Annotated in this window: 57 protein-coding genes and 1 pseudogene; 34 read left to right on the forward strand and 24 right to left on the reverse strand. The window is 47.3% G+C overall.

From position 1 onward, the window contains the following. Positions 1 to 186: 186 nt before the first annotated feature. A complete protein-coding gene (locus NDI48_27390; GenBank protein ID MEP0834891.1) occupies positions 187 to 363 on the forward strand; it encodes a hypothetical protein in 177 nt (58 codons plus the stop codon). A 124-nt stretch (positions 364 to 487) separates the two neighbouring features. Beyond that, entirely contained in the window at positions 488 to 1,540 is a 1,053-nt protein-coding gene (locus NDI48_27395) for a Fe(3+) ABC transporter substrate-binding protein (GenBank protein ID MEP0834892.1), read from the forward strand. Between the two features lie 122 nt (positions 1,541 to 1,662). Here NDI48_27395 and NDI48_27400 read toward each other — a convergent pair whose 3' ends face one another. The 3 genes and pseudogenes from NDI48_27400 to NDI48_27410 form a co-directional block, all read right to left on the reverse strand. Further along, positions 1,663 to 2,178, reverse strand: coding sequence for a pentapeptide repeat-containing protein (locus tag NDI48_27400; GenBank protein ID MEP0834893.1), 516 nt, complete (start codon positions 2,176 to 2,178; stop codon positions 1,663 to 1,665). Beyond that, positions 2,179 to 3,885 carry an iron ABC transporter permease gene (locus NDI48_27405; protein MEP0834894.1) on the reverse strand — a complete coding sequence of 569 codons (1,707 nt, stop codon included), beginning with the start codon at positions 3,883 to 3,885 and terminating at the stop codon, positions 2,179 to 2,181. It abuts the gene before it with no gap. 18 nt (positions 3,886 to 3,903) lie between these two features. Further along, a pseudogene (locus NDI48_27410) lies at positions 3,904 to 4,641 on the reverse strand (PepSY domain-containing protein). Positions 4,642 to 5,217: 576 nt separating this feature from the next. On the opposite strand from NDI48_27410, the gene NDI48_27415 reads away from it, so the two are divergent. After that, positions 5,218 to 5,580, forward strand: a complete 363-nt coding sequence (locus NDI48_27415; GenBank protein MEP0834895.1) for a hypothetical protein — start codon at positions 5,218 to 5,220, stop codon at positions 5,578 to 5,580. A gap of 54 nt (positions 5,581 to 5,634) precedes the next feature. On the opposite strand, the gene NDI48_27420 is transcribed toward NDI48_27415, so the two are convergent. After that, positions 5,635 to 7,311: a glycosyltransferase family 4 protein gene (locus tag NDI48_27420; protein MEP0834896.1), complete on the reverse strand. Its 1,677-nt coding sequence runs from the start codon at positions 7,309 to 7,311 to the stop codon at positions 5,635 to 5,637. Next, a complete protein-coding gene (locus tag NDI48_27425; protein ID MEP0834897.1) occupies positions 7,308 to 8,522 on the reverse strand; it encodes a glycosyltransferase family 4 protein in 1,215 nt (404 codons plus the stop codon). The genes NDI48_27420 and NDI48_27425 overlap by 4 nt, the downstream gene beginning before the upstream one ends. A gap of 120 nt (positions 8,523 to 8,642) precedes the next feature. On the opposite strand from NDI48_27425, the gene NDI48_27430 reads away from it, so the two are divergent. The 6 genes from NDI48_27430 to NDI48_27455 all read left to right on the forward strand — a co-directional run bounded on the left by NDI48_27430 (position 8,643) and on the right by NDI48_27455 (position 12,290). Further along, complete coding sequence (locus NDI48_27430) at positions 8,643 to 8,786, forward strand: hypothetical protein (GenBank protein MEP0834898.1); 144 nt, start codon at positions 8,643 to 8,645, stop codon at positions 8,784 to 8,786. Between the two features lie 67 nt (positions 8,787 to 8,853). Further along, positions 8,854 to 9,129 carry a Uma2 family endonuclease gene (locus tag NDI48_27435; protein MEP0834899.1) on the forward strand — a complete coding sequence of 92 codons (276 nt, stop codon included), beginning with the start codon at positions 8,854 to 8,856 and terminating at the stop codon, positions 9,127 to 9,129. A 31-nt stretch (positions 9,130 to 9,160) separates the two neighbouring features. Continuing rightward, entirely contained in the window at positions 9,161 to 9,616 is a 456-nt protein-coding gene (locus NDI48_27440) for a DUF29 domain-containing protein (GenBank protein ID MEP0834900.1), read from the forward strand. 208 nt (positions 9,617 to 9,824) lie between these two features. Beyond that, positions 9,825 to 10,793, forward strand: coding sequence for a hypothetical protein (locus NDI48_27445; GenBank protein ID MEP0834901.1), 969 nt, complete (start codon positions 9,825 to 9,827; stop codon positions 10,791 to 10,793). Continuing rightward, positions 10,751 to 12,118, forward strand: a complete 1,368-nt coding sequence (locus tag NDI48_27450) for a pentapeptide repeat-containing protein (GenBank protein ID MEP0834902.1) — start codon at positions 10,751 to 10,753, stop codon at positions 12,116 to 12,118. Before NDI48_27445 ends, NDI48_27450 begins: the two co-directional genes overlap by 43 nt. Then, the gene (locus tag NDI48_27455) at positions 12,102 to 12,290 is read left to right on the forward strand and encodes a hypothetical protein (GenBank protein ID MEP0834903.1); all 189 of its coding nucleotides are present in this window, start codon (positions 12,102 to 12,104) and stop codon (positions 12,288 to 12,290) included. Before NDI48_27450 ends, NDI48_27455 begins: the two co-directional genes overlap by 17 nt. A gap of 164 nt (positions 12,291 to 12,454) precedes the next feature. On the opposite strand, the gene NDI48_27460 is transcribed toward NDI48_27455, so the two are convergent. Beyond that, positions 12,455 to 13,021: a Uma2 family endonuclease gene (locus NDI48_27460; GenBank protein ID MEP0834904.1), complete on the reverse strand. Its 567-nt coding sequence runs from the start codon at positions 13,019 to 13,021 to the stop codon at positions 12,455 to 12,457. A 196-nt stretch (positions 13,022 to 13,217) separates the two neighbouring features. On the opposite strand from NDI48_27460, the gene NDI48_27465 reads away from it, so the two are divergent. The 6 genes from NDI48_27465 (at position 13,218) to NDI48_27490 (ending at position 18,683) form a co-directional block, all read left to right on the forward strand. After that, the gene (locus NDI48_27465; protein ID MEP0834905.1) at positions 13,218 to 13,610 is read left to right on the forward strand and encodes a RidA family protein; all 393 of its coding nucleotides are present in this window, start codon (positions 13,218 to 13,220) and stop codon (positions 13,608 to 13,610) included. Positions 13,611 to 14,166: 556 nt separating this feature from the next. Then, positions 14,167 to 14,754, forward strand: coding sequence for a TetR/AcrR family transcriptional regulator (locus tag NDI48_27470; protein MEP0834906.1), 588 nt, complete (start codon positions 14,167 to 14,169; stop codon positions 14,752 to 14,754). Then, the gene (locus tag NDI48_27475) at positions 14,751 to 15,932 is read left to right on the forward strand and encodes an ABC exporter membrane fusion protein (GenBank protein ID MEP0834907.1); all 1,182 of its coding nucleotides are present in this window, start codon (positions 14,751 to 14,753) and stop codon (positions 15,930 to 15,932) included. Before NDI48_27470 ends, NDI48_27475 begins: the two co-directional genes overlap by 4 nt. Positions 15,933 to 16,082: 150 nt before the next feature. Beyond that, a complete protein-coding gene (devC, locus tag NDI48_27480) occupies positions 16,083 to 17,246 on the forward strand; it encodes an ABC transporter permease DevC (protein MEP0834908.1) in 1,164 nt (387 codons plus the stop codon). Positions 17,247 to 17,269: 23 nt separating this feature from the next. After that, a complete protein-coding gene (locus tag NDI48_27485) occupies positions 17,270 to 18,016 on the forward strand; it encodes a DevA family ABC transporter ATP-binding protein (GenBank protein ID MEP0834909.1) in 747 nt (248 codons plus the stop codon). A 187-nt stretch (positions 18,017 to 18,203) separates the two neighbouring features. Next, on the forward strand, positions 18,204 to 18,683 hold the full coding sequence (locus NDI48_27490; GenBank protein MEP0834910.1) for a response regulator: 480 nt from the start codon (positions 18,204 to 18,206) through the stop codon (positions 18,681 to 18,683). Positions 18,684 to 19,253: 570 nt separating this feature from the next. Here the strand turns inward: NDI48_27490 and NDI48_27495 are convergent. The 4 genes from NDI48_27495 to NDI48_27510 all read right to left on the reverse strand — a co-directional run bounded on the left by NDI48_27495 (position 19,254) and on the right by NDI48_27510 (position 24,577). Then, complete coding sequence (locus NDI48_27495) at positions 19,254 to 20,126, reverse strand: ABC transporter permease (protein MEP0834911.1); 873 nt, start codon at positions 20,124 to 20,126, stop codon at positions 19,254 to 19,256. Continuing rightward, positions 20,123 to 21,133: an ABC transporter permease gene (locus NDI48_27500; GenBank protein ID MEP0834912.1), complete on the reverse strand. Its 1,011-nt coding sequence runs from the start codon at positions 21,131 to 21,133 to the stop codon at positions 20,123 to 20,125. The genes NDI48_27495 and NDI48_27500 overlap by 4 nt, the downstream gene beginning before the upstream one ends. A 96-nt stretch (positions 21,134 to 21,229) precedes the next feature. Next, on the reverse strand, positions 21,230 to 22,249 hold the full coding sequence (locus tag NDI48_27505; protein MEP0834913.1) for a glycosyltransferase family 2 protein: 1,020 nt from the start codon (positions 22,247 to 22,249) through the stop codon (positions 21,230 to 21,232). Between the two features lie 639 nt (positions 22,250 to 22,888). Then, complete coding sequence (locus NDI48_27510) at positions 22,889 to 24,577, reverse strand: ABC transporter substrate-binding protein (protein MEP0834914.1); 1,689 nt, start codon at positions 24,575 to 24,577, stop codon at positions 22,889 to 22,891. Between NDI48_27510 and NDI48_27515 the strand changes: the two genes are divergently transcribed. The 5 genes from NDI48_27515 to NDI48_27535 all read left to right on the forward strand — a co-directional run bounded on the left by NDI48_27515 (position 24,556) and on the right by NDI48_27535 (position 26,920). Further along, on the forward strand, positions 24,556 to 24,762 hold the full coding sequence (locus tag NDI48_27515) for a hypothetical protein (GenBank protein MEP0834915.1): 207 nt from the start codon (positions 24,556 to 24,558) through the stop codon (positions 24,760 to 24,762). The two genes, NDI48_27510 and NDI48_27515, sit on opposite strands and share 22 nt — an antisense overlap. Before the next feature lie 12 nt (positions 24,763 to 24,774). Continuing rightward, positions 24,775 to 25,644: a deoxyribodipyrimidine photo-lyase gene (locus NDI48_27520; GenBank protein MEP0834916.1), complete on the forward strand. Its 870-nt coding sequence runs from the start codon at positions 24,775 to 24,777 to the stop codon at positions 25,642 to 25,644. Positions 25,645 to 25,708: 64 nt separating this feature from the next. Beyond that, positions 25,709 to 26,134, forward strand: coding sequence for a hypothetical protein (locus NDI48_27525; protein MEP0834917.1), 426 nt, complete (start codon positions 25,709 to 25,711; stop codon positions 26,132 to 26,134). Between the two features lie 152 nt (positions 26,135 to 26,286). Continuing rightward, positions 26,287 to 26,577 (forward strand): nucleotidyltransferase family protein, encoded by a 291-nt coding sequence (locus tag NDI48_27530; GenBank protein ID MEP0834918.1) that lies wholly within the window; start codon positions 26,287 to 26,289, stop codon positions 26,575 to 26,577. After that, the gene (locus NDI48_27535; protein MEP0834919.1) at positions 26,567 to 26,920 is read left to right on the forward strand and encodes a DUF86 domain-containing protein; all 354 of its coding nucleotides are present in this window, start codon (positions 26,567 to 26,569) and stop codon (positions 26,918 to 26,920) included. Before NDI48_27530 ends, NDI48_27535 begins: the two co-directional genes overlap by 11 nt. A gap of 194 nt (positions 26,921 to 27,114) precedes the next feature. Here the strand turns inward: NDI48_27535 and NDI48_27540 are convergent, their stop codons facing one another. Both NDI48_27540 and NDI48_27545 read right to left on the reverse strand, forming a co-directional pair. Next, complete coding sequence (locus NDI48_27540; protein ID MEP0834920.1) at positions 27,115 to 27,684, reverse strand: response regulator; 570 nt, start codon at positions 27,682 to 27,684, stop codon at positions 27,115 to 27,117. Between the two features lie 203 nt (positions 27,685 to 27,887). Then, positions 27,888 to 29,216 (reverse strand): hypothetical protein, encoded by a 1,329-nt coding sequence (locus tag NDI48_27545; protein ID MEP0834921.1) that lies wholly within the window; start codon positions 29,214 to 29,216, stop codon positions 27,888 to 27,890. A 151-nt stretch (positions 29,217 to 29,367) separates the two neighbouring features. On the opposite strand from NDI48_27545, the gene NDI48_27550 reads away from it, so the two are divergent. Further along, complete coding sequence (locus tag NDI48_27550; protein ID MEP0834922.1) at positions 29,368 to 31,962, forward strand: dynamin family protein; 2,595 nt, start codon at positions 29,368 to 29,370, stop codon at positions 31,960 to 31,962. Between the two features lie 112 nt (positions 31,963 to 32,074). Here the strand turns inward: NDI48_27550 and NDI48_27555 are convergent, their stop codons facing one another. Beyond that, complete coding sequence (locus NDI48_27555; GenBank protein MEP0834923.1) at positions 32,075 to 32,392, reverse strand: helix-turn-helix domain-containing protein; 318 nt, start codon at positions 32,390 to 32,392, stop codon at positions 32,075 to 32,077. A gap of 80 nt (positions 32,393 to 32,472) precedes the next feature. On the opposite strand from NDI48_27555, the gene trxA (NDI48_27560) reads away from it, so the two are divergent. The 4 genes from trxA (NDI48_27560) to NDI48_27575 all read left to right on the forward strand — a co-directional run bounded on the left by trxA (NDI48_27560) (position 32,473) and on the right by NDI48_27575 (position 35,923). Further along, the gene (trxA, locus tag NDI48_27560) at positions 32,473 to 32,796 is read left to right on the forward strand and encodes a thioredoxin (protein MEP0834924.1); all 324 of its coding nucleotides are present in this window, start codon (positions 32,473 to 32,475) and stop codon (positions 32,794 to 32,796) included. 158 nt (positions 32,797 to 32,954) lie between these two features. Further along, the gene (locus tag NDI48_27565; GenBank protein MEP0834925.1) at positions 32,955 to 33,662 is read left to right on the forward strand and encodes an SDR family oxidoreductase; all 708 of its coding nucleotides are present in this window, start codon (positions 32,955 to 32,957) and stop codon (positions 33,660 to 33,662) included. Positions 33,663 to 34,002: 340 nt separating this feature from the next. Next, positions 34,003 to 34,701 carry a glutathione binding-like protein gene (locus NDI48_27570; GenBank protein MEP0834926.1) on the forward strand — a complete coding sequence of 233 codons (699 nt, stop codon included), beginning with the start codon at positions 34,003 to 34,005 and terminating at the stop codon, positions 34,699 to 34,701. 136 nt (positions 34,702 to 34,837) lie between these two features. Then, positions 34,838 to 35,923 (forward strand): alkene reductase, encoded by a 1,086-nt coding sequence (locus tag NDI48_27575; GenBank protein MEP0834927.1) that lies wholly within the window; start codon positions 34,838 to 34,840, stop codon positions 35,921 to 35,923. A 98-nt stretch (positions 35,924 to 36,021) separates the two neighbouring features. On the opposite strand, the gene aroF is transcribed toward NDI48_27575, so the two are convergent. The 5 genes from aroF to NDI48_27600 form a co-directional block, all read right to left on the reverse strand. Continuing rightward, positions 36,022 to 37,080, reverse strand: a complete 1,059-nt coding sequence (aroF, locus tag NDI48_27580) for a 3-deoxy-7-phosphoheptulonate synthase (protein ID MEP0834928.1) — start codon at positions 37,078 to 37,080, stop codon at positions 36,022 to 36,024. A 144-nt stretch (positions 37,081 to 37,224) separates the two neighbouring features. Next, positions 37,225 to 37,734 (reverse strand): PAM68 family protein, encoded by a 510-nt coding sequence (locus NDI48_27585; GenBank protein ID MEP0834929.1) that lies wholly within the window; start codon positions 37,732 to 37,734, stop codon positions 37,225 to 37,227. Positions 37,735 to 37,755: 21 nt separating this feature from the next. Next, positions 37,756 to 38,025, reverse strand: coding sequence for a 30S ribosomal protein S15 (rpsO, locus tag NDI48_27590; GenBank protein MEP0834930.1), 270 nt, complete (start codon positions 38,023 to 38,025; stop codon positions 37,756 to 37,758). A 112-nt stretch (positions 38,026 to 38,137) separates the two neighbouring features. Then, complete coding sequence (gene ruvX / locus NDI48_27595; protein ID MEP0834931.1) at positions 38,138 to 38,587, reverse strand: Holliday junction resolvase RuvX; 450 nt, start codon at positions 38,585 to 38,587, stop codon at positions 38,138 to 38,140. A gap of 97 nt (positions 38,588 to 38,684) precedes the next feature. Next, positions 38,685 to 39,938, reverse strand: coding sequence for a GNAT family N-acetyltransferase (locus NDI48_27600; protein ID MEP0834932.1), 1,254 nt, complete (start codon positions 39,936 to 39,938; stop codon positions 38,685 to 38,687). Here NDI48_27600 and NDI48_27605 point away from each other — a divergent pair. From NDI48_27605 to NDI48_27615, 3 genes are all read left to right on the forward strand, one after another. Then, on the forward strand, positions 39,937 to 40,107 hold the full coding sequence (locus tag NDI48_27605; GenBank protein MEP0834933.1) for a hypothetical protein: 171 nt from the start codon (positions 39,937 to 39,939) through the stop codon (positions 40,105 to 40,107). The two genes, NDI48_27600 and NDI48_27605, sit on opposite strands and share 2 nt — an antisense overlap. Before the next feature lie 265 nt (positions 40,108 to 40,372). Then, the gene (locus NDI48_27610) at positions 40,373 to 41,320 is read left to right on the forward strand and encodes a carotenoid biosynthesis protein (GenBank protein ID MEP0834934.1); all 948 of its coding nucleotides are present in this window, start codon (positions 40,373 to 40,375) and stop codon (positions 41,318 to 41,320) included. Beyond that, positions 41,317 to 42,546 carry a glycosyltransferase gene (locus tag NDI48_27615; protein MEP0834935.1) on the forward strand — a complete coding sequence of 410 codons (1,230 nt, stop codon included), beginning with the start codon at positions 41,317 to 41,319 and terminating at the stop codon, positions 42,544 to 42,546. Before NDI48_27610 ends, NDI48_27615 begins: the two co-directional genes overlap by 4 nt. 89 nt (positions 42,547 to 42,635) lie before the next feature. Here the strand turns inward: NDI48_27615 and rnhA are convergent, their stop codons facing one another. Further along, on the reverse strand, positions 42,636 to 43,547 hold the full coding sequence (gene rnhA / locus NDI48_27620) for a ribonuclease HI (protein ID MEP0834936.1): 912 nt from the start codon (positions 43,545 to 43,547) through the stop codon (positions 42,636 to 42,638). 364 nt (positions 43,548 to 43,911) lie between these two features. Between rnhA and NDI48_27625 the strand changes: the two genes are divergently transcribed. Further along, the gene (locus NDI48_27625) at positions 43,912 to 46,221 is read left to right on the forward strand and encodes a DNA polymerase III subunit gamma/tau (protein MEP0834937.1); all 2,310 of its coding nucleotides are present in this window, start codon (positions 43,912 to 43,914) and stop codon (positions 46,219 to 46,221) included. 81 nt (positions 46,222 to 46,302) lie between these two features. Here the strand turns inward: NDI48_27625 and NDI48_27630 are convergent, their stop codons facing one another. Continuing rightward, positions 46,303 to 47,733 carry a glycosyltransferase family 2 protein gene (locus NDI48_27630; protein MEP0834938.1) on the reverse strand — a complete coding sequence of 477 codons (1,431 nt, stop codon included), beginning with the start codon at positions 47,731 to 47,733 and terminating at the stop codon, positions 46,303 to 46,305. A gap of 332 nt (positions 47,734 to 48,065) precedes the next feature. Here NDI48_27630 and NDI48_27635 point away from each other — a divergent pair, with 332 nt between their 5' ends. Next, positions 48,066 to 49,328 (forward strand): bifunctional sterol desaturase/short chain dehydrogenase, encoded by a 1,263-nt coding sequence (locus NDI48_27635; protein MEP0834939.1) that lies wholly within the window; start codon positions 48,066 to 48,068, stop codon positions 49,326 to 49,328. 188 nt (positions 49,329 to 49,516) lie between these two features. Here the strand turns inward: NDI48_27635 and typA are convergent, their stop codons facing one another. Beyond that, on the reverse strand, positions 49,517 to 51,307 hold the full coding sequence (gene typA / locus NDI48_27640; protein ID MEP0834940.1) for a translational GTPase TypA: 1,791 nt from the start codon (positions 51,305 to 51,307) through the stop codon (positions 49,517 to 49,519). 249 nt (positions 51,308 to 51,556) lie between these two features. Then, entirely contained in the window at positions 51,557 to 52,039 is a 483-nt protein-coding gene (locus NDI48_27645) for an SRPBCC family protein (protein ID MEP0834941.1), read from the reverse strand. Positions 52,040 to 52,319: 280 nt separating this feature from the next. On the opposite strand from NDI48_27645, the gene hemF reads away from it, so the two are divergent. Both hemF and NDI48_27655 read left to right on the forward strand, forming a co-directional pair. Next, positions 52,320 to 53,366 carry an oxygen-dependent coproporphyrinogen oxidase gene (gene hemF, locus NDI48_27650; GenBank protein MEP0834942.1) on the forward strand — a complete coding sequence of 349 codons (1,047 nt, stop codon included), beginning with the start codon at positions 52,320 to 52,322 and terminating at the stop codon, positions 53,364 to 53,366. 166 nt (positions 53,367 to 53,532) lie between these two features. After that, positions 53,533 to 53,901 (forward strand): STAS domain-containing protein, encoded by a 369-nt coding sequence (locus tag NDI48_27655; protein ID MEP0834943.1) that lies wholly within the window; start codon positions 53,533 to 53,535, stop codon positions 53,899 to 53,901. Between the two features lie 94 nt (positions 53,902 to 53,995). Here the strand turns inward: NDI48_27655 and NDI48_27660 are convergent, their stop codons facing one another. After that, a complete protein-coding gene (locus tag NDI48_27660; protein MEP0834944.1) occupies positions 53,996 to 54,610 on the reverse strand; it encodes a chromophore lyase CpcT/CpeT in 615 nt (204 codons plus the stop codon). A gap of 194 nt (positions 54,611 to 54,804) precedes the next feature. On the opposite strand from NDI48_27660, the gene psb29 reads away from it, so the two are divergent. After that, positions 54,805 to 55,530: a photosystem II biogenesis protein Psp29 gene (psb29, locus tag NDI48_27665; protein MEP0834945.1), complete on the forward strand. Its 726-nt coding sequence runs from the start codon at positions 54,805 to 54,807 to the stop codon at positions 55,528 to 55,530. 90 nt (positions 55,531 to 55,620) lie between these two features. Here psb29 and trxA (NDI48_27670) read toward each other — a convergent pair whose 3' ends face one another. Next, positions 55,621 to 55,938, reverse strand: a complete 318-nt coding sequence (trxA, locus tag NDI48_27670; GenBank protein ID MEP0834946.1) for a thioredoxin — start codon at positions 55,936 to 55,938, stop codon at positions 55,621 to 55,623. 97 nt (positions 55,939 to 56,035) lie between these two features. On the opposite strand from trxA (NDI48_27670), the gene fabG reads away from it, so the two are divergent. Further along, positions 56,036 to 56,800, forward strand: coding sequence for a 3-oxoacyl-[acyl-carrier-protein] reductase (gene fabG, locus NDI48_27675; protein MEP0834947.1), 765 nt, complete (start codon positions 56,036 to 56,038; stop codon positions 56,798 to 56,800). The last annotated feature ends 311 nt before the right edge of the window (positions 56,801 to 57,111 follow it).

Here is a 57,111-nt window from a genome sequence, read left to right on the forward strand (position 1 = left end):
CAGGATTTGAGAAATTCTGTGCAAAAAATCTTGAGCCAATTAAGTACTCAAGTCATTAGTTCTTTGACAGGATGGCAATTTATTTTAGAGGCTTTATCTGTAGCAGGTATTTAGGAAATTGGTATTAAGTAACTCACTCGCGCTCGTTATAACTTTACCTTTGAGCCTCCTTTTTTGGGTCATGGTTTGCAGCGTAGCGCCGCGAACCAGTCTCCTTTTTCCACATCCCGTGAAAAAGTCAGCCTCACTTGGGAGTGGGAATATCGTCGCAGAGAGTGCGATCGCTCTTTTCGAGCTTGGAGTTATTCTTCAGATAATCACGCGCCCAATCGCAACCCCGCGCCAGAAGAATATCTAAGGTAAAACCTAGATACCAGCACTTCTCGGTTATAAGGTAGAAAAATGTTTAGGGCTTAATCAAGAATTAATTGCATTAGTAGTACAATACCTCGAAGGTAGAAGTCAAACAAAAATACTAATAGAGAAGATGAAAATTACTCGACGTGTCTTGATGGCTGCCATCACCGCGCTACTTGTAGTGGCGGTGGGGCATTTGACTCAGCCAGCCCCCGGCGTTGCCCAGGAAAAAGTGATTAACCTTTATTCCGCACGTCATTATGACACTGATAATGCACTATACGAAAGCTTTACCAGAAAGACAAGCATCAAGGTCAACTTAGTTGAGGCTAAAGCTGAAGAATTAATCGAACGGATTAAAAGCGAAGGTGCCAATAGCCCAGCCGATGTGATAGTTACTGTGGACGCTGGTAACCTATGGCGGGCAAAAGAATCTGGAATCTTGCAACCTATTTCTTCGCGGGTGCTGGACACTGCAATTCCAGCAAACCTTAGAGACCCGGACAAGACCTGGTTTGGTCTATCGAGGCGGGCGCGAGTCATTGTATACAACAAAGACAGGGTGAATCCATCCCAACTGTCAACTTACGAAGATTTAGCCAATCCTAAATGGAAAGGTAAAATCCTCGTGCGCTCATCAAGTAACGTCTACAACCAGTCTCTCGTGGGGTGGTTACTCGCAGCACATGGCCCTGAAAAAACTGAGGAATGGGTACGCGGTCTTGTTGGCAACTTCGCCCGTCCCCCAGAAGGCAATGATACGGCTCAAATTAAGGCAGTTGCGGATGGTGTAGGGGACATTGCGATCGCTAACCATTACTACGTCGCCCGCCTTGCGAATTCCAAGAAGCCGGAAGAAAAAGCGATCGCACAAAAAGTTGGTGTGTTCTTCCCCAATCAGAGAGATCGGGGTACCCACGTTAACATCTGTGGCGCGGCTGTTGTGAAGACTTCCAAAAATAAACAGGCAGCACAACAGTTTATTGAGTACCTGGCAAGTCCAGAAGCTCAAGAAATCTTTGCCAAGAATAACTATGAATACCCCATCATTAAGAGTGTTACTCCGGCTGATGTTGTTAAGACATTTGGTCAATTAAAGGGCGATGAAAAAACTCTTGCTGCCGTGTTTGGCAAGAACAATCCGGACGCCCTTAAAATCATGGATCGTGCTGGATGGAAATAAAATAGAGATGCAGCACAAACCCCTCTAATCTTTTAGGTAAAACAGGCGTACCCTTTCAACGGGTGCGCCATTTTATTGGCAGTCATTTACAACTTAATGAAACACAAATAAAGAGCAAACAGTTATTTTTTGATGCTTCCATCAGGCATGATTGCGCCACTGAGGTTCGCACCCTCTAGCTTGGCACCCTCTAGCTTGGCAGTACTTAAGTCTGCTTCTTTCAGGTTGGCATTGTTCAAAACAGAACCCGTTAAGTCTGCTCCCTTTAAGTAAGCACTACTCAGATTGGCACCAGTGAGGTTGGCACTCTTGAGATTAGCTGTCGCTAATCCCGCAGCACTGAGGTTGGCACCACTGAGATTGGCATCATTCAGCTTGGCGCTATCTAGGAAAGCTCCACTGAGATTGGCATTATTCAGCTTTACACCACTCAGATTAGCATCATTGAGCTTTGCCCCACTCAGATCAGCGCCAGTCAAATCAGTACCCGTCAGATCAACGCTATTCAATTCGCAACCGGGGCATTTTTTAGTTTCTTTTAATTGCGCCTTCAATTTTTCCCCTTCGTTTTCCGACGCTTGACAACTGCAAAGGGTGAACAGCAACAGTAATGCAACAAGAATTCTTGATTTCATCATTTAGCTATTAATTCGATTTCTCCCAGACCCAGCAATCCTCAAACTCAAGAGAATGACGGGTATAATCCCCACCGCGACGATCGCTAGTGCTGGCCCTGCTGCCTCCGCTAACCGCTCGTCGGAAGCCAGATTGTATACTCGAACGGCTAGGGTGTCAAAATTAAAAGGTCTAACGATCAGTGTGGCTGGCAGTTCCTTCATCACATCCACAAAGACCATCATTCCTGCCGTCAGCAAACCGCCCCACATAAGGGGGATATGTACTTTAACCAGAGTACTCGTTGAGTTGTATCCGAGCGATCGCGCCGCATCATCTAAACTCGGCTTGATTTTGCCCAGGCTTGCCTCAACGGTGCTGAAGGAAACGGCAAGGAAACGCACTAAATAAGCAAATACCAGCGCGGTAATGGTGCCACTCAAGAGCAAACCCGTTGAGATGCCAAAGCTGCTTCGCATCCAAGCATCGATCGCATTATCGAGCCTACCAATAGGGATGAGGATACCCACGGCAATCACCGAACCGGGCACAGCGTAACCCATTGAAGCAACGCGTGCTGAGAGACGCATCGCCGCATTTGATCGCAGACGTAACCCATAGGCCATTACAATTGCAATCGCGACTCCCAAAGTGGCAGTGAGTGCAGCCAGGATGAAACTATTACGAGCAAAGCCCCAAAAGCGATCATCTAAGGTAATTTCGGCATTTTTAATCGTCATATCCAACAGAATGACGGCTGGAAGCAGAAAACCCAGAGCGAGGGGGACAAAACAAGCCAATCCAGCACCGATAGCCCGTATTCCCCGGAGTTGATAACTCGGCAGTCGGCGGTGTGCGGCGGCACTCTGATAATATCGCGCTCGACGACGCGACCAACGCTCCAGCAAAATCAACCAGAGGATGAATAACAACAGAAAAGCTGCCAGTTGAGTTGCCGCCACTCGCTCACCCAATCCAAACCAAGTCCGATAGATGCCGGTCGTAAAGGTATCAACACCAAAATACTGCACGGTGCCGAAGTCGTTCAGGGTTTCCATCAGAGCGAGTGCTAAACCAGCAACGATGGAAGGTCGTGCCAAAGGTAAGGCAACGGTAGCGAAACTGCGCCAAGGGCCACAACCCAGCGTCCGGCTGGCCTCTAGGGTACACACGGATTGCTCTAAAAAGGCAACTCGCGCCAGCAGATAAACGTAGGGATACAGGACTAATGTCAGCATGACAATTGCTCCCCAAAGCGATCGCACATTGGGAAACCAATAGTCCCCATACCCCCAACCAAACAGATTACGCAGTGCTGTTTGTACAGGTCCCGAAAATTCCAAAAAGTCAGTATAGGTGTAAGCCAGCACATAAGCCGGTGCAGCCAGAGGAAGCAATAGTGCCCATTCAAATAGACGACTACCCAGAAAGCGGCACATCGTTACCAGCCATGCCGTCCCCACCCCAATCACTAAAACACCCCAGCCGACCCCCATCATCAACCAAAACGAGTTGGTGATGTAACGCCACAAGACTGTTTCGGCTAGATGCTTCCAAACCTCGCCAGAGTCCGTGAAGATGTTGCCCAAGACAAATAGGACTGGCGTCGAGATGAGAAAAGCGATCGCGATAACCAGAACCGTCCAGCCACTGAAACGCACACGGGGAAATACTGGCTTGCGGCTGACGCTTCCAGAGGGGGTAGGTGCATATCGAATCGGTTTTTCCATGGAATTGATTTCAGTTGCCTAGAGCGCCGCCGCCTGATTGAGTTGTTCGCGGGTCAGTGGCTCTTGAGACATTTTGTACACTGTACCTCGGTTTGTGGAAAGTACGTTGAGATAATACTTGATCTCACCTGCCTTAGACACCTCATATACTCTTCTTCCCGTGTCATCTTCGAGATCTAACGCCTTCACTTGATACCCTTTAGCTTCTAGCTTCTGTTCGAGATTGCTCGATACATCACGCCACTGCGTTTCTGGTGTTTGCCAACACCCTAGTAAACCATTACAACCCGCTTGAGCTCCCTCAATCTGGGGAAACTCTGCCAAGGGGTCATCTGGCGTGGGACTTGGTGTCGGACTTGGTGTTGGTGTTGGCGTGGGACTTGGTGTTGGTGTTGGCGTTGGCGTGGGACTTGGCGTGGGACTTGGTGTTGGTGCCGGGGTTGGCGTGGGTGTGGGACTTGGTGTGGGACTTGGTGTTGGTGTTGGCGTGGGACTTGGTGTTGGTGTTGGCGTGGGACTTGGTGTTGGTGTTGGCGTGGGACTTGGTGTTGGTGTTGGTGCCGGGGTTGGCGTGTTTTGCGCCACAGTAGGAGACGGCTGAGGTTGCTGAAGTCGTGGAGAGGGTTTAATAATCAGTGATGTGCTCGGCTGTACTCTAGGTGAGGGTATGACAGGTAGGAGCGTGCTCGGTTGCACTACAGGGGAGGGTGTGGGTCGTTGAACCGTTGGGGAGGGTTGGGGAGAAGGCGGAGGAGGCAACTGCGTAACTTTAACGGATTTTTTCTCAGAAGGCGGCTCAGCCTGTTGTTGAGAAGGGATTGGTATACTCAGCAGTAGGGCGTGGAATCCGAGTGAGATTAACCACATCGGTCGAATCAGAATCTGTACAGGAGCAGGCCAGTTTTTGAGAAAATGAGGATGAGCCATGGTGTTAAAAATGTGCAGATGTCCCCCTCAGAGCCATTAGATAGCTCTTAGACTCAGCGGCTTTTTTGAAGACCTACAACCACGAGTTCCGCTAGCTGCAACAGACCATCCGGTCAGCCGGCGTTTTGCTTAGCTACAAGCTAATTTTGGTCACGGCAATTTCACCAGACGTTCCTGCCTGAACCTGGGTAATTAACCTCTATACGTCTATACGGGAATATATCTTGCAAGTCTTTATCAAGAAGCTACCGCATTTATTGAAAATTCGCAAGCTGATTGTATAGGCTACGAAGTAAAGCCAAAGACTCTAGTGACCCGTTTTAAAGTATCAGCTGCCATCTATTTCATCCGTAAGGAGAAAAAATTCTGTTTCGTCTTTGGCGCTCACGCTCTGTACTCATTCCCATGATGGGATGCCTTGTCTTGCTAATTGCGATTAGCTTCAAAGTGGGCGTTCTCGCTCAATCCTCTTCGAGTTCACCTCAACCTCCAACCTTAACTACGGCTCAAACGCCAGATTTGGGACAGCACTTTAAACAATTAGGACTAGAAGGATCGATTTTAATTTACGACTCCAAGCAAAACCGAACCTACGAACACAATCCTCAGCGTAATGCAACGGCGATGAAAGATATTGATCGCTTCTGGTTGCAGGGGCCGCTGAAAATTACGCCCAAGGAGCAGATTGAGTTTTTGCAACGGTTGTATCGAAATGATTTGCCCTTCTCGCAACGAACAATGAATCTGGTGCCAGTTGAAAAAGGTTAAAAAGCTTACGGTACAAACTTTCTTGCCTTCTGCCTTCTGCCTTCTTAAACTAGTTCAGCGCACCTGTCGCAATACATCAAACTTGAGCAGATACACCAAGGTTCGGGATAGATAGACCACAGCCCCCAGTTCCGAGCCAGCGAAGCGCTGTAGAATGTCAGCTACTTTTAGAGAGCCTTCTTTCGCGATCGCTTCTAGTACCTGATCGATGATCGCAGTTGGCGAGCGCTTGTCTGCCCCAAAGTTCGTCATCCAAGTGGTGCGGAGTGCCTGCAATTTTTCCGGTGCTGCCATCGCACCGAGACTGAGAACCATATCCTGACTCAAACTCTGGGTAGGATAGTGAGCTAACAGATGAAAGGGGTCGTTACACAAAGGATGGGGCGGTTTTCCCGGAGCCACAGGCGCTGATACGGTTGCTTTTGTCCGTATCTCAGCTAATTCTTCCCACAGGGCTTCATACGCCCCAATCACGACTGACCAATCATAGATTTCACGCGCACGAACTCGACCATTTTCGCCCAAACGTTGCCGGACTTCTGGCTGAGTCAATAAAACGGTTAACGCCTCGGTACAGGCATCAACGTCCACCGCCGTCATCAGACTGATATGACCGACATAGGTGCTGTAGTTTAGATTGTCATCGTGGTAATTTGCCGCAAAATCCAAACCGCATCCGGGAGGCGGCATCAGGGTAGGAACCCGAAAACCATCCAATTCGTGGCGTACCGTATCCTTATAACCGTCCCAATCTGCTACAACAACCGGTAAACCCGCCGCCATTGCCTCAACTGGAGTTAGCCCAAAGGTTTCCTGGATATTGTCTGCCAGGGAGATAAAGACATCTGCGACAGACCAAATATTTTGGCGAATCTCTGGTTGGCGTCCATCCACAAACAGATGGTTAACGGTAGGGCTAAAAACAGAGGCCGTGTTTTTAAAGGCCACTTCTTGTTGTTCGTCTTCAAACCAACCCGCCTGGATTAGATGCACCTTGGCATTCGTGGCTTGAGCAGCCCGTTCCATCGCCAGATACATGGGGACGGGATGAGCTTTGGCATTGAAGATCAACCGACCGACAAACAAGACCACCAGGTCATCCGGGCCAATTCCCAGTTTTTGGCGCAACTGACTTCGAGTTTCTTGGGCGACCTGACCTTGAGGAAACGCCTCACAATCAACTCCGAGGGGAATCACCGGCAGCCTGAACTGAACGGCAGGCTTAGCACCCAGGCGCACAGCAAGATACTCTGACCAAGTTCCTAGGAGCCGTTCAACCATGGTTTTGACAGCCCTAGAGGTGCAGATGACAGCATCCCAAGGCTGGATAGGGGCGATAAGCAGGTTCCCAATACCCTCCATTGCCCCTTTACTCGCCAGGGTATGGGTGACGCCGCAGAGGCTGTATGCCTGTTGGTTGGCAAACCGCCGTTGCCAAGCCAGTTCGTTAATCAGGGGGTCGGGTCTGTAGAGAGTACCCGCTTCTGCCAGAGCTAAGGGATTACCTGCGGGAAGCCAGCGAATTTGGCGAGAGTTCGATAGCCAAGGGCGAACCTGTTGAGAAAATGCTTCAAATCCTGCCTTGTCCTTGGTCGAACAATACAGAGATTCTGCCTTGCCATGACGCGCTAACGCTTTGAGGAATCCCTCACCTGCGGCTTGACGACCCATTAAGCGCTGACCTTGAGTCTCGAATCCGTCTGGCTGATAAAGAATCGCGGCTGTTTTCATTGTTCAGTAATTTCCTGTATCCACTGCAAGTGTTGTGGTAATAATTGAGCCAAATCGTAACGCTCTAAAATGGTTTCCCTCGCTTGATGGCGAATGGATACCATCTGCGTCGGATTGTCAAGAGCATATTCGATGCGATCGCAAATGGCTTGGGTATCGAAAAAATCGACCAACAGACCATTGACACCGTCCTGAATCATCTCAGTTACGGGCGCTGTATGAGAAGCCACCACCAAACAACCGGTGGATAGTGCTTCTAGCATTGACCAGGACAAAACGAACGGGCGGGTAAGGTAAAGATGGACGGAACTTGCTTGGAGAACTTGCAAGTATTCCGGGTAAGGGAGCAAACCGGTAAAGTGGACTCGGTTGAGGTCGAGGGGCACTTTTTCCAGCATTACATCCTTGTAGGTTTTGCCGTCGGGCAGCGTCCTGCCATAAGCTACGCGGTTTTCTCCGACAATCACAACATGACACTGAGGGCGTCGCTTTTGCAGCAATGCTACAGTCTCAATTAATTGCGGAAAGCCTCGATAGGGTTCCATTCCCCGCGCCACATAGGTCACGATTTCAGGAACTTCTCGCAAGTCTAGATTGATGCGGGGTAGGAATAACTTCGCGCCTGGTTGGGGCTGGAAGAATTGAGTATCCACGCCATCATGGTGAACCTTAATTTTGTTGTGATATTCCGGTGGGAATTGCTGTTGTTGCCAATAGGTGGGAGCCAGTCCGCGATCGCAACTATAGAGATCGATTAATATGGGTGCATTCTTGATGCGAATACGAGCTTCATCGTCAGCCGTCAGGGGTTCACTGGGGTCAAAGTCGGCATCTGAACCGTGAGCATGATAAAACCATTCAAAGTAGCAAAGAAGCTTAGCTTTGGGAAAGATATCTTTTATAAATAAACTTGGCCCCCAACCGGAATGAGCATAAACCACATCTGGGATAAAGCTTTGAGCCTTGAGTTGGTCAGCGAGACGATAAACGGCTTGACCCTGAAGCACCGCATTTTCCAAAGTTCGCACATAGTGATGAGTTTGGGGGTGAGCTTCGCGCGAGGGGGTATAGATAGCTTTATAGACTCCGGGGAGCGTTCCTTCCTTGCGAGTCGTGCCGAAGACAACTTTATGTTTGGAGTCTTGAGCTAAGGCGACAGCGAGGTGCCGAAACTGGGCTGGAAAGTTGGAGTGTAAAAATAAAATACGCATAGAGCCAGCATTGTCTCAATGGAGTAGAAGAACCTTTAACGTCGGGACGGGGGTTGGGAGTTGGCTTGTGCAGCTATAGGAGTTATCAGCTTGGGGTTGGCGATTTATGCAAGTATTTTAATGAAGAAATGGCGATCTGCTGAAAGTTGCCGCACTGGGTTACGCCTCGCCTTGTTAACGCGAGCGCTTTTGGGTTGTGGCAATAGTCTTTGCAACGAAGTTCCCCAAGGCTCTGTTGAAGTTGGGTTAAAGTATACCAAATAGCACAACCTATTTAGGGGCCGTTCTTCTAAGTTTCAGAAGCAACTGCTCATGACTATCAGGACATCAAATGACTGTTAGCAAAAACCAATTCTATATCTTAAGAGAAGATTATTTAGAGGGAGAGCAAGTCAGCCCGATCAAGCATGAGTATAGACGTGGACAAGTTTATGCAAGGGTTGGGGCAAAGAAGCCTCATATTATTATTATTGCGAGTAACTTAATAAAGCTATTATGTAATCACCTCAATAATAGCCCTTGCCTTGTTCTCAGTTCGGATATTAAAGCCAGGATTGGGGAAGCGGATTGCTATCGAGCAGATTATTTGGCTTTGGGCAATTCATGACGATGAATAAAATTAATGAGAGTCCATGAAAATGTATACATCTCACCTTTATGAAACAGATTTTTATGGCTGGACTCAAGAGCAGGTGACGCTGCTCAAAGCTCAGCAGTGGGATCGATTAGACACGATCAATCTGATTGAGGAAATTGAATCTTTGGGCAGAAAAGAGCGACAAGAACTGAGAAATCGACTAGGAGTGTTGTTAGGACACCTCCTGAAGTGGCAATTTCAATCTGACAAACGCAGCAATAGTTGGTTGGGTACAATTCGAGAACAACGGGTTCAGATCAGGTTGCTTTTGCAGGATAGCCCTAGTTTGAAGTCTTATCTAGATGAGGTTTTTCTTGCTGCTTACGAGCTAGGCTTAGCTTTGGCAATTCGAGAGACTCAGTTGGACGAACAGGTTTTTCCAGAAGAATGCCCCTACACTTCAGAACAAGTGATGAATCCTGAGTTCCTACCAGAGCCGAATCAGATGGATGGTTAAGGGGAGCGATCGCTCTTTGGTTGTGCCAACGGCATCTGAAACTAAGTTTCGCAATGCTCTGTTGAAGTTGGCTTACAGTCTACCGTAGTAGGAAGGTAGAGGGAGTTATTAATCTGAGTTCTATGTTAAAGAAACTAACTCTACTGATGCTTGTACCTAATAGTCAGTAAGCACCAGCTCATATCACTTTAATCTCTATAGAGGATTTATGACAGGAGATAACTTCAACCCGTTAGCGAAGGTAATCACGACAATCGCTAGTGCGGCAGCTACTCCCATAAAAAATAAGCTTGAGCGTAATGAGACAGTAATTAAATTATTAGAGAAAGTTGGTCTTGACCCAGAGCATCCACCTGCTGACTTTTCTGGTGTCTATGCTTATACTCTCGTAAAGTACGGGGTGGGAAAACCACGGCAAATTCTGGAATTGTTTCGACAGGAAGATATTAAACGGGCTTTCCGTGAAGCATTTGAACAGAATGACTTTCTAATCCTCATCAAAAAAGGTCAAGAATTTATTGATGGCTATGCTTTGGGTGATGAAATAAAAGAACTAAGCGTTGACCTGCTTCCCGAATTTGCCGCTTTTGCTATGGTCTTCATTGACGTTGCCAACAGCACACGTACACCATCTGAAGTTTTGCGGGATCGGAAGCTCGACACCCTGATGCGAAGTGTATCTGATATACAAGAACAGATATCCAGACTCAAGGCACCCAGTGAAATTTTACTTGAATTAGCTATACAGTCCCGGAGTTATCAAGAACTTCAGCCAGCAGGTGAGTCAAAGAATGAAAAAATTGGGACGTTCATTCTAACGCAGCAAATGAGGGGTTGGTTTGAGACTCTGGGCTACAAATTTGATAGCTATAACGTAGAAGGAGATAACTATTTCGAGTGGATTATTAATATTCCAGCACGACGAGGATACGACCGCATTCTTGTGCGGGGTGTTGAGGGTGAGGGGAAGCTAGGTGATGTTGTAGCTTTACAGCGGACTGTCAATGAGCAAAAAACTATAGAAGGTTGGCTAGTCGCATCTCGCCGGATTAGTCCTGCTGCTCGTGATGAGGTGAAAAAGGAAGAAAACCAAGATATCTTCTGCTATACGTTCTCTATGCTGTACGGACGAAAATGGAGCGAGACATTAAGGCAGAACGTACTTTTACCTCGTTAGCCGATAAACTCTATTTCCTGTGTGAATTGTCATGGGAAATGCTGTCTACTAACCAAATGAGCCTCAACTATCGGCTTTTCCCGGATCGACTCCGTCGCTTGTTCAGCCATGCTGTGCAGGAGCAAAAATATCTAGATCATTGGCACTTTGACATGATGGGTCAGACCATGCTCATCCGTAATGCTGACGGTGATTACACACCAGCGCACCGCTCACTATTGGAGTTTTTCGTAGCCTACAAATTTGCTGCTGAACTAGGAATATTAGCTCCTGATTTTATAGAGTTAGATAAAGCGCAATCTCATCTAAATGAAGCCCTATCATCTAATTACACTTGGTCATCCTACTTCTATCGCCAATGTGATGGTAAAGGGGATATTGAGCCTATTCCTTCTCTTGGAGAGTTTATTCCCGAAACAGTAAGTTTGCTTGCCGAAACTGTTGGGAAAGAACCGCTAACTACAGCTAACAGGATTGAAATAGAGCGAGCTGGTGCTATTCTAAATTTGCTCATAAATATGATCTCTCCGGATCAAAATAAAGTCAACACAAGGCTACTGTCTCTCATCAGAGGAACCAAGGGTAAATCTTCAGAGGAAGTGGGTATACTTGGCGGGAATATTGCAACTATTCTAGTTCGATATGATAGGCAAGCTTTGAGAGGGCAGAATATTGCAGGTACTAATTTGATTTGGGCTGACTTATCGAATGCTGATCTCACAGAATGCAACTTAGAATATGCCGATCTAAACAGAGCTAAATTGGATATAAACTCTAAGCTAGTAAATGCGTCCTTACGAGGAGTTAATTTAAAGAATGTAAATGTAACTAGATCGGGTTGGATTAAGAGTATGACTTTGAGTAGTAATAGTAAAGTAGTTTTTTATTATTCACATCTACTTGATGATTTAAACGAGCCTGAATTACATTCTGTCCTTCAAGATAATGAGGTAGTACTTAGCCTTATAGAAGACAAACAATCCAAGTGGATACAAAAAATTAAATCTATATTTTTGCTTAATTACGATGTAGGTGAAGAAGTGATTCGCCTTCTAACAATTGAGGGAAAAGATTTGACTATTGAAATAAAAACGGGTCGTTATTTGCCTAATGATGACACAAGCTTGTTACGGAATTGGTATGGTGCAGATTTAGCAGATGCAATAGGGCTTGATGAACGAAATGTTTACCTTTTAAGAGTTCTGGGTGCTCAAAATCTACCCAATACTTCTTATGATCCATATAAGGATAGTAGGGTAAATCACGCCATACGAGATGAGGCTGACCAAAGCGAGTCAGAATCAGAAGATGACTTACATCCCTGAAAATGTACTGATTTTCTGGAGCGATCGCACCCTCCTCCTCGAAGTCCACTCTCCCAAACCGAAGCAGTACGAGAAGCGATCACCCCTCAAAATTACCGCCTCACACCTTTCAAGGAAAGTGAACGCCTCCCTCCGTGAAAAGCTGCCAGACTTAGAAAGGATGAATTTCTGAGGTTCCCTGTGAAGCTAGAGAACATACTTTTACCCGTAGGAATCCTGGCAGTGGTGGCGATCGCTCATAAACCGCAAGCATCAGGGCGCTGAAGTAGGGAGCGATTGCCAAGGGGCACCAGCAAAACTGATCTGCGCTTCGCTCTTCTCGCAACGCTCTCGCACTCAAGCCAAAAGCCTTTCAACAGATACCTGAATATCTGGAAATGCTAAAGGCGCGTGAAGCGAAGCTATCCCGAAGGGAATCACTCCTTCACGGATAACCTGTTGTTTAGCGTACTGACCATTCTGAGGCTCTCGCAAGACAATCATTCGCCTAGCAGATAAATCCAATATCCAATACTCTTGAATTTCAGCAGATGCGTAGATAGAAGTTTTGAGGTCTAAGTCTTTTTTCAGGCTAGTCTTAGCCACCTCTACGACCCAACAGATATCATCACGTCCAGGATGGCGATCGTTGTATGCAGACTCTGGCAGTCGAACAATGGCAATATCCGGTTCGGGTTCGGAGTCAGGTAGTGTAATCGGTCCATTGAAACGAACATCGGCTTTGCCTGCTAGCAACTCCTCCAGGTATTTTGCACCTCGCTTTGCCGTATTGTAATGAATCGGGGTTTCTGGACTCATTTCAACAATTTCGCCTGCTAGCAACTCCACGCGGCGATCGTGCAAAATTCCCGCTTCGATCATGCGGTGATAGTCATCCACAGACCATTTGGCTAGCGTCTTCATCGCTCCAATCGCTCATTCTTCTCACAGGATTGACTCGATTCTATAGTCCTTTCTGGGGTTGTGGGAAGAAAACTTACTCCCCTCTCCTGGTAGGAGAGGGGTTGGGGGAGAGGTCAGACTGTATTGCACTAATAGGAGAATCGCTATATTGTTTTTTGGGACAATTTGCTGAATCGACCTCCCTGGACTCAAGACTATGACCCGAAACGTGATTCGTACCGACAACGCACCTGCACCCGTTGGCCCTTATAATCAAGCGATCGCCGCCAGTGGTCAATTGGTTTTTGTCGCCGGTCAAATTCCCCTCGACCCCAAAACGGGTGAGATTGTCGGGGGTAATGATGTCGTCCAGCAAACCGAACAAGTGATGGCAAATCTAGAAGCGATCCTGACGGCAGCAGGTGCGACAACTCAAGAAATCGTGAAAACATCCGTCTTTCTGGCAGATATGAATGATTTTGCCGCCATGAACCAAGTTTATGCCCGATACTTCCAGGAAGAATCCGCCCCAGCTCGTGCCTGTGTCCAGGTTTCCCGTCTGCCTAAGGATGTGTTGGTCGAAATTGAATGTATTGCAGTTATCGCCTAATACCCGTTTGGATTGTGCCTAGGGTTGGCTTCTGACTCAGACATGAAGGAAGAATTCGCCATTTGGTTGAAAAAGGCAGAAGAGGAAAGGCAGAAGGCAGAAGTTTCCGTTCAGATGGGGATTGGGACTCTCCTCACTCTTATCTCCGGCTGAACGGGAGCCAGTGAAATTTGTTCACTCATGAGCTTGATACCCTTACTTCCTAAGGTCGTGGGCCCATAGCGAAGGCATTCCTTCTGTCTTCTGCGTTCTGCCTTCTGCGTTCTGCCTTCTGCCTTCTGCCTTCTGCGTTCTGCCTTCTGTCTTCTGTCTTCTGCCTTCTGCCTTCTGCGTTCTGCCTTCTGTCTTCTGCGTTCTGCCTTCTGCGTTCTGTCTTCTGCGTTCTGCCTTCTGCCTTCTACCTTTTTTGGTCAAAGCCCCTTCTCCAGCCTAAATAGGTTGTGCTATAAATATATCAACCGTTCGATATAAGGAAAACGCCCAAGACGAACAATCTTAGGGCATAGGTGTGGTGACTTATAATATATCGGACGTTCGATATAAAGTAATCCTGACCATGCCAAAGATTGTTGACCACGATCAATACCGCAAAGAACTTCTGCTCAAGTGCTTCGATTTATTTGCACAGAAGGGTTATGCCTCGATTACCATGCGGGAGATTGCCAAGGGACTGGGGGTTTCGACAGGAACGCTATATCACTATTTTCCGAGTAAAAAAGAGCTGTTTTGGCAATTGGTAGAGGAACAAACCCGACAAGACAATCAAGCGATCGCCACTGTACTCGAAAATGCCGAAACACTAGAAGAGCGAATTGCAGCCTTATTTGCCTTCCATGCCCAACATGAAGACTACTTTTACAAACAAATCTTAGTCGGAGTTAATTTTTACCAACAGCAAGACAGAGAAGAGGTAATTAACAACGAGACACTCAAACAAATGTTTGAGGAAAGTAGACAGGTGATGACTGAACTTTTGGGCATCCAAGACCGCGCCCTGATCAACTTTAGTATCAGTCTGCTGATGGGTTTACTCTTAGTTCGACTATTCGAGGGAGAAGTCGTACCCATCGAAGAGCAAGCCGAACTGTTGGGGAAAATGCTAACGCTGTACCTAAAACCACAACAGAAACAGGAGCAAACATGAGTTCGCAATTATTATCAAAACCATCCAAGCGGTGGCTAATTGGACTGATCATAGCGGCTACTGCCGTTACAGGTGCGACGGTTTTTTATGGCGCATCCCGGTTTGGTATGATTGGCGATCGCAAACCCTCCCAACCCATAGAAACGACTCCAATTGTCAAAAAAGTGAGTGCGTTGGGACGACTCGAACCGATGGGTGAAGTGATTCGCCTCTCAGCGCCGGTGAGTTTGGATGGCGATCGCGTTGCTCAAGTTTTGATTAAGCAGGGCGATCAGGTGCAGCAGGGACAAGTAATTGCGATTCTCGATTCGCGCGATCGCTTACAATCCGCCTTAGAGCAAGCCAAACAACAAGTGAGAGTTGCCCAGTCCCGCTTAGCCCAAGTAAAAGCAGGAGCTAAAACCGGAGAAATTACCGCTCAAAAAGCAGAAATTACCCGATTACAGGCCGAATTAGAGGGAGAACTTTCCACTCAAACAGCGGCGATCGCACGCTACCAAGCCGAACTCAACAATGCTCGTGCAGAGTACAACCGCTTTCAAATACTGTACCGGGAAGGTGCTGAATCGGCCTCAAAGCTCGATAGCAAGCGCCTCACTCTGGAAACTGCCCAAGCTCAATTTAACCAAGCGACAGCCACCCAAAAGCGGACAGCAGAGACATTGCAAGAGCAACTCAAGCAAGCCAAAGCTACCCTCAATCAGATTACTGAAGTTCGTCCTGTGGATGTGCAGGCAGCTCAAACAGAAGTCGATCAAGCCGTTACCGAAGTCAAACGCGCTCAAACAGAATTAAATTTAGCCTATATCCGTGCCCCAATTGTCGGACAGATTTTAAAGATTCACACTCGTCCTGGAGAAAAAATTAGTGAATCGGGAATTGCCTATTTGGGGCAAACCTCCCAGATGGCAGTGGTTGCCGAAGTTTATCAAACCGATATTGGCAAAGTTAAGTTGGGACAAAAAGCCCTAGTTACCAGCCAAGCCTTTTTGGGTGAACTCCAAGGAACCGTCAGCGAAATTGGATTACAGGTGAGTCGGCAAAATGTTTTTAGCAATCAACCAGGAGAAAACCTTGATCAGCGAGTGATAGAGGTAAAAATCCATCTAAATCCTGAAGATAGTCAGCGAGTTGCAGGGTTGACCAACTTACAAGTAAAAGTTGCGATTCAAGAGTAAATATACGATGTCCTAATTTATAACGAATGTTTGATATAGAAATACTCAATGAGATGTGAAATTCTCTCTTTTTCCTCTCCTCTTCTCTGTGTACTCTGGGCCTCTGTGGTTCGTTATTCTTCCATCAAAATGATATGAGGTAGGTTTACCATGCTGCCCAAACTATTTCGTAAAACACCCCTAGCTTGGTTTCAAGTCAGTCGAGAAAGAACACGCCTCGCCGTAGCACTGGCAGGAATTGCCTTTGCAGATATGCTCATGTTTATTCAACTCGGTTTTTTAGATGCACTACTAGACGGGGCAACAAAATCACACCAGAATCTTCAGGCAGATTTAGTATTAATTAATCCCCAATTTCAAACTCTGTTTTACATCAAAAACTTTCCCAGAGAGCGACTCTATCAAACCTTAAGTGATGACAGAGTTGAATCAATTCGTGGGTTGTACATTAACATTGCCCAGTGGCGAAATTCCCAAACTCGCCTCAGTCGCGGCATCTTAGTATGGGGCATTGATCCCGCCAATCCGGCTTTTAATTTACCAGAAGTGAATCAAAACTTGGAGCGACTTAAACTCTTAAATCAAGCTCTATTTGACCGCGCTTCTCGACCCGAATATGGCCCTATTGCAGACCTTTTGAAACAAGAAAAAACTCTGGAAGCTCAGGTGAATGGCCAGAATCTTCAGATTGTTGACTTGTTTACTCTAGGTGCTTCGTTTGGTGCAGATGGAAATATTATAACCAGTGATTCAACATTCCTGAAACTATTTCCTGATAACCAACCCAATCAAATTGCCGTTGGTTTGATTAATTTAAAACCGGGCGCGGATGTTGATCAAGTGCGATCGCGCCTCGTTACGACTTTACCTAATGATATTAAAATCCTCACCCCTCAAGAATTTGCCCAAATTGAAATCGATTACTGGCAAAGTGGTGGCATTGGCTTTATTTTCGGCTTGGGCGTAGTTGTAGGATTCATTGTCGGTGTAGTTATTGTCTATCAAATTCTCTATTCTGATGTGTCCGATCACCTCCCTGAATACGCTACGTTGAAAGCCATGGGGTATAGCGATCGCTATTTACTCGGTGTTTTGATGCAAGAGGCATTGCTCCTCGCTGTGTTGGGTTATATTCCAGGTTTCCTCCTGGCGCTTGGTCTATTTCAGATTGCCTATGCGGCTACCCTTTTACCCATTGGGATGAAGCTACCACGAGCCATATTAGTGCTGATACTCACGATTGTTATGTGTGTTATTTCTGGCGTAATTTCTATGCGGAAACTACAATCGGCTGACCCTGCTGATGTGTTTTAGTAGTATGTCTCAAACATAAGTCTATGGAAGCTATTGATTCTCCCTTATTTAACTCACGACTGAGTACCGAACCTGTTATTACCGTCCACCAAGTCAACCATTACTTTGGGAAAGGCGCACTACGAAAACAGGCTTTATTTGATATTAATCTAAAAATTTATTCCGGAGAAATTGTCATTATGACTGGGCCGTCCGGGTCTGGGAAAACAACTTTGTTGACCTTGCTGGGTGGCTTACGTTCTGCTCAAGAAGGCAGCCTGAAGATTCTTGGACAGGAGATGAGTGGAGCAAGTAAGCAACAGTTAACGCTAGTCCGAAGACAGATTGGCTATATTTTTCAAGCCCATAATTTGATGAGCTTTTTGACGGCTAAACAAAATGTGCGGATGTCGTTAGAACTCCACGACGAAATGCTAAAACAGGACATGAATGCTAAAGCAACAGCGATTTTAGAACAGGTTGGCTTGGGAAATCACACGAATTATTATCCTGAAAACTTATCAGGAGGACAGAAGCAACGGGTAGCGATTGCTCGTGCTTTAGTCAGTCATCCCAAGATTGTTTTAGCCGATGAACCCACTGCGGCACTCGACAAGAAATCAGGTCGAGATGTCGTTGAAATTATGCAGCGTTTAGCCAAAGAACAGGGTTGCACTATTCTGCTTGTCACTCATGATAATCGTATTCTCGATATTGCCGACCGACTTGTTTATATGGAAGATGGTCGTTTGGCAGAGGATGACACAACGAAAGTTCTTCAATCAAGCTAAACTGCTTTTTATGCAAATCCGGCTTTAAGTTAGCCGTCTCCCTGCTATGTCTAAGGGCATAAGACTGAAGTCAGAGAAGCCTGATTAAATGAAAGAACGAGCGATATGCCCTCTAGAGAGACGGTTGCCGCCATTTCTCTAGAAGGACTTTCTCCCTAATTGACCCTCCAACTAAGGAGATAAAACTATGGTTTCAACAGTTTGTGATAACTGGCATCTTGAGCAAGATAGATTTAAAATTCTCGCAAACTTGCAAGTATTGGTGGTAGATGACAATGACGACAGCCTCGAATTAGTCCGAATGATTCTTGAAGAATATGGGACACAGGTGGTAACAGCCGCATCCGCCAGAGAAGCGTTTAACGTGATGACGCAAAGCGCCGGCTACGCGAACGCACCCTTCAAACCAGATGTCCTCATTAGTGATATAGCCATGCCTTTTGAGGATGGATATTGGCTGATTCACCAAATCAGAACCCTCTCCCCTAACCAGGGAGGACTAATACCAGCTATTGCTTTGACGGCTTGCGCTGCACAAGAAGAACGTATTCGTTCGCTCGAAGCAGGATTTCAGGTACATTTGCCGAAGCCGATTGAGCCTGATGATTTAGTTGCAGTTGTGGCTCATTTCGCTGAACAAAAGTTTGGCATGAAAAGATTTAATTAAATCTTTGGCACTGTTCAAGTCAATCCAATCAATAGGTTTTGAGCCTGTCAGTCATTGGGCATACTCCTTCTAGTAGGGGATATATTCTCAAAATACTCTTAAGGTGAGTAGTGGAGCTTGCTGTCCTGTCGGTAGGCCCTACCCCTGCTCGTTAAGAGTGGGGGTAACTTGATCAAAATAACTATAAAAAGATATAAAAAGAAGCCCCTACTAATTCATCAGTAGAGGCTTAACGCTTGATGTCCTGTCAGTAGCAATGTGCTGGGTAACTTAACACTTGCCATGTCGTTAGTCTACTACTGAAGTCAGAACTCCTCCTCTATCTAAAGATATGGCTCGAAAGAATGAGCTGACCCTTGGCTAGGACTTTGGAAGAAGTATTCTTGTTTACAGGTCACTTTTCTTTCTAAGCTAAAATGTACTCCACCAGGAGACTTTATAACGGTTTCGGCAATCCATTCGGTCAGTTTTTTCAGAACTGAGGCATGGGGAAAAAACAGAAAACGGATTACCCATTACCCATTACCAGAAATTACGTAGTTTGATACTTGACGAATACGGAATTTAGGGTCAATAGCCTTCTCGTGGGTCAAGAGCATCCCGTAATCCATCCCCCAGGAGATTAAAGGCTAGAACAATCAGCGTAATCATCAAACCCGGAAACAGGACTGTCCAAGGGGCAGAGAGGGAATAGCCATTTTTAAAGGCATCCGATAGCATGGTTCCTAGCTCTGGCGTAGGCGGTTGAGCTCCCAAACCCAAAAATCCTAAACCTGCCGCTTCCAAGGTTGCCGTCCCAATCGATAGAGTGGCTTGTACCACGATGGGTGCAAGGCTAGCGGGTAAGATATGGCGGAAAATAATTCGGGCTGGAGTCGCGCCAAACGCGATTACGGTTTGGACAAACTCTTGCTCTCGCAGGGATAGTACCATGCTGCGCGTCAGCCGGATGAAAATTGGGACTTGCACGACACCAACTGCAATCATCACACTGGGTAAACTAGGGCCTGTGATGGTAACGACTGCGATCGCTAATAAAATCGAAGGAAAAGCTAAGAGAATATCCGTCAACCAACCAATTCCAGTATCCCACCCTCCTCGGAAGTAGCCAGCCACCAATCCTAGCAACACACCAATCGTTAATCCCAGCAACACCGAGACTAAACCCACAGACAGCGAAGTCCGCAGCCCATACCATACCAGTATCAACACATCTCGCCCCAGACCATCGGTACCCCACCAATGTTGGGCGCTGGGAGGTTTCAACCGCGTTAGGTAATTTCGGTCTGTCGAGGGGTCATAGGGGTGTAAGACTGGAGCGAGTAGCGCTAGGAGTATAATTGCGATCGCCAAAAATAAACCAATCTTCCCCGATGTCGATTGCAAAAATCGCCCAAGTACATTTCGAGCATTGGCAGTCCAATCCTTCAGGGTGATTGTCATCGATACTGAATCCTGGGGTCTAAAAAGGCATAGGAAATATCCACTAACAGATTAATTAGCACAAAGCTAATCGATACAAAAATAACGCCTCCCTGTACAACAGGATAATCACGGTTCAGAATCCCATCGTAAATCCAGAAGCCAATTCCAGGCCAAGAAAAAATAGTTTCCGTCAGAATTGCCCCACTTAAAAGCGTCCCGAACTGCAAGCCAATAATCGTTACCACCGGCAAGAGAGCATTTTTCAAAGCGTGCTTAAAAATCACCCAACGTTCTAAAACTCCCTTGGCTCTCGCGGTGCGGATATAGTCTTGTGATAGCACTTCAAGCATGGCGCTGCGAGTAATTCGGGCAATAATCGCTAGGGGAATGGTACTTAGAGTTAACGCGGGCAAAACTAAATGTGCAAGTACATCTTTCAGCGCGTTCCAGTTTAATTGAAGTAAAGCATCTAAAACATAAAAACCAGTCAGGGGTTTGAAGCTTGAGGCGACTTCTTGACTAATGCGTAAACCAGGAGGAAGCCATTGCCAATTAACAGCAAATAGGTAAATCAGGAGCAATCCTAACCAGAATACGGGCATAGATACACCGACTAAAGAACCGCTCATGGTGAGATTATCGATCGCGCTATTTTTGCGAACGGCTGCCAAAACTCCCGCCGGAATTCCCAAAATGAGGGCAATGAACATGGCAGCAACCGATAACTCAAAGGTAGCAGGCCAGCGAATAGCAATTTCTTGAATAATTGAAGCGCCACTCATAATACTATTGCCAAGGTTGAAGCGTAGCAGATTCCCCAAGAACAGAATGTACTGTACGGGTAGAGGCTTGTTTAAACCCAACTGCTCTCGGATTCCCTCCACTATTTCAGGTGTAGCGCGTGTTCCTGCTAATATCTGGGCTGGGTCACCTGGTATTAAGTGCAGAAGGACGAAAACTAACAGTGTAATCCCCAAGAGGACGGGAATTAAGTTAAGCAAGCGTTTGAGGATATATCGACCCATGTTAATCTGAGAGCGTATTTATCAAGACAAACTAAAATCAGCTATCTTAACAGACATATTATAAATACGCTCGAACTCAGAATGCGCTGCCTTAGTCTAAACTCCGGTAAACCAAAGCACATATCCTAGGGGGAATGTTACAAACCACAGCAGTCTGCCCAGGAAAGAGTTGAGATTGATAAATTGCTTGGTAATGCCAATCTTCAAATAGAAACAGTAGCGACTATAGTTAATCGCATTGCGAATAAAAAACCAGGGAGAAAAGTGGAAATAATCGATATCCGTGTCTAAAATACTTTTAGACATTAAAATGAAACCAAACGGATTTTTACGAACCCAATTAGATTTAGTTAATTGGTCTGCTCCACTGTCAACATAGTAAATTCGTAAACAGTCGTTTACACATCTGATTTTGTATTTTTTGGCGACCCTAGACCAAACAATCATTTCTGCAACGTATAAATTCTGCCCAATGACCTCTGGAAATGGAAATTGTCGCAGTATATCAGTCCGTTGAAACCCCCATCTTTCACCCTTTACTTTCAGGCGATAACGCATTTCACAAAAATTAGTATCCGTAGGAGTAGAAGGATAATAACTGCCAATCAATTTACCATTTTGGTCTTGGCACGGGCACTCTACACCAAAAAACTGATCCTGTTCAGCTTTGGGAATGCTATCCCAATAATATTTGAAAGATGCTAAGGCTTCAGCTACACAAGCATCATCAGAATCTAAGCAAATAAAAAGTTCACCTTTAGCTTTTCTTGCCGCCAAGTTATAAGCCATATGTTTACCTTTATTGTTTTGGTAAATATAGCGGATTGGAAACTTAGCTTCTTTTTGCCACTGCTCCACTAACTCAGGCGTGTTATCGATTGAACCATTATCGACAATCAGCCACTCAAAATCACGATAAGTCTGTCTTTTAAGACTTTCGTAAACACGAGATAAGGTATGTGCCCGATTGTGGGTAGGAGTAAAAACTGTAAATGTGTAATGGAAGCCTAAGTTTGTACTTAAAGACCGATGTGGCTCTACCATCGCTACCTGTACCGCCACGCTGATATTCCTAACAACTCCCTGGCCTGGAATCATTAATGCAACTTTTTTCATTGTTCATTTCGGCAACCCTGATGCTAGTAAAAATACAGTGGCTTTAAGTCTAATCGTTAGCTTTTACTTAATCTTGTCCGTATTTTTATACGGTTACAAAATATAAACATTGATGTCTAGAAATGACCCTTAATGTTTAAAAATATAACTTTGTGGATAAACAGCTTTTTTGGCGGTAAATCAGTTAAGGTTTTACAGTTCATTAGTAATTTTAAAAAAACTTCAAGAACTAATAACCCAATGATTCCTGATATAGCTTTGAATTATAAAAAAAGCTTATTTATCAAAATTGAATTTGTATAGAGCGTTACTTCATAAAATCTTTATAGAATGAGAGAGGAAACTTCGAGTTATACTGCCTTGTTATGTGTGAGTTAGAGGTTTAAAGTCAGGTAATTGCACTCACCGCTTACTTCTGTGTACTGCATTACTATAAACGTCAGGAAGTAGAGCGAAATAAAAAATTATAGGGATTTGTAGGGGTCACATTCGGAGAAATAATTGACACAACAGATAACTGAACAATCAAAACCCACCCATAGGACGACTGGGTGGGAGAGAGCGGGTTTTGTATCAATGCTATCGATCAGAGCCATCATTAATCGCGTCCAACCGCCCCGATTAATTTATGTTGATGGCTCAGGACTTGGTAACCGCCCCTAGTGGTTCAGTCCCTAGAGGACTGGGCGTCCAACCTTGAACAATCTTGCGCTTGGCAAGAAGGGGTTTAGAATGAACAATGGGCAGACGCACGGCCTCTTTTTCCAGAATTTCATCAATTTGCTGATAAATTTTGATTCGTTCTGCCTTGTCTTGAGTGACACGAACCTGATCTAAGAGTTTGAACAATTGCTCATTTTTCCAGTTTCCGATGTCGGCGGTGGCACCGGGGCCGAAGTGAGGGTAGTAAAAGCTATCGGGATCGCCATAATCCCCTGTCCAACCCAGCATAAAGGCTTGGAAACCGGGTGATTTGTTGCGATCGCCAAGATAAGCAGCCCAGTCTTTAGTTTGTAGGCTAACTTTAATCCCGATCGCACTTAATTCAGCAGCGAAGGCTTCAGCAATTGGCTTGGGTGTGGGAAAGTAGGGGCGGCTGACAGGCATATACCAGAGTTGAAGCTCAAACCCCTTAGGATAACCAGCTTTGGCGAGGGTTTGCAGGGCTTGTTGAGGATTGTAAGGATAGCCTGTGGCTTTCTGGGATTGATACTCTTTGAACAAGGGAGGTGTAAAGTGAGGCGTATTTTCACCCAACTCCCCCCAAAACGCTTTGACAATTTCCTCTTTGTTGAGGGCTTGAGCGATCGCTTGACGGACTTCGGGTTTCTTGAGAGGCTCGTAGCTAGGATTGAGCGCCAGGTAGCCGACATTAAAGGAAGGGCGAAAGACGGCCTCTAAATTCGGGTCTCTTTGCACTTCTTGTAGCTGATCCGGGGTTAAATCTACCGTCAGGTCGATGGTTCCGGCTCTCAGTTGCACTAACCTAGCGGCTGGGTCGCTAATAAAGCGGATAGTCAACTGCTCGGATTTGGGTAAGCCTTCCTGCCAATAGTTCGGGTTTTTGGCGAGGACGATGCGATCGCCACTGCGCCATTCTCTAAAAATAAACGGACCCGTTCCTACAGCAAAGGAGGCGGGAGTGCCATAACTGGCTTGGGCTTTTTTAATAGCTGTTGGGCTAGCGATGCCAAAGTAGCCCGATGCGATCGCGGTGGGGAAGATGGTGAAGGGCTGTTTGAGTACAAACTTAATCGTATCCTTCCCCTCGACTACGACATCTTGTAAGAGAGATTCTGGACTCCCCTTAAAGCCGCCAAATAAATTTTTCCAAATGATGTAAGTCTTTCCGGCATTGCGGTAGCCAAACTCACTTTTGGGGTTCCACCACCGATCCACATTGAATCTCACCGCCTCAGCATCGAAATCAGTGCCATCGTGAAACTTTACCCCCGATCGCAGCTTAAACGTCCAGACTTTGCCGCCTTCTGCCGACTTCCACTCGGTGGCTAAAGCCGGTTCCAAATCGCTGGTACCGGGCTTGAATTGAATTAAGCGATTGTAGATTTGATTTTGAACCGTTAGAGAGTTGCCATCTTCAATATTTCCCGGTTCCAGATTAACGGGTTCTCCTCCTGCACCATAAACTAGCGTTCCCGATGACAGCGCGGCTGGGCTATTGGCTGGCGACGGAGGGCTGCTAGTTGGGTTCGTAGAAGGGCGATTACAGTTGGACAGCAGGATTGCCAAGGCGCAAGCCACAATCGCTAAAATCACTGGCTGTATTAGGGAGGTGCGTTTTTCGGATGTCCACCGACCAAGCCTCATTAAACTTACTCCTGATGATTGGTCTTCAATCCTCACTTATTTTGCCAGGGCTGGAGGTCATTGAGCTTATCAAAAAGTCTTCCTGTTACCCCCGGACTACGTCCCGCTACGCTATCTATCGAATTGCTGTACAACCAGAATATACAAAACTGCAACTTAATGGACAACTGCACAACGGCGGCTGAGAGAAAAGGAAGATGAACGAAACCAACAATCCTGATATGCGACGGGAGTTTACCAGCCGCGATGAGCTAATCGCCTACGTTCGCGAACAGTTTCCCAATCGGGCAGACGGCGACGAGCAAGTCAGTGAGATAGTCGGAGGGCGTCAAGCCGCAGAGGCAGCACTCAACCAAGTCAATCCTGCTCAGTATGCCAAATCCCGCAACTTTCTGAATGGGAAAGTCACACGCCTTTCGCCGTATATCCGTTATGGGGTTTTGAGTCTAGCTGAAGTCAGGGATTTTGCCCTTAAGAATGTACAAAACCCTAATGACGCCGAGAAATTAATTCAGGAATTGGGTTGGCGAGATTACTGGCAACGGCTATATGCCGAGAAAGGGGACGCTATCTGGAAAGACCAGGAAGAATACAAAACAGGCTATGCTGCCGAAGTGTATCAGGCTGAGTTACCGACTGACGTGGAACAGGGCACAACTGGAATGGTGTGCATCGACAGCTTCAGCCATGAGTTACGAGAGATGGGTTACCTGCACAACCACGCACGGATGTGGTTAGCGGCTTACTTGGTGCATTGGCGGCATGTGCGTTGGCAGGCAGGGGCGAGGTGGTTTTTATCACATCTCCTGGATGGTGACCCAGCCAGTAATAATCTCTCCTGGCAGTGGGTGGCGAGTACGTTCAGCCATAAGCCTTATTTCTTCAATCGGGAGAATTTGGAAAAATACACGAATTGTGCGTATTGTCAAGTTTGTCCGCTCTATGGCAAGTGTGATTTTGAGGGGAGTTATGAACAGCTAGAGCAACGGCTGTTTCCCAAGGCGGAGTCAATCGATAAGAGTGGTGGGAGTCGGAGTTTTGAGCGCCCGCAGAAGCGCCGCAGGTAGGTGAGGGAAGTGTGACGAACCACTCCAGGCACAGAGGACACACACAGGAGAGAAGAAAGAGAGGATGGAAAAACCGATTGTTTGGGTACATGGGGATTGTTTGAGTCCGCAAAATCCAGCGTTGCAAGCCTATCCAGAGGCGGCGGCAATTTGGGTGTGGGATGATGCTCTGTTGGAGGAATGGAAGATTAGTCTGAAGCGAATTGTGTTTATTTATGAGTGTTTGTTGGAGTTGCCGGTGACGATTCGGCGGGGCGATGTGGCGAAGGAAGTTGTTGCTTTTGCTCAGGAACAGGGCGCGGATGGTGTGGCGACGGCGGAAAGTCCGAGTCCTCGGTTTGAGGTAATTTGCAATCGTATTGAAGACATTTCGTCATTAGAGATTGAAGTTTGGTCGCCTGAACCGTTTGTGAACTATGACGGATATATTGACCTTAAGCGCTTCTCTCGCTATTGGCGTGTGGCGCAGCAGTATGTTTTTAACGAGTGAAAAATTGGTTCAACAGGCGTTAGCGAAGGCAAATTTTAAGGTTGATGTAGATGGTGTGTTTGGACCTGGCACTCAGTCCGTGGTTAGGCAAACTCTAGTATAGTGACGCTTGTTTGTTACCTTTGTACTAAATAGGCTTCGGGAAACAAACCATGAAGCGAGATGAAGTACTGGCAATTTTGGCAGCACATCGGGCACAGTTGCAGGAACTGGACGTGAAGTCCCTAGAGTTGTTTGGCTCAGTTGCACGGGATGAAGCTCGTCCTGACAGCGATGTAGACTTTTTGGTAGAGTTCAATCAACCAGGAGGGCTATTTCAACTCTTGCGGGTGCAGTACTACTTGGAGGATATCCTCGGATGTTCTGTGGATTTGGGAACTCAAGATGCGTTAAGGGAACATTTGCGAGAACCTGTGCTCAAGGATGTAATTCGTGCCTTCTAGAGACTGGCGGATAAGCATTCGGGATATTCTGCAATCTATTGGTGGAATTGAACGACGCACGGCAAGTATGAATTTTGAGGAATTTCAAAGCGATGAAACAGTTACAAAAGCTGTTCTCTACGACTTTGTGATTATTGGTGAGGCGTCAAGAAATATCCCTGTTAACATTCAGTCTCACTATCCTCAGATACCTTGGCGTCTGATGGCAGGTATGCGGAATGTTGTGGTTCACGAATATTTCCAGACTAACCTGCGGAGAATTTGGGAAACTATCAACAATGACCTCCCTTGCCTTGTGCCACAACTACAGGATTTGTTGGAACGTGAAGCGGCAGAAGAATAGTTTGTTTTGTGGGCGCTCGCTCTTTCAATTTAACTTACGCACAAACCTTACATGAAGTAGGGGCGATTCTCGCCCCTACGAAGATGATGTATTAAGCCAGAAAAGGCGTAAGTCCTGTCCATTACAAAACTTTTGGGAATTTTGCCGATTAGCGTGATTGAGTGGAAATAATTCTCCGGAAAAATCTGAGGTAATTATTTTTCCAACCAAAGTTTGAATTTATCTAATGTTAATCTAATGATTTGCAAATCTTTCATTAAAGATAGCCCTTCTTGATCAGAAGAATTCTTCGAGGCTATCTGTTCAGCTTGCTCGATAATGTCGCTGAGTTTGGGCATGACTAAGGATTCAAGGGTTTTAGACAAAGCGAGTTTAGATTGAATCGAGTTATCCTTTGCCCGATTTAGCCTTGATTTAATGCTTTCTTGAACTTCTTGGATTGTGAATGGCTTGGTCAGGTAATCGTCTGCACCTTCACCCATTCCCAAGCGGATGTCTTTTTTCTGAATTTTGGCGGTCAGAAATATAAAAGGAATGCTGGCTGTTGCTGGGTTGCCTCTCACAAATGAGAGTACATCAAATCCATCCCCATCGGGAGTCATAATATCGCACAAAATGAGATTGAAATTAGTATTAGATTTTAAGATGGCAATACCTTCATTGGCTGTAGTTGCTGACGTAGCTTTATAGTTCAACGTCTCTAATATTTCTTCTAAATTTTCCCGAACTGAAGGGTCGTCTTCCACTACTAATATGTGAGTCATGATTATCTCCTGAATGTTGTTGCACGAATGACTAGATGCAATAATTATGAGTTTGTCTTATGGCAGACGGGAATTCATCCGTGTTTTTACGGATAATCTGTGGCAGGATAAAAATTATGTAAAATTAAGTTTAAGACTATAGTGAGATGTATTTGGGATTGGAGCGATCGCGTGAGGCGATCGCTTCTTCAATTTTTAATGGTTTACGCCGTTACTGCCTCTTCTTCGGATTCGTCTCTGACTTTGAAATACCAGTAGAGATTAGCAACTGCTAAGTTTGAGGCTTTTTGTAAGTTGGCTGGGACTAAGGTTTTATAACCTGCGATCGCGGATTGCTGGCTGATGTAGGATGCAAACTCTTGACGTAAGCTTGGTTTCATCATCAAAACTAGCTGATCTTGCAGGGATGCAGGATGAGATTTTTGCTTTAAACTTTCGTAGAGTAACTGTTCTGGTGGTGCAGTTAAGGCGGTTGTATCGGCGTTTATATCTAAATTAACTGGGAGTTCTGAATTGTCGAAGTCGGCACTTTGGAGGAGTTTGAGTTCGGATGGAGGGAGGGAACGCATCCAATCTACATGATTTTGCCACGATTCGAGTACAGCTAAATCGTGGTCGTGAATTCGCGTGAGTTCGGGGAAGAGGAAATCTAGCTCATCTTCGGTTTCTATGCGGTCGATTACAGTGAGGGCATCTTGACGGATTTTGTCTTGGAGATGAGAAAGGCGATCGCTTACTGCTGCTGGCTCATCTTGTAATTGATAGGTTAGAACAATTGTCTGTTCAATCGCCCAAGCACATTCCATCCTACGGAGTTGCCCTGCCGCAGAGGTTTCTGATAATAAGTGAGGATTATTGTAGCTTGCTAAAGCTTCACCTAACGTCTGCCGTGCATTTGCTAACTCAACTTTTCTGGCACTCAAGTCTTGAATTGACATAGCGGTTTTCATTAGCTTAGTCGCTTCCAGAAACCGCCCATAAGCCTTAATCAATTCCAGACGATGCTGCTCAAATTTGATATCTTGGGCAACTTCGTCAATTCGTTGGATTATTTCTGTTCCCTGGCTTCTCAAGGCTTTCTTTAAGTCAATAAAGCCATCTCTAACGTCAAGCTTTAGCTGCTTTACATCTTCCCTCAGTTTCAGTGTTTGCCACAGGTTCACTGCTGACAAGGCTACACTTGCTACAGTTCCGACACCAATTAAAGCTGTAGTTGCTTGCAGAACTCCCAAAGTGGACTGAATAGCATTTAACTGACTCAGAACAGCTTGAAATCCCTTGTGATTTTGATACGCCTGCCCTGCACTCATCGCCATCTGTCCAGCCATCATTGTCAGGCCAACAGGAGGATTTGCAGCTACTAGGGGTGCTAAAGGAAGGTTATTAACAACTGCACCCTTCGCTATCTCTACAAATTGACCTGTTACTGGATCTCTAAGTATGGGTAGGAGTTGTCCTGTAGTTGTTGTAGCCTGCATGAGCTTTCCTGTAGCCCAAAGAGCTTGATTTGCAGCACTAAATAAATAGTCCATGACTTTCCAAGAAAGATGTATTTGGCGTTTTAGGGATATTCACCGAGAATAGCTGGTCTTCTCAGTAAAGATAACCGTATTTTCTCGGATTTATTCTCTGCTCAATCTCGGCATACTAAACGGCGAGTAACACTATTGGCTCGCAGATGCTATGGAAATTTCACTGATTAGTACTGAGGCAGTTGAGCTGTTGTCGCGCATCACTGGACAGAAGCTTAATCAACGAGATCTTACTCCTCCCGTAATTTTTATGGCTGCGTTGATAACCGTACTGCTGGGAGTAATGTTTGTAGATGGCACAATTACAGACGAGGAAAAGCAACGCTGGCAGAAAACCATCAATCGATTTATTCCCCCAAGCGGAAATTCACGTCAATTAGCGCAACTATTAACTAAGGGAATCCGACAAAATCAGGTTTATAAAAAGCTTAATGATTTACAAACGCTAACGGCTCCACTTTCAGAATCAGAGAGACTGTTGCTGATTGGGTTTGGCTATGAAATGTCGGCAGCAGATGGAGACATGGATGCCCGTGAAAAGAAGTATTTAGAGGCAATTGCCAATCGGCTAAGGATTAACCCGCGACTCTTGGCAGTTCTCGAAGCTGGATTCACCCATCAAGAAAGTGTAGAGCCAGCAGCTTTAGATGATGTACATCTTTTACTCGCTCCGGCTAGGTTCCATCAACTGGATACTATATTTGTTAAGGCCGCAAGTGATATGTTGGCAGCTCTACCTGCTAAACCTGAACATAAAGGGACTCAACAGCGCTTAGCTTCGTCTTATGGACAATTGCAAGAGTTCCAGAAGTACCGGAAGCAACTAGAAAATCTTTGTTATCAGGTTTTTCAGATAATTCAAGACTGCAACAATCGTGATTTCCTACCTCAGACTTTAGCAGAGGACATAGGTAAGGTATCTCAAAAATTACAATCTCAGCGTTTTCGTGTGGCAGTTGTAGGTGTGTTTAGTCAAGGGAAATCAACCTTACTAAATGCTTTGCTCGGTGAAGAGATTCAACCTGTGAGAGTGATTCCCTGTAGTGGCACCGTGACAGTTTTGAAATATGGAGCGCAGAAGAGGGTAGTTTGTTATTACAAAGATAAACGCACCGAAGAGATTTCTTTAGATCAGTACCAAGTTAAAGCAGCAATTTCTGAAGAAGCAGCACTGGGTAGTCTCAGTGAAGAACTAGTACAATCTGAGATTGAAGAGATTGTTTTTGAGCATCCTGATTTAGATTTATGTCGCAGTGGCGTGGAAATCGTTGATTCTCCAGGCTTAGATGAAGAGAATACCCGGACTGCCATTACTCTAGAATTAATTAAGGGAACTGATGCGGTCATTTTCCTAGCAAATGCCTCGCGTCCTCTGACTAAAGGAGAACGTGAGTTTATACAATATTTGAAGGTTCAGCTAAATAGTGGAAAAGCTGATGAACCTGCGGAAAATCTATTTTTAGCAGTTAATTTCATGGATTTGCTGCGGCGTGAAAAAGATCGTCAGGACGTGCGACAGCGAATTGAAAGATTTGTGCAAGGCGAAAATATTATCGCCGGTGAAAACCGCGTTCACTTCATTTCTGCTCAAGCTGCACTGGATGCAATTTTTGCAGGAACTGAAGATGAGTATCTGAAAGCCTTCCAGGGTTTCACCCAGTCCATCGAGAAATTCCTAACGGTTGAGCGCGGCTTTCTTCAAATCAAGCAAGCTGTTACTAAAATCAATACTTTGATTCAAGAGGGTTTAGATGGACTGCAACAAGCTGAGAAAGTTTTAGATGGCAACGTCAATCTTTCTGAAGCAGAAAAACAGAAAATTGTGGAACAGATTGGGGAAGCTAGTGGGTGTGATGTCAGAATCCTGCATTTGGCTCATAAGCTAATAGAAGATTCTATTCAGGAGGCAGCTAAATCTTGGGATAACTGGGCAGAGGGATTAGAAGATCGCATAGCGGCAAAAAGTGCTGAATGGTATTCTGAATGTTCACCTATCTGGGATAAGGAAAAATTAATTCGAGACTATGCTGATCAATTTACTCGTTCTCTATCAGCCGAGATAGATGAGTGGTGGAATAAACAGGTAGGAGATATTATCTTAAAGCATAATCTGGGAAGCTTAGACAGCAAAATATACCAGGAAGTAGAAGCTATAAGATCTAATTTCCAGATTCTTGATCGTCAGATCAGCACTAACCTTAATGAACAGTTTAGCCTTATGGCTGCGGGGAAGGGAGGAGATATATTGGGTATTGCTTCAGCAATTAATCCCAATGAAAGTGAGAATGACGGTGGAAGTGGCTTTCTGGGCGGTCTTGGAGCAGGTGGATTAACAGTTGGTGCATTGTTTTTCTTTACGGGACTTGGGCTTGTACCATTACTTCTGGCTGGGGGAGCGGCTGCGGCAATTGGGTCATTTTTGTTCGGGGGACCGAGTGAAGAAGAGCTTCACTTTCAAACTAAACAGAAGGTCTATGATTTAGGATTTCAAAAGTTTTCTGAATCCGAACAAGAGACCTTTAACAAGGTCAGTGAAAATATCGTCTCAATCTTTGATAACCGAATTGAGTCAGCAAGCGACGTTATTAAGGTGGCAATATCACTCTATGAAAACCTGCTAGAGCAACAAGAAAAAGCTCACAAAGAAACACTGGAACAACGTCAGGCTGAAAAAGCATTTATCGCGCAGAAGCGTCAGGAACTTGAGCAGGTACAGAAGAATATCGAGGCAATTCTCCCTTCCTAACAAACGAGGTAGCACTGACAGCGGATGCGATCGCACAATTCGCCAACCATTTGCCTTGAATAGGTTAAAGGTTGAACGTTAGTCTGTAGGGGCAAGGCATACCTTGCCCCTACTAATTCGAGGGAGACTGTGGAGCCGCTTGTAACACCGCATCCAACAACCCCGGAAACAGCGCATCTAAATCCTCACGCCGCAACGAATTGAGGTGCTGCGTTCCTTCCTTGCGACAGTAAAGCACACCCGACTCCCGCAAAACCTTAAAGTGATGGGACATAGTAGACCTGGCAATAGCTAAATCAAACGCCGCACAGGGTTGTTCACCCTTAGCCGCCAGCCGCCTAACAATCTCAAGCCGCACCGGGTCGCCCAGCGCATACAATACGCCTGCTAAAGATATATCTTTTGGGTCTGGATGATACAGCAGTCTCATAGTTGCATTATTGCATAGGCTGAACTATAGTTTAATTATTCGAGATTCTCGAAATATTGAAATAATACGGGAGGACAAGAATGTCATCAGTAACCCAAGTGACAGACGCAACGTTCAAGCAAGAAGTCCTCGAAAGTGAACTTCCGGTATTAGTCGATTTTTGGGCACCTTGGTGTGGCCCCTGTCGGATGGTAGCTCCCACAGTGGAAGAGATCGCTGCCCAGTTTGCAGGACAGGTGAAAGTGGTCAAACTCGACACCGATCAGAATCCCAGTATCGCCAGCCAGTATGGGATTCGCAGCATTCCCACCTTACTCGTGTTCAAGGAAGGACGGCAAGTTGATACAGTGGTAGGCGCAGTCCCAACAACCACCTTGGCTACAACCTTGGAAAAACACCTGTAAGGCAACTTGAACAGGATTACTTTAATATCCCCAAATATCCCCCCTTTTTCAGGCCGGAGCTCATACGAGGAGCTAGGGGGGATCTGATCGGTAGCGTCATGCAAGGAAATTGGTCTGACTCAACGGGTTCAAGTCTATCTTGATGAGGTGACTAAACAATGACCACAGAAAAAATTGCTTTAGTGACTGGAGCCAATAAAGGAATTGGCTTGGAAATCGTCCAACAGCTTGCCAACGCAGGGTTTCGAGTATTTTTAACCGCTCGCGATGGCCAGCGTGGGGAACAAGCATCCCAAAAATTGCAGCAAGATGGACTCCGCGTTGAATTCTTGCAATTGGACGTGACAGACTCTACCAGTATCGATCACTTAGCCCAGGAACTCGCATCCCAGATTGACCATCTGGACGTGCTGGTCAACAATGCAGGTATCCTCCTCGATGCACCCAATTCGTCTGTCCTTGAGGTAGAACCAGAAGTGATTCTGCAAACCCTGCAAACGAATACCCTTGGCCCTCTGAGCTTAACTCAAAAACTTGTGCCACTTCTGACCAGGAGCAATGCGGGGAAAGTCATCAATGTCTCCAGTGGCGGCGGTCAACTCACGGATATGGGTGATTGGGCACCTGCTTATTCTCTCTCAAAAACGGCACTCAATGCAGTCACAGGCATGATGGCGGCGGCGCTCAAAGACAAACACATTGCAGTGAACTCGATTTGTCCAGGCTGGGTACGCACTGACATGGGCGGCTCCAACGCTTCACGCTCTGTTCAACAGGGAGCGGATACTGTGACATGGCTGGCAACAGAAGCCCCTTCTGACTTAACAGGCAAATTCTTGCGAGATAGAACCGTCATCCCCTGGTAAATCTAGCAGTTCTCAGTTACGCATGTGTACATCACAATAACCTAACCCCCTACCTCCTCATCCTCACTAAAGTCCTCGTATGAGTTCCGGCGGTCGCTCCGGTCCCTCCTAGGGAAGGCGAGTAAGAATCAAAGCCTGTCTCAAGAGTAGGAGAGAAGTTTTCCAGAGAGGTCAGATGTACCTCCTCCACTCGAAAAAGGCTACAGGCAGGAATGACCCAAATGGAGAATGCTCCTCTTTAGCCGAAAAAAATGCGATCGCCCTTTGGGCAATGCGCTATGTGCGATCGCTCAGACGGCTCACAACGCTCACAACCCTCACAAAATCAGGAGAAACTATCATGATTGAACTTTACTATTGGACAACACCCAACGGTCACAAAATCACAATGTTTCTAGAGGAAGCCGGACTGCCTTACACGATCATTCCCGTTAACATTGGTGCTGGCGATCAGTTTAAACCCGACTTTCTCAAGATAGCTCCCAACAATCGCATCCCCGCCATTATTGACCACGAACCCGCTAATGGTGGTGAACCCATTTCAGTCTTTGAATCCGGTGCAATCTTGCTGTACTTAGCAGAAAAAACCGGGAAACTGATTCCCAGTGATTTGCGCCAACGAGTCGAAGTCCTTCAGTGGTTATTTTGGCAAATGGGGGGACTTGGGCCAATGGCAGGGCAAAATCATCACTTCAGCCAATATGCCCCAGAAAAGATTCCTTATGCCATTGACCGCTATGTCAATGAGACAGGGCGTTTATACGCTGTCCTGAATCAGCGATTGGCAGATCGAGAATTTGTCGCTGGCAACTATTCAATCGCCGATATTGCCGCCTATCCCTGGATCGTCCCCCACGAAAATCAAGGCCAGAAGCTAGAGAATTTCCCCAACCTAAAGCGCTGGTTCGAGACAATTCAGACACGTCCGGCAACCATTCGAGCCTACGAGAAAGCAGAATCCTTCAAAAATCAGCCACTCGATATTGAAAAATCCCGGTCATTGCTATTTAACCAGTCAGCGACAACCGTGCAGCCTTAAAGTCTGCCTGCAAACCCTAAAAAAGCAAAAACCTACTCTCTTCTCTCTCTTCCCTTCTCTCCTCAGCGCCCTCTGTGACTCTGTGGTTCGTTTTCTTACAAACTAATAATACTTTCGAGAACTTCAACCCCTGAATATGGATATCAATTTACTTTCTCCCTACAAACTAGGGAACCTAGAACTACCCAATCGCCTAGTCATGGCACCTTTAACACGCAATCGCGCAGGTGATGGCAATGTTCCGGGGCCACTCAATGCCACCTATTACGCCCAACGCGCCTCAGCAGGACTAATCATTGCAGAAGCCACACAAGTTTCTCCCCAAGGTCAAGGTTATCCCAGCACACCCGGAATTCATTCAGCCGAACAAGTGGAAGGGTGGAAATTGGTAACGGATGCCGTGCATCAACAGGGAGGGAGAATATTCCTGCAACTGTGGCATGTGGGACGGATTTCCCACCCCGACTTGCAACCCGATGGAGCCTTACCTGTGGCTCCTTCTGCGATCGCACCGAAGGGTCAAGCTTCAACCTATGAAGGCATGAAACCCTTTGTCACCCCTCGTGCTTTGGAAACCTCTGAGATTCCAGAAATTATTGAACAGTACCGTCAGGGAGCCAAAAATGCGCTCCAAGCTGGATTTGATGGGGTGGAGGTTCACGGAGCCAATGGCTATTTGTTGGATCAGTTTCTGCGGGATGGCACGAATCAGCGCACGGACGAGTATGGCGGTTCCCTGGAAAATCGTGCTCGACTGTTGCTAGAAGTTACGCAAGCCGTGACGGAAGTCTGGGGTGGCGATCGAGTCGGAGTACGCCTTTCTCCCAGCAGCACGTTTAATGACATGCACGATTCTGATCCTTTGTCAACCTTTAGTTATGCAGCCCAAGCGCTGAATCGATTTGGATTGGCTTATCTGCATATTATTGAGGTAAACGAAGCAGACTTAAGGCATGGTGGAACAGAGGCACCCACTAGTGTTCTACGCGATCGCTTTGCAGGCACATTAATGGTCAATGGCGGCTATGACTGGGAGAGAAGCAATACTGTATTGGCAAAGGGGGAAGCGGATTTGGTTTCATTTGGCACGTTATTTTTGGCAAATCCCGACTTGCCACAACGGTTTGCTGCCAATGCACCCCTGAATCAGGCAGACCCCACAACGTTCTACGGGGGTGGGGAGAAGGGGTATACAGACTATCCCTTTTTGCAGGCTAGCTGAAAACCATAATCGCAAAAGAAGCAGTGGGAAGCCTCCTGGTTCAACGGGGTGGGGCTTCCCTGTGAATTAGCTAACCTGCAACCTGCAACCCTAAAACCTTAAGCCAGGGCAACAGCCGATTCATGCCAACGCCCAACCGCTTTGCCAATCACAGACATATCTTGCACCAAGCGATCGAAGCGATCGGGTGTCAAGGATTGCGGGCCATCGGATAAGGCTTTGGCAGGATTAGGATGGACTTCAATCATCAAAGAATCAGCACCCGCCGCGATCGCCGCCAGTGCCATTGCTGGGACATACTCATAACGCCCCGTGCCGTGACTGGGGTCAATCATAATCGGTAAGTGAGTGAGCGATCGCAACACAGGCAACACGGCTAAATCCAGCGTATTCCGGGCATACTTCTGATCAAACGTGCGAATCCCCCGCTCACACAAAATCACATTCGGGTTCCCGGCTGCCAGAATATACTCCGCCGCCATCAACCACTCATCAATGGTGGAGGACATCCCCCGCTTCAGCAAAACCGGCTTCTCCTGCCCCCCAACTTTTTTCAGCAGGGCGAAATTCTGCATATTCCGGGCACCCACTTGCACCACATCCGCCACCTCAGCAATCTTCTCGACATCCGCCGTGTCCATCACTTCGGTGATAATGCCCAACCCCGACTCTTCTCGCGCCGCAGCCAGTAAGCCCAAAGCACTCTCCCCATGACCTTGAAACGCATAGGGAGATGTCCGAGGCTTATACGCCCCTCCCCGCAGAAACTGGGCACCCGCCGCCTTAACCCGACGCGCCGTTTCCACGATCATCGCTTCATTTTCGACCGAACAAGGGCCAGCCACCAACACCACGGGATGATGCTCCCCGAAGTGAACTGGACCATTGGGCGTTGACACAACCACATCACTGGCTTCTCCGTGCCGGAACTCGCGGCTGGCGCGTTTAAAGGGCTTCTCAACCCGGAGCACCTCTTCAATCCAGGGACTCATTTCCTGAATTTGCAGTGGGTCTAAATCCACCGTATCGCCCACAAGACCAATCACGACCTTGTGCTTACCCACAATCTTTTCCGGAGTTAGACCCCATTCGCTCAGTTCTTGGTCAACGCGCTCAATTTCGGCCTCTGGAGCGCCCATTTTCATCACCACAATCATAGTTTCTCCAGCCCCTGCCAAATGATGTGTTTGCTTACTTCGGGTTGGACGGTTGGAAAGTTGGAACTAGTTGAAGGTTGAAGGTTGAAAGTTGAAGGTTGGGAGTACTAACCTGCGAACCTGCTCGCCTTGCGAACCTTCACCCTAGTCCTTTTGACCCGCAGAGCGCCATGCGGCTGTCATCCGTCCCCAGTTAGTTTTAAACTCTTGCCAACCTAACGTCGTTCCTGGCACATCTTCATCCCACGAAGCCGAGAGAACGCCGTAGCTCAATCCCAACACGCCTAAACCAAAAAAGCCCATACTCACGAGTACCACAACCACATTGGGCAACTTTAAGCCAACTTGTGTGACTAAAAGATAGCTGACAAAAAAGGTAACGATGCCCAAAACGGAGGGAATTCCACACAACAGAGCCATCCGGCGCGCCATTCGCTTGCTCACGGCATCCGGAATCGCCATCGATTCCTTAGACGTAGTGGCTTTCTGCTCTGGCTTAGTGGATTTTGAACTAGCGGCTGGAGCGGGTTGAGTCTTAGGTGTTTTTTTACGTTTCTGACGCGGCTCAAAGGGCAAGCGTTGGTCACTGGAGTTTGACGACTTAGCGTCGGAGGAGCTACTGGCTTTTGCCTCACGCCCTGGTTCAGTAGACATAACTGTAAATGGAAATGGGGTCTATCCGCGAATACCTAAGCGTTGAATCAAGGCTGGATAGCGCTCTGCACTTTCTCGGCGCATATAGGATAGCAATCGCTTCCGACGACCAATCAGTTGTAACAATCCCCGTCGGGAGGCATGATCTTTAGAATTCGCTTTCAGGTGTTCGCTCAACCGATTAATGCGTTCGGTGAGGATGGCGATTTGAACTTCTGCCGAACCAGTGTCGGTTTCATGGACTTGGTAGCCCTCAATAATTTCGTGTTTGCGCTCTTGCGTCAGACTCATGGATAAATTCGATGATAATAAACCAGCAGTTTTCCATGTTATCACTCTGACGAGTGTGGTTGAAACTCCGTCTTGGGGAATGGGGATGGCAGAACGTCACGGGTCAAAATTCTCATCCCTGATTTCCACTGCCCAATTTCTCTGAGCGGCGGTTATCTAGCCACTGTTGCAAAATGATCGCGGCTGCTTTGCGGTCAATCAAACCTTTATTGCGAGAGAGTAAGCGATTCTCAGCTTTGATTAATTCTTCTGCCTCCACGGATGTCAAGCGCTCATCTACATACTCGACAGGCAACTGAAGTGCTTTGGCCAACCGCTTCGCGAACTTTTGGATCTGCCGCGCCTGTAACCCTAGGGTTCCATCAGTGGCATAAGGCAAACCTACAACGAGTAGCTGTACTTCTCGCTGTTCAACCCACTCTCGTAGCTGTTGTACATCCCGCTCAAAAGACGTGCGCTCAATTGTGGTAAGACCTGTGGCCATTAGACCTAGGCCATCACATCCCGCCACACCAATTCGTTTGCTTCCTACATCTAATCCCAGTGCCGAGATTTTTTCCATCTCTCTACTCAAATTTAAGAAGGCATGGAGAACTCAAGGGAGCTTTAATGGCAACTTCCCCCATCTCCCTCCTCATCTTCCCATCCCCGAAGCACGGCTAATTCTGAATAGTCGGTGCCTCAGCAGATGGGCTTGTCTCTGTGGAGAGAGTAATCTTGGAGGTTGAGACTGGCTGAGCGCCATTTCCCGAAGAAACCGCTTGGGTTTTCTTGGAGATAGACTTCCACCAGGCAATGCGGCTGGGGATTGGGGTGCGTGCGGGCTGTAACCCCTGAAGCACTTCCGACAACTGCAACCCTTCTAAAGACATCGGCTTAGCTTCCCGTAGCTTGTGCCAGACAGAACGGGACATCAGCAGGGTATGCTCAATCCGCTCTGCCCCCATTTGTTCGAGATATTCTTCCCGTTCGGGTTGATAATCAGCAGAAGCAATTTGTAGGGATTGTGAGGGCACCGCTTGCACCACCCGCGCCATCTGAGCCAGTAACTCTGGGTATAAGCAGGTATAAGCGGGGTGAACTGTCAGCTCTCCTTCGTGGCAACTGGAGCCATCCCGACACAGCCGGATTTGAAAATAGCCAATAGCAGCTTTGCGTTGGGGTTCAAACACGTAGCCACTCACGACTTCGGTATGGGTGAACCACTGGTGAATATGGGAGACAAGCGCTCTCAAAAACCCAGTTTTAAAGTCTTGAACGTGGCGATCAAACACCTGGCGTACCAGGGGTGGCATGGAGGCTGTATCCAATTGATAAAGCAACTGAGCATCCGCGTTACTCACCGGCAGCAGGTTCGGTAAATCCGGCTCGTGAGCTGCCAATTCTTCCAAGATTTGCGGTGCGATCGCCCAATACGTCAGTTGTGCTAAAGGCTGAAATCCGTTTTGCCGATAAAGCGCCAGTGTCGTTTTCTGATGAACATTGACTTCTAGTAACCAGGTTCGCGCTTCCCAAATGGTCTCGAAGCAATAGCGCAATAACCCCGATCCGGTGTCTCCTTTGGCTGATGTATTTTCTGGAACGTTGGCAGTGGTATCGACTAACACCTGTTCCACCCGCCAAGTGCTGCGGGTGCGATTAAACGGCGAAATCTTGATCATGCCGCGAATCTGCTGGAACGTTTCAGCCACATACACGCAAAAAGCGTACTGGCTGGGGTTGGGGAACCAACTTAACAGCTTGAGCAAGCCATACCAGCGTCGAACTTGCTGTAATTGCTGAAGGAAGGTCACAGAGCAACTGTTGCTATCTGCATCAGTTGCTGCTGTGGCAAGCTGTTCGATTGCCTCCAAATCTCGGTATTGAAGGGGGCGAATCACATTCTTCGCGTTTTCTGAAACAGGTGAAGTCATGTTGGGTACAGATGCCTTGACGCAGATAGCAGCAGACGCGACCTACAGGCTTGCGCGATTGCCCGAAGGGCATCGGCCACGCCGATCGCACAACAGTTGCAAGACTGGGGTTACTGCCAATATATTAACGATTTTCCCAGCCTTTCATTTTGATGATTACGGTGGCTGAGTTCCTGAGAGTGGGACTTTCCGACTTTTAAGGCTTGCTTTATATTGTATTGCTCCTATTCATTCTCATCCCTGAGGATGTGAGTATGATTACGAGGTGAGTTCACAAAATTTAAAGGACATCGGGGTTAAACGAGGATTTTATCGTAAACATTTGTAAACTAATAAACAACTATCTGCTCACAAAAATTTTCTTGCCGCCTTCCCACGGCGGTGGTCACTCTCCGGAAAAGCACAACCGGGCTTCACTGTGTTAGGAGTTTCTAATGAAGCAACTTGTCAAACTTGAGCGCTACTTCCTGATTGGTCATATTTTCGCAATGGTCTTTGGACTGGCAGGATTACTGCTGGTCGTCCCTCATCCTGATGTGATTGCAGGCTTAGGTCTTATTGGGCAGAAAACGTTTGCGTGGTCTATGTCTGGGGGCGGGGTGATCAATATCCTTCTGGGTGCCGCTGCTGTGGCGATTTATGCCTACCGAACCCTGGGGCTACAGCAATGGCTGACGTTCATGATTCCGGCGATGATTCTCTCCTTGGGGAGTGAATTGCTAGGCACCAGTACCGGCTTCCCCTTTGGAGAATATGGCTACTTAAGTGGTTTGGGTTACAAAGTGGCTGGACTGGTTCCTTTCACGATTCCCTTCTCCTGGTTTTATATGGGGTTTGTTTGTTATTTACTCGCTCGTGCTGGCATCGACGCCAGTCTAAAAACGGCAAATGGGGTCTGGTTGCGCTCTATATTGAGCGTCGTCTTAGGAGCCATTCTCCTCACATCCTGGGACTTTGCCCTCGACCCAGCGATGAGCCAAACCGCTTTTCCTTTTTGGCACTTCGGAGATATCGGTTCCTTTTTTGGCACCCCCTACCGAAATTTTGCCGGTTGGCTGGCAACGGGTGGTCTGTTTATGACGGTAGCCGCTTTGTCCTGGAAGAAAACGCCGATTAACTTATCCCGTCAGCAGTTAGGATTTCCGCTGGTAGTTTATATCAGTAACATTGCGTTTAGCGCTGTTCTGACCGTGTGTGGTGTTGGGCTGTGGATTCCAGTCCTGTTGACGGTTCTTTTCGGTGTCCTGCCTGCTGTGATTTTATGGTGGATCGCTTTATCTGCATCCACACCCATCACAGGAGACTCAACTGAGAATACTGAACTCGCTCAGATCCAAACGAGGAAAGTCCCTGTGGCATCCGTGGGAGTTCTGCCTAAGTGAGTTGGGTTATCGCTTTAGTCAGCCATTCAACGGCGCTACTTTCACTGCCTACAGCAGGATTCTTAGCATCAGCGCTGTTACTCATTCAGGCACCTGCTGCCTTCCTCCTGCTCTCCCGCCTGAGCAAAGGGCCAGGGCGTCGCCCTCCGATCGTTGCTCAAACAACCACTCCCGAGCAACTGGGTGCGGTGAGTGTGGTCGTTCCCACTCTCAATGAACGCGATCGCCTGACGCCCTGTTTAGTGGGACTGAGTCAGCAAAGTTATGAAGTTCGAGAAATCATCGTTGTCGATAGTCGCTCGACCGATGGTACACCTGAACTGGTCAAGAATGCCCAAGAAAAAGACCCACGATTTCGCCTAATCAACGATGACCCCTTACCCACTGATTGGGTAGGGCGTCCCTGGGCCTTACACACGGGATTCTTACACACTTCCCCTCATAGTCAGTGGTTTCTGGGCATGGATGCCGATACCCAGCCCAGACCGGGATTGGTTGCGGGTCTAATCCAGAAGGCTGAAGCGGAAAAGTTCGACTTAGTTTCCCTTTCACCGCAATTTATCCTCAAGTATCCAGGGGAGTGGTGGCTCCAACCCGCGCTCTTGATTACCTTAGTTTACCGATTTGGGCCAACTGGGATTAATAGTGACTCGGCGGAACGGGTGATGGCCAACGGACAGTGTTTCCTGTGTCGCCGCGAAGTCTTAGCCCAGCTGGAGGGCTATACAAGCGCTAAGGGGTCTTTTTGCGATGATGTCACCCTGGCTCGTTATGTCGCCTCTTGTGGGTTTAAGGTCGGGTTTCTCGATGGAGCCAAGGTAGTGAAGGTGCGGATGTATGAGGGAGCCAAAGAAACCTGGAAAGAGTGGGGACGCAGTCTTGACCTCAAAGATGCCTCTTCCATGAGTCAGGTGTGGAGCGATTTGTGGCTTTTAGTGAGTGTTCAGGGTCTGCCACTTCCAGCCTCTTTGATTTTATTAAGTAGCCTAGGATTGGGAATTTCCTCACCCTCAGTAACAGCAGCGGCTGGATTAAACCTCTTCTTGTTGTTGATTCGCTTTGCTTTGCTGTTTGCGATCGCTCCTTCTTATGACCGCTCTCAGGTATCAGCCGCCTCCTGGCTCTTCTGGCTTTCCCCCGTGGCCGATCCCTTAGCCGTCTGGCGAATTTTCTTGTCCGCGATCCAAAGACCGACCTCTTGGCGGGGGCGGAGTTACAGCGTGTAGCGTTGAAGGTTAGCCGCTTGGCAAGGAACAGGTTGAGCGATTAGCCAGGCGAGCCAATTAGGACTTTCAACCTTCCAACCTTCTAGCTTCTAACCTTCATCATCTGCTGTATTCACTTGATCCACTCGTTCAAGCTGCCAAAGAATTTGATTGCCCTCACGTCGGACTCGTGACACAATCCAATTTCGCCAAGGCCAGTGGTCGCCGCGACTGGTCACGGCACTGGCATTAACGTCCATTAAGTCAGCCAGTTCAGAACTGCTAATCAGGTAGCCTTGGCGGGCTATCTCATCAGCGATGTGGAGAGTTTCCACCAAGTTACGGAGTTGAGCAACTCTCACCTCGCGAGGTAAGTCTTCAATTGCACCAGCAGGGGAAGAAACAGGTGAATCCATCATGGCTACTTCAGAGGAGGGAAGGCTCATTTGTATAGTCTCGTAAGCTAACTTAGAAACAACGTTTGAATCTGATACTCCTGCTACAGGTGAGTTGGAGTTTGAGTGATTGGAGGGTGGAGTACTCAGGTCAAACGCCTGATCGAGTACCAAGGGCTTACCAACAGAAAAAGCACGAGCGATTGTATCACAACGCTCATTGCCCTCGTTGCCACTGTGCCCCCGAACATACTGCCACTCCACCAAGGGAGAATTCAGCTCATCAAGAGTTTCCCACAAATCTTGATTTAAAACAGCTTTTCCCTGTGCTGTCTTCCAGCCTTTCTTTTTCCAGCCTTTAACCCATTTGGTGATGCCATTCTTGACATATTCGCTATCGGTGTAGAGGATGACGGCTTCGGTTTGAGCCGATGCCTTGAGAACCTTCAACGCCTGAATGGCCGCTTGCATTTCCATTCGGTTGTTTGTGGTTTGAGCAGCCCCGCCGCCCATTTCATAAACGGAGCCATCGGTAAAATAAACTACAGTACCCCATCCGCCGGGGCCAGGGTTGCCAGCGCAAGCGCCATCGGTGTAAAAACATTTAATTTGGCGAGTAGAAGGCATGTGTTTTGAGTTGTAAGTTTTAAGATTCTCTCCGACGATACCTTTGTGTTTGATCAGATGATAATTGCATTTGACTCCAAGTATTTATTCTCCGCCAAGTCCCTGATCCAGCAATCCGTTTAATTGCTTAATGAACGACTCCGCCCATGCTCAACCGCAGGATGAGGAATGGATACTCGGTGAGTTCAATCGCTTCGGTCACCGAGGATCGAGGATTTGTCGTATTTCTTGCCAAAAACACAATTATATGGTAACAAAAAGCCGCAACATTTAAGCCGACTATTCATCTAAGATGGCATTTGCTGGGGTGTCACTCAGACAACAGACACAACCCTTCCCCTCCCCCTCCCGCCCGGATAGCCTCGTGAGTTACGAACCCTTACACCACAAGTATCGCCCTCAAACTTTTGCTAATTTGGTGGGGCAAGAGGCGATCGCGACGACCCTCACCAACGCCATCCTGACCGAACGAATTGCCCCAGCTTATCTGTTTAGTGGCCCCAGAGGTACGGGTAAAACGTCTAGTGCCCGCATTCTGGCAAAATCCCTCAACTGTTTAAAACAAGATAAGCCGACAGAGTCACCTTGTGGTCATTGTGACGTCTGCAAGAGTATCGCCTCAGGTGCCGCCCTCGATGTGATTGAAATTGACGCCGCGAGTAACACGGGCGTCGATAACATTCGAGAGATTATCGAACGTGCCCAATTTGCACCCGTTCAATGTCGCTACAAAGTGTATGTGGTAGACGAATGTCACATGCTCAGCACCGCCGCGTTCAATGCCTTGCTGAAGACGCTAGAGGAGCCACCCAAGCATGTCGTATTTGTGCTAGCCACAACTGACCCTCAGCGCGTGCTGCCAACCATTATCTCACGCTGCCAACGGTTCGATTTTCGCCGTATCCCCTTGGAGTCCATGGTGGGGCATTTGCGGCATATTGCGTCCCTAGAAAACATCGATATTACTCCTGAAGCCTTAACCTTAGTCGCACAAGTGGCTCAAGGGGGACTCCGAGATGCCGAAAGTCTCCTGGATCAGCTCAGTTTGTTGCCTGCACGCGTGGCAGTAGAGCAAGTCTGGGATTTGGTGGGAGCCGTGCCAGAACGAGATTTGATGGCACTCACCAAAGCTCTAGCCTCCGACAATTCAGAAGCGGTTCTCGACCATTGCCGCCACCTGATGGATAAAGGACGGGAGCCTCTGATTGTCCTACAAAATCTGGCGGGTTTTTATCGAGATTTACTCATTGCTAAAACTGCTCCTAATCGTAATGACTTAGTTGCCGTAACGCCCCCAACTTGGACTCAACTGCGTGAGTTTGTACAAGGCATCGATGTCTCCACGATTTTGCAAGGTCAACAGCATCTTAAAAACAGTGAAGCTCAAATCAAAAATACCACTCAACCGCGCTTGTGGTTAGAAGTTACCCTATTAGGCTTACTGAAATCTGCGAATCCTGTCCCTGTCGCCAGCCCCCCTGTGTTCCAGACGCCAGCCGTGAGCAGACAGGAGCCTCAAACCTCTCGCGAATCTTCATCATCCAGTGCCTCACGTCACTCGGCTTCCAGCCAAGTGCCTTCCCCATTCCCTCACAGCGAGACACCACCTCCTGATCCATCGACTCCCTCAAATTCGGTTGTTAACGCACCATCTTCTTTATCTCAAAATCCGACAACTGAACAGAGGGGAGAGATAGCCTCAACCTCGGTTCAAACCGCTACGACAAACGCATCTACTGAGAATTTTACAGATTCTGCACAGTCGTGGGAAGCCAATGCCTCAAAGCCCACCCCAGAGGCGATCGCCTCTTCTTCTAATGTCGAGGAAATCTGGCAAAAGGTACTTTCAGTACTTCAACCCTTTGCTACACAAGCCTTATTACGTCAGCATTGTCACTTGTTAAGCTTTGAGGGGTCAATTGCCCATGTTGGCGTTAGTTCACTGCCTCTATTGGAGCTAGCTCAAACAAAATTACCGAACATTGAAGCCGCGTTTAAAGCGGTTTACAAATCCAAGGTGAAGGTAAGCCTACAAACGAAGGCAATGAATCCTAACACCACAGCGGCTGCTGATAAACCAAGTGTTCAACCTATCATTGAGCCAACATCACAAGTTACGGTTAGCCAACGTATTACCAACGAAACCTCTAACCAAATAGCAAGGCAGGTATTATCGGTACTCCCAGAGGGAGAAAGAGTCGCTGAAGTTTATGCCAAAACCGAAAATACTGCCCTCTTGGAAAAAGCAAATTTCCCCATTCATCAAGAGCATCACCGTAATGTCACAACAGAGGCTCCTGCGCCTTTACCATCCATTGAATCTCCACAGCCGCTCTCAGTCGAACCTATAGATGTAGATGCGGGAGAAATTGAGAAAGCGCTGGGAAACCTCAAGTTATTTTTTGAGGGAGATATTGTCGATTTAAGTGATGATTCCAGCAAGCGTGAACCTGCAAGTATTCAGTCCTGGGAATTCGAGGACGCTATAGAAAAGGCGACTCAGCCTCTAGCGGTAGAGCAAACACAAGAAGATGATCAGGATAAAACTCGTTTAATTCAAAGATCCACTCATTACCAGTGGCAAGAGGGCGAGTTAACAGCCCTCCAAAATTCCCAAATCTCGAAGCGGTTGGAGGAGTTGCAATGGGATGAAGACGAAGATATTCCGTTCTAGAATAGCCATTGAATATCGCTAGAAATCATCCCCGCCCTCAACAAGAGTAAGGACGGGGACTGTCAATTTTAAATCAAAATTCTAGCGATTCGCTTCAAACTCCAAGGTTTCTTCGTCAGTACCTTGATGTACTGTTTTCACCCATTTAAGCCGCTTGGGGCGCACAGAAATTCGCGCTGTCATCCCGCCAATCACGAGCATCCAGTGAAACATGTAAAAGGTGCCGCGTAGTGTCTGCAAGAGGGTAACTAACCCGGTCGAAATATTAAAGGGTTCGTTACGTTTGGTGCGTAACAGTCCAACGAACATTCCGATCGCGGGCAGCGTGAGAGCCAATCCGCTCAGAGGGGTAAGAACCGGTGGATTGTGACGAGCCAGAGCCATTAAAAAATCGGGTAAGGCTGCTGCTGGCAACAGGTACTGGATAATCATGAACGAGAACAAATCCAGTGTTTTTAATGTGCCCATCCGATTACTAACAATCAATCGCCAGTAGTCTAGATAGCGCTGATATCCTCCTTCTCCCCAACGGTTGCGCTGATGCCACAGCGCTACGGCTGTTGTCACACCTTCTTCTTCCACAGGCGGGAAGTCCAGAAACTGGATATCCCACTTGTCCAAGTGCAAGCGAATGGTCAAATCCAAGTCGTCCGTGATGGTTTGTTCGTTCCAACCCCCGCAACGCTCTAAAGCGGCTCGACGCACAAATTGACCGTTACCCCGCAATTCTCCTATGCCACCAATGGCGATGCGCTGCTGTTGGATAAAGGTATCGAGAGCCATTTCGGCCATCTGCCCTCGTGTCCAGAAATTTACCGAAGCATTCGCGATCGCTTTCCGAACCTGCACAGCACCGACTTGCGGCTTGCCAAATAAGGGCAGCATACCCCGCAATACATCTTTCGGTACCCTAGCATCGGCATCAAATACCCCAACAATCTCGCCCTTGGTGAGGGGCAAAACCTGATTGAGTGCGCCTGATTTGCCGCCCCCGGCCCCCTCACTCCGATGCAAAACTTTCAACTGGGTGTATTCTGTCGCTAACTGGTCTAATAAGGCAGGTGTTTTATCAGTGCTGTAATCGTCGATTACCCAGACTTCATAACGACTTTTAGGGTAATCTAAATTACACAGCATTTTGACGAGATTCGTGATCACAGCCTCTTCATTTTTGGCTGCCACGAGGAGAGACACAAACGGTAAATTTGCCTGAGCATCATCCCAGAGTGGTTCAGGCGTCTTTCGGGGTCGAGCGAACAAGAACCGTACCGCCTGAATCCCTAATAGCGCTGTTAAGCCCCAAATTAAGTAAGAACCCCAGGACACTAAATGAAGTAAGATAATTCCTCCCCATAGGAAGGTGAGTACCACAGCCGCTTTCTGTCGGCGTCCTTCTAGCCCTTGAAAGAAGAAGTCATTTTCAAATTCTTCCTCCTCGAAATCCGATAACAGTGAGCTAATCGGGTCTAGTTCACTACCAGACTCATCTTCTGACCAGTAATTCTCCGGCATAATTTACGAGGGTTCACTCCCCATACTTATCAACAATCATTAAGAAACTAGGTTAGGAGATAACACCATACTCCGCCACTTTCGCATTCAGACAGCGATTAGCTAGTATCACGCCGAGAGGACGCTCATTCTTCGCTAACGCTGCGCTATGGCTACCGCTACGAAGATAGCTGGTGCCGTAGGCAATCGGGAGAAAATAGGACTGTAATAAGCACTACTTGCAGCTTCATTGTATCTGAGATTATTAAATTTCTTATACTTTGATGGGCATACTTTAATTTTTTGAGACGTTTTGTAGTGAAGTGGTCACTAAAGGTGTGTGAGATTTGAGTATGGTGACTTCGTTGATGGCGATGACAGCGTGGGGACTGGGTTCTGTCTTGTGGGCAGAAGTAGTGCGAGACTTTTACCACCTCTTGGCTCATTATTGGACTCCTCTGTATCGGCTACATGTGTGGCATCACCGCGTTTTTCGTCCGGATTTAACGGCTGTCAGTGACACGATTTATCGGGAAGCGCATTGGCGCAATGACGTGCCAGAAGCCCTAGTCATGTTGCTGTTGGGGTTATTGCTGTGGGGGGTTGCCTATACCTTCGCACCAGAGCAGCATTGGGCGGCTTTATTGGGTTGTCTTTATACACTTAGCTTTTTATTCAGTGCCATCGCACGGGGAAGTGGGATTAAATGGGCTGAGGAATTAACCGATGTCACCCACCGTCCCGGACAATTTCTGACTCCACCGTCTCGTTGGTTCGTCAATCGCACCTATCACTGGCGACATCACTTTGATAACCAAAAGGCTTACTATTGCGGTACGTTGACGTTAGTGGATCAGCTCATGGGAACAGCTCTTTCGCTTAAAGGTAAAACCGTGGCGGTGACTGGAGCATCTGGAACTCTGGGGCGAGCACTTCTGGCTACTCTTCATGAACGTGGGGCGAAAGTTATGGCTCTTACCTCTAGGGAGCAATCTGTTAGCCTAACCGTGAAAGGTGAAAATCTGCCCGTCAAAACAATGACTTGGCAGGTAGGACAAGAATCTGACTTGGCAGCCATTTTGGAAACTGTAGATATTCTGATTCTTAATCACGGAATTAACGTGCATGGGGAGAGGACGGCAGATGCGATCGCACAATCTTATGAAATTAATACCTTTTCCAGTTGGCGGTTAATGGAACTGTTTTTTAGCACTGTCCGCACCAACGAAGAGATGGCAACCAAAGAAGTTTGGGTGAATACCTCAGAAGCCGAAGCCTCTCCTGCGTTTAGTCCCCTGTACGAACTCAGCAAACGGGCACTAGGAGACTTGGTAACCCTGCGGCGTCTGGATGCGCCCTGTGTGGTGCGAAAACTGATTTTAGGGCCATTTAAGAGTAATCTCAATCCGATTGGGGTGATGTCAGGAGATTGGGTAGCAAAGCAAATTGTCAATCTGGCGGTTCGAGATGTGCGGAATATTATCGTTACGATTAATCCTTTAACCTTTGTGACGTTTCCGATCAAACAATTTTTTGTTGGTCTTTATTTCAAACTGTTCAGTCGCCGTGCTGATTTACAAGATGTTAAGTCAGGTGTAGTTTCGGGGAATTTGTAATTACTCCCTTTCCTGCCCAAGATTACAAGAAAGGCACCGGATCTCATACGAGGAGGCAGGAGGCAGATGGCAGAAGGGAAGAAGGGGCCAAAATAACAATTGGGGGAGAGTGCAATCACCCTCCCCCAAAAATTTGTTGATATCGCCTTTGGATTCAACCTGCGGACGACTATGGCTTAATCAAAGCGTTAACGCTTCACCAGTTTTTTGGTCACCTTCCGCAAGCGCACCGACTTCGGTGTGACTTCCACCAGTTCATCCGATCCGATGTATTCCAGCGCACGCTCTAAACTCATTTCCATCGGCGCTTGCAACTGCACGAGTTCATCCCCCGTCGCAGAACGGTGGTTCGTTAGCTGCTTGGTCTTACAAACATTCAGATCCAGGTCTTGAGGGCGGTTGTGTTCTCCAACAATCATGCCCTTGTACACCTTGGTACCCGGTGTAATAAAGAACACTCCCCGGTCTTCCCCGTTCTTCATCGCGTAGAAGGTTGCCACTCCTTCCTCAAAGGAGATGATCACCCCATTGCGGCGGGTTTCAACATCACCGGAGAAAGGACGATAATCCAGGAAGCTGTGATTCATGATGCCCTCACCCCGTGTCAGGCGCATGAACTCACCTCGGAATCCAATTAAACCCCGCGCTGGAATCACAAACTCTAGTTGAGTGCGACTATTGCCACCAACCTGCATGTCCTGCATTTCGCCCTTGCGCTGACCGAGGCGTTCAATACAGCCGCCCACAGCCGCTTCAGGTACATCTAGCACCAACAGCTCATAAGGTTCGCAGGGTTGACCACTGACTTCTCGGTAGATCACTTGGGGCTGGGAAACCTGAAACTCATACCCCTCACGACGCATGGTTTCGATGAGGATACCCAAGTGCAGTTCACCGCGACCCGAAACCAGGAATTTATCGGGAGAGTCGGTTTCTTCGACGCGCAGGGCGACGTTGGTTTCCAATTCTCGAATCAAGCGATCGCGCAATTGCCGCGAGGTCACAAAATCCCCTTCCTGACCCGCAAACGGCGAATCATTTACCGAGAAGGTCATCTGCAAGGTTGGCTCATCCACCTTAATCAGCGGTAAGGCTTGCGGTTCATTGGGGCAAGTAATCGTTTCCCCAATGTTGGCATTGGCAAACCCAGCAACAGCGACGATGTTCCCGGCTGAGGCTTCTTCGAGGTCGATGCGCTTGAGTCCTTCAAAGCCCATCAGTTTGGTAATTTTCCCCTTGACAACTGCTCCTGTTTCTGTTACAAGAGCGGCTTGCTGACCCGCTTTGATCGTGCCATTGTGGATGCGACCAATCACGATCCGACCGACATATTCAGAGTAGTCGAGGGTGGTCACTTGTAGTTGTAAGGGCTTAGTGACATCCCCAACAGGTGGGGGGACATGACGTAAGATAGCCTCAAACATAGGTTGCATATCCACGCCTTGGGCGTCCAAATCTTCTTTGGCGTAGCCTTCTAGCCCTGAGGCAAACAGATAGGGAAACTCACACTGGTCATCGTCTGCACCTAATTCTAGGAACAGGTCTAAGACTTTATCAACGGCACCGTGGGGGTCAGCTTGGGGTCGGTCAATTTTATTGACGACCACAATGGGGCGCAGTCCCTTTTCCAAGGCTTTTTTCAGCACGAACCGGGTCTGAGGCATTGGCCCTTCATTGGCATCCACAATGAGAATGCAGCCATCCACCATCCCCAACACTCGCTCAACCTCACCACCAAAGTCAGCGTGACCGGGGGTATCAACAATGTTGATTAATGTTTCTTTGTAGCGAACGGCGGTGTTTTTGGAAAGAATTGTAATGCCCCGTTCCCGCTCTAAATCGTTGGAGTCCATGACGCAGTCTGGAACGTCTTCCCCTTCGCGGAAAATGCCAGATTGTTTGAGAAGGGCATCAACAAGAGTGGTTTTGCCGTGATCGACGTGGGCAATGATAGCAACGTTACGAATAGGAAGAGCCATAGAAGCGTCACAGAATGAGTAGGCAGGGGTAAAAAATTCTGCTAAAGATTTCTTAATAATTGTAGCTTACAGTATCGGGTAATTGATGAGGCAATGAGAGGTACAGCCACGTCGCCGTTACGTATCACGTAATCGCCATGAGCTGAACCCGGTGAGAGTTATAGAGGTTTCAGACGTTTCGCGGGTGAATCAGGACTGTGAGCCAAATTAGGTTTAACTTCAGTTCAGAAGCCGGAGTAGGGATTTCTTCTACAAAGCGGCTATCTGTTCGGCGGCTTGTGCTAATTCAGAGGCCACTCGCGCTGCATAAGGGCGAATGAACCACCAAATTAAAGGGGACAACCAGCCTCGTAGCGTCACCGAATAGGATACATAAGTCCCGCAAACGGTGGATTCAATTTGGTAAGTTACCAGTTTTTCCACGCCTGGGATTGCCAGCACACGCACACTGAGTAATTCACCCGGTCGAACACGCTCAACAAAAATTCGGACTGGAATCGGGATTAAACGAGTGACCACCTGATAAATAATTCCTGGTTTAGCAATTAACCCGCTTGGAGCATTGGTACTAGATAGTAAAGGATGCCAAGAAACATCCGCTAAATTGATGATTTTTTGCCACAGAACGTCTACAGGAGCAGTACTTAAGGCCCGATAGGTTCTAAAAAGCGCGAACTTGCACCAAATCCCCTCTCGACCAGCAATTAATTTGAAGGAAAAATTGAGAATCACCAGATACCTCCTCCAACGAACGCTCAGGCCAACCTCTCATTCTAAGCAAATGGTGTTGCGGGTAAAATCCCCTTACTTAGGATATGAGCGCAAATCTTGAAAGACAATTAAGGTTCGTCTTTGTTTAAGGTTTGTAACCAGACACTAAATCAGGAAGACTGCATATCTTTAAAAGAACCAATCCGAGATAGTCTAAGTAAAGTCAAACCATCACGATGCCCATCAGGGGCTACCCGCTTTTGGGTGAACTATTTTGGGTTAACTCCATTGAATTGAGATTATGACAGCTTTTCAGACGGACGCAACGACTACTCCTCAGGTTTCGCCTTCTTTACCACCTGCTGACTCCAGAGAACGAGTCAAGCAGTTGATGCTACAGCTCCAAGATACAATTTGTCAGGCTTTAGAAAAGCTAGATGGGGCTAGCCAATTTCAGGAAGATGTCTGGGATCGAGAAGAGGGTGGCGGTGGTCGTTCCCGTGTCATCCGCGATGGTGCTGTATTTGAGCAGGGTGGAGTTAACTTTTCCGAGGTTTGGGGTGAGCAACTCCCTCCCTCTATCCTGGCTCAGCGTCCAGAGGCGGCTGGACATGGCTTTTTTGCAACTGGTACGTCCATGGTGTTGCACCCTCGCAATCCCTATATCCCCACAGTTCACCTGAATTATCGTTATTTTGAAGCGGGTCCGGTCTGGTGGTTTGGAGGAGGAGCCGATTTAACTCCTTATTATCCCTTTGCCGAAGACGCGGCTCATTTCCATCGCACCCTCAAAGGAGCTTGTGATAATCACCACTCGGAGTATTATCCTGTATTCAAGCGCTGGTGTGATGAGTACTTTTATTTAAAACACCGCCAAGAAACGCGGGGTGTTGGCGGACTCTTCTTTGACTATCAAGATGGAACAGGTCAACTGTATCGTGGTCCTCACAAAGATAGTCCCGCGGCCATTTATAGTGACCGATTGGGGGCTTTAGCGCCACGCAGATGGGAAGATTTATTTGCCTTTATCCAGGAATGCTCGTCATCCTTTTTACCCGCTTATGTGCCCATTGTTGAGCGCCGTCAAGGGCTAGAGTATGGCGACAGAGAGCGGAACTTCCAGCTTTATCGCCGGGGTCGCTATGTAGAATTTAATTTGGTCTATGACCGGGGTACCATCTTTGGTCTACAAACGAACGGGCGCACGGAGTCCATCCTTATGTCTCTACCCCCCTTAGTGCGTTGGGAATACAGCTACAAACCTGAACCGAATACCCCTGAAGCTGAGTTGTACGAGATATTTCTCAAGCCCCAAGACTGGTCTAACTGGACGCCTTTAACCTCATGATTGAAGATATCTGAGTTAAACTAACGTGAGGTGAGTATTTGTCGCACGTAACAAGGTTGAGCGTTGTTTCAACTGAGTTTTCCAAGTTTAATTCAGGCACCAAGTCCGCAACCAAATGTTGCTCCTCTTGAGCTTCAAGGGGGGCTGCTGCTGCAAGGAGGTATTGATGATTCATATTGACCAGAAAACACACACCACCAAAGATGGTACAACTGTTATTGTTTTAGCACCTGTCGGACGCTTGGACATCACTACGGCTTGGCAATTTCGTTTGAAGTTGCAAGAGTGTATTTCTAAACTTAGCCGTCATGTGATTGTTAATCTGAGTCAGGTTAACTTCATTGATAGTTCCGGTTTAACGTCCCTAGTCGCAGGAATGCGAGATGCTGACAAAGTGAAAGGGAGTTTCCGTATTTGTAACGTGCATCCAGAAGCCAAACTGGTCTTTGAGGTCACCATGATGGACTCCGTGTTTGAAATCTTTGAAACGGAGGAAGAAGCCTTGGAAGGAGTTCCCCGGAGCATGGCCACTTGAAAGGGTTGAGGGTAAAAGGTTAGAAGATTGATAGTTAGAAGGTTGAAGGTTGGCTGAAACCTGCAACTGACTTTTCCTGCCAACCTGTAACTCTTTAGAGCGGTAACTCGTGGGCAAAATCTTGACGTTTGGTGAAGCAGAAAGGACCGAGTAAGGCTCCCCATGTGGCTTTTCCGGTCGCTGGGTCAATGCCTTTGTCATAGCTGCGAAATTCCTCAGGTGTAGCCTCAAATCCTAGGGAAATTTGGTAATCTTTGCCTTGATAGCTAAAACTACAGGGCGTATTCGTTGCTGAGAACGCTGAGAATTCATAAGCATTAGGAGAAACTAGACGCTGTTTCACGCTAAGAGTACAGCCCGGTAAAAACTCAATTTGTGCAGTTGTGAGCTGCTTTAATAATTCTGGATTACGACCAGCACCTCGGATCGCGTCTGGGTTCTTAAGCATATAAAACTGCACTTGTAAAGAGGCTGGTGTCGTTGGGTTGGGATACAGCCTCAGAATGCGTGGACGGTAGGGTTGATCGAGGTTAACAATATTAGCCTGTTCAGCAAATAAGGTCAGGCTGTCTTCGGTAAACAAGGGTACCGGTCGCAGCCACAGGCGGAGGTGAACATACCAGACGGGGTCGGCGATGGCTTGTTGTCGATTGTCAAATTCACCCGCCATGTAGCGTGCTAAGGTAATCAATTCAGCAGAATGGGTCATCAGGGTAGAAGGTTGAAAGTATAGACGTTGAGCGACTCTCAAGGGTAGAAGATTGAGAGTTTTATTCACGCTCTAGCTTCAAGGCTCTGCGATCCCGGATTGTAGCTCATCACCTCCCTTTTGGTTCTCTTCACCTTGGCAAACGTGTCCTTAAGCGAGACAATAGTTTTACGTCCCCCCTTACAGTCTGCTTTGTGAATAACCTTCGCACAGTCTCAGATACTAAACGAGACTTTTACAACCATCACACCCGCCCTGTTAACTCGATCTTCCGACGGGTGGTCGAAGAGTTGATGGTCGAGATGCATTTGCTATCGGTCAATGTTGATTTTCACTACGAGCCCATCTATGCGTTGGGGGTTGTGACATCCTTTAACCGCTTCATGGAGGGCTACCGACCGGAACGAGATAAAGCTTCCATTTTTGATGCCCTGTGTCAGTCGGTGGGGAACAACCCAGAACAGTACAAGCAAGATGCCCAATGGCTGGAGTCCATGGCACAGCGTGTAACAGGGGAAGAATTAGTTTCCTGGTTAAGCGCACCAAGACCCCAAGATACTTTAGGGGATTTGTATGCCACAGTCGCCGCGATCGCAGAAAATCCTAAATTTAAATACAGCCGCCTATTTGCGATTGGCCTATATACACTCCTCGAAAAAGCGGATTCCGAGTTGGTTCAGGACGAAAAGCGGCGGACTGAGGCTCTAAAGAAAATTAGTGATGGCTTACACCTCCCTGAAGAGAAGTTGCAAAAAGACCTAGAATTGTACCGCAGCAACCTGCAAAAAATGGAACAGGTGCGACTTGTGATCGAAGATGCCATTCAGGCCGATCGCAAAAAACGGGAAAAACGGCTTCAGGATCAGAATAAGGCGGCTACTTCTGCGAGTGATTCTCAAGAATCTACACCGGGTGTGTGACTCTCCTGAATCTTCTGGGCCCTCTGAATCAAAGCTGGGAGGCGGCTCAGGAATTTGGCGATAGAGAGTAGTTTAAAAGACAGCTAACCTCTAAACCAAGGCTTGTAATCGTAAGAGAATCTGCTCAGCCGGTAAGACCCCTTCAATCCGATCTACCGGCTGACCGTTTTTAAACAGAACTAAGGTTGGCAAAGCATGAATTTGATACTGCGACGCTAGCTGAGGATATTTATCGGAGTCAATTTTGACGACTTGTAAGCGACCCTTGAGCTGAGCGTTGACTTGATCCAGGATCGGAGCCATCATCTGACAGGGGCCACACCAAGTCGCATAAAAATCGACTAATACAGGTACATCCGAGCCAGAGAGTAAATCTTCAAAGCTACTGAACTGCTTCTTAACCGTCATAGAAAAAAATTCCTCTCGTTAGGGTTTCTGCTCGATTCTAGTGCAAAATTCTGAGAGCTGAATCAGGCAGATATTTCAAAATCAAGAGGAATTTTTCATGGAAGACTTACCAACATCTTCACTACGGTTACAGGAGCGCGTGGCTATTATTACGGGAGCCTCCCGTGGTATTGGTCGAGCAACAGCCTTAGCGCTGGCTTCTGAGGGAGCCAAGGTAGTGGTCAACTATGCCACTTCTAGTCCGGCTGCCGAAGAGGTGGTGGCGGCAATTACGGACATGGGAGGAAATGCGATCGCACTTCAGGCGGATGTTTCTAAGCTCGATCAGGTAGATGCCCTCGTCAATCAGACCCTAGAAAAGTTGGGTCGTGTTGATATCCTCGTTAACAATGCGGGCATTACCCGTGACACCCTACTTCTGCGAATGAAACCCGAAGACTGGCAAGCGGTGATTGACCTAAACCTAACTGGCGTTTTTTTGTGTACTAGAGCTGTGAGCAAAGTCATGCTCAAGCAGAAGTCTGGTCGCATTATCAACATTACATCGGTGGCAGGGCAGATGGGAAACCCCGGTCAGGCGAATTACAGTGCAGCGAAGGCAGGTGTGATTGGATTTACCAAAACGGTAGCGAAGGAGTTGGCTACTCGTGGCATTACTGTAAATGCTGTAGCACCGGGATTTATTGCCACAGATATGACCAGTGGTCTCAAATCCGATGAAATTCTCAAATACATCCCCTTAGGTCGTTACGGTGCACCCGAAGAAGTGGCTGGAATGATTCGGTTTTTGGCGGCTGACCCAGCCGCCGCTTACATTACCGGGCAGGTGTTTAATGTTGATGGTGGCATGGTAATGGCCTAGCCGTTTGTCGGACTTACCCGTTTACCTGGGCACTCAAAAAGCTTAGATTCGGTAAATTTTTGCCTGTGACGGTTACGCTTGCGGTAGGCAACCGCAGGCGTCCCGTTTCTAGTGTTTGCTACTTGTGCAGTTCATGGTTCATTGGGGTTGGGTACCTCGTTTTGTGAAACCAACCACTCCAGGCACAGAGTTCACAGAGTGCGGAACAAGAGGAGATAAACAGAGATTGGGGTTGCAGATGCGGATTGGGTCACTCTTAAATTCCTCATTAACTTAGCACTCAGACCTGTAGAGTGCTAAATTGGCTAATG

The sequence above is a fragment of the Microcoleus sp. AS-A8 genome, assembly GCA_039962225.1.
GTDB lineage: Bacteria > Cyanobacteriota > Cyanobacteriia > Cyanobacteriales > Coleofasciculaceae > Allocoleopsis.

Coding starts and splice junctions, on each gene's coding strand:
- NDI48_27415 (MEP0834895.1), top strand. CDS start 5,218: ATGATGGGATGCCTTGTCTTGCTAATTGCGATTAGCTTCAAAGTGGGC.
- devC (MEP0834908.1), top strand. CDS start 16,083: ATGCTGCCCAAACTATTTCGTAAAACACCCCTAGCTTGGTTTCAAGTC.
- NDI48_27555 (MEP0834923.1), bottom strand. CDS start 32,392: ATGAGACTGCTGTATCATCCAGACCCAAAAGATATATCTTTAGCAGGC.
- NDI48_27540 (MEP0834920.1), bottom strand. CDS start 27,684: ATGACTCACATATTAGTAGTGGAAGACGACCCTTCAGTTCGGGAAAAT.
- NDI48_27485 (MEP0834909.1), top strand. CDS start 17,270: ATGGAAGCTATTGATTCTCCCTTATTTAACTCACGACTGAGTACCGAA.
- aroF (MEP0834928.1), bottom strand. CDS start 37,080: ATGATTGTGGTGATGAAAATGGGCGCTCCAGAGGCCGAAATTGAGCGC.
- NDI48_27635 (MEP0834939.1), top strand. CDS start 48,066: ATGGTGACTTCGTTGATGGCGATGACAGCGTGGGGACTGGGTTCTGTC.
- NDI48_27400 (MEP0834893.1), bottom strand. CDS start 2,178: ATGATGAAATCAAGAATTCTTGTTGCATTACTGTTGCTGTTCACCCTT.
- NDI48_27545 (MEP0834921.1), bottom strand. CDS start 29,216: ATGGACTATTTATTTAGTGCTGCAAATCAAGCTCTTTGGGCTACAGGA.
- NDI48_27435 (MEP0834899.1), top strand. CDS start 8,854: ATGACTGTTAGCAAAAACCAATTCTATATCTTAAGAGAAGATTATTTA.
- NDI48_27430 (MEP0834898.1), top strand. CDS start 8,643: ATGAAGAAATGGCGATCTGCTGAAAGTTGCCGCACTGGGTTACGCCTC.
- NDI48_27565 (MEP0834925.1), top strand. CDS start 32,955: ATGACCACAGAAAAAATTGCTTTAGTGACTGGAGCCAATAAAGGAATT.
- NDI48_27600 (MEP0834932.1), bottom strand. CDS start 39,938: ATGACTTCACCTGTTTCAGAAAACGCGAAGAATGTGATTCGCCCCCTT.
- trxA (MEP0834946.1), bottom strand. CDS start 55,938: ATGACGGTTAAGAAGCAGTTCAGTAGCTTTGAAGATTTACTCTCTGGC.
- NDI48_27495 (MEP0834911.1), bottom strand. CDS start 20,126: ATGACAATCACCCTGAAGGATTGGACTGCCAATGCTCGAAATGTACTT.
- NDI48_27420 (MEP0834896.1), bottom strand. CDS start 7,311: ATGAAAACAGCCGCGATTCTTTATCAGCCAGACGGATTCGAGACTCAA.
- rnhA (MEP0834936.1), bottom strand. CDS start 43,547: ATGCCTTCTACTCGCCAAATTAAATGTTTTTACACCGATGGCGCTTGC.
- NDI48_27465 (MEP0834905.1), top strand. CDS start 13,218: ATGACCCGAAACGTGATTCGTACCGACAACGCACCTGCACCCGTTGGC.
- NDI48_27660 (MEP0834944.1), bottom strand. CDS start 54,610: ATGACCCATTCTGCTGAATTGATTACCTTAGCACGCTACATGGCGGGT.
- NDI48_27525 (MEP0834917.1), top strand. CDS start 25,709: ATGGAAAAACCGATTGTTTGGGTACATGGGGATTGTTTGAGTCCGCAA.
- NDI48_27455 (MEP0834903.1), top strand. CDS start 12,102: ATGACTTACATCCCTGAAAATGTACTGATTTTCTGGAGCGATCGCACC.
- NDI48_27505 (MEP0834913.1), bottom strand. CDS start 22,249: ATGAAAAAAGTTGCATTAATGATTCCAGGCCAGGGAGTTGTTAGGAAT.
- NDI48_27405 (MEP0834894.1), bottom strand. CDS start 3,885: ATGGAAAAACCGATTCGATATGCACCTACCCCCTCTGGAAGCGTCAGC.
- trxA (MEP0834924.1), top strand. CDS start 32,473: ATGTCATCAGTAACCCAAGTGACAGACGCAACGTTCAAGCAAGAAGTC.
- NDI48_27445 (MEP0834901.1), top strand. CDS start 9,825: ATGACAGGAGATAACTTCAACCCGTTAGCGAAGGTAATCACGACAATC.
- NDI48_27630 (MEP0834938.1), bottom strand. CDS start 47,733: ATGCCGGAGAATTACTGGTCAGAAGATGAGTCTGGTAGTGAACTAGAC.
- NDI48_27470 (MEP0834906.1), top strand. CDS start 14,167: ATGCCAAAGATTGTTGACCACGATCAATACCGCAAAGAACTTCTGCTC.
- NDI48_27610 (MEP0834934.1), top strand. CDS start 40,373: ATGAAGCAACTTGTCAAACTTGAGCGCTACTTCCTGATTGGTCATATT.
- NDI48_27490 (MEP0834910.1), top strand. CDS start 18,204: ATGGTTTCAACAGTTTGTGATAACTGGCATCTTGAGCAAGATAGATTT.
- ruvX (MEP0834931.1), bottom strand. CDS start 38,587: ATGGAAAAAATCTCGGCACTGGGATTAGATGTAGGAAGCAAACGAATT.
- NDI48_27570 (MEP0834926.1), top strand. CDS start 34,003: ATGATTGAACTTTACTATTGGACAACACCCAACGGTCACAAAATCACA.
- NDI48_27550 (MEP0834922.1), top strand. CDS start 29,368: ATGGAAATTTCACTGATTAGTACTGAGGCAGTTGAGCTGTTGTCGCGC.
- NDI48_27655 (MEP0834943.1), top strand. CDS start 53,533: ATGATTCATATTGACCAGAAAACACACACCACCAAAGATGGTACAACT.
- NDI48_27605 (MEP0834933.1), top strand. CDS start 39,937: ATGTTGGGTACAGATGCCTTGACGCAGATAGCAGCAGACGCGACCTAC.
- NDI48_27395 (MEP0834892.1), top strand. CDS start 488: ATGAAAATTACTCGACGTGTCTTGATGGCTGCCATCACCGCGCTACTT.
- NDI48_27500 (MEP0834912.1), bottom strand. CDS start 21,133: ATGGGTCGATATATCCTCAAACGCTTGCTTAACTTAATTCCCGTCCTC.
- hemF (MEP0834942.1), top strand. CDS start 52,320: ATGACAGCTTTTCAGACGGACGCAACGACTACTCCTCAGGTTTCGCCT.
- NDI48_27510 (MEP0834914.1), bottom strand. CDS start 24,577: ATGAGGCTTGGTCGGTGGACATCCGAAAAACGCACCTCCCTAATACAG.
- NDI48_27450 (MEP0834902.1), top strand. CDS start 10,751: ATGGAGCGAGACATTAAGGCAGAACGTACTTTTACCTCGTTAGCCGAT.
- NDI48_27515 (MEP0834915.1), top strand. CDS start 24,556: ATGTCCACCGACCAAGCCTCATTAAACTTACTCCTGATGATTGGTCTT.
- NDI48_27585 (MEP0834929.1), bottom strand. CDS start 37,734: ATGTCTACTGAACCAGGGCGTGAGGCAAAAGCCAGTAGCTCCTCCGAC.
- NDI48_27425 (MEP0834897.1), bottom strand. CDS start 8,522: ATGCGTATTTTATTTTTACACTCCAACTTTCCAGCCCAGTTTCGGCAC.
- typA (MEP0834940.1), bottom strand. CDS start 51,307: ATGGCTCTTCCTATTCGTAACGTTGCTATCATTGCCCACGTCGATCAC.
- NDI48_27530 (MEP0834918.1), top strand. CDS start 26,287: ATGAAGCGAGATGAAGTACTGGCAATTTTGGCAGCACATCGGGCACAG.
- NDI48_27520 (MEP0834916.1), top strand. CDS start 24,775: ATGAACGAAACCAACAATCCTGATATGCGACGGGAGTTTACCAGCCGC.
- NDI48_27440 (MEP0834900.1), top strand. CDS start 9,161: ATGTATACATCTCACCTTTATGAAACAGATTTTTATGGCTGGACTCAA.
- NDI48_27460 (MEP0834904.1), bottom strand. CDS start 13,021: ATGAAGACGCTAGCCAAATGGTCTGTGGATGACTATCACCGCATGATC.
- NDI48_27575 (MEP0834927.1), top strand. CDS start 34,838: ATGGATATCAATTTACTTTCTCCCTACAAACTAGGGAACCTAGAACTA.
- NDI48_27475 (MEP0834907.1), top strand. CDS start 14,751: ATGAGTTCGCAATTATTATCAAAACCATCCAAGCGGTGGCTAATTGGA.
- rpsO (MEP0834930.1), bottom strand. CDS start 38,025: ATGAGTCTGACGCAAGAGCGCAAACACGAAATTATTGAGGGCTACCAA.
- fabG (MEP0834947.1), top strand. CDS start 56,036: ATGGAAGACTTACCAACATCTTCACTACGGTTACAGGAGCGCGTGGCT.